The organism is Azonexus fungiphilus (genome assembly GCF_003634965.1).
Taxonomy (GTDB): Bacteria; Pseudomonadota; Gammaproteobacteria; order Burkholderiales; family Rhodocyclaceae; genus Azonexus; species Azonexus fungiphilus.
In genome coordinates this window covers 114,020-167,628 of record NZ_RBXP01000011.1, presented here as the reverse complement: position 1 = coordinate 167,628, position 53,609 = coordinate 114,020, and the positions used below count along the sequence as shown (strand labels likewise).

Below are 53,609 nucleotides of genomic sequence, written 5' to 3'. Positions count from 1 at the left end.
GTGCGCGGCCACGGCCACTGGCCGAGGCGGACCAGGCTCTCTTCGTCGATATCGACGATGCGGACCGGCTGTTCGGTCACCGGACGCGGCGCCCAGCGCTGGTATTGGTCGAACAGCGCATTGCGCAGCACCAGCAGCGGCGTCTCGGCGGCCAGCAGCAGGGCGCCGGCGAGCAGGCCCGCAAGCAGCGGCAGGAAGCGGAATAGGCGGGATGATCGGGGCATCTGGCGTTTTTGTCGAGGGTGCCGGTTTTATCAAATCGGCAAATTATTCTGGCATTTCCTATGATACGCTGCGAACCGAAGTGGACACATCGTGTCCCAGGGGTGAAGCGGAGGAATCAGGGATGAAGCACCAGCATCTGTTGGCTGTCCTGGCACTCGCCAGCGGCCTGGCCGTTGCCGCCGAACCGCCGGTCGGTTTCGTCAAGACCGTCAGCGGCGACGCTTCCTTGACTTTTGCCGGCCAGTCGGTCAAGGCCGAGGTCGGCACACCGGTGCAGGCCGGGGCGGTACTCCGGACCGGTGCCCGGTCGTCGCTGGGCGTGACCTTCCGCGACGAGACGGTGATGTCCTTCGGTCCGGATACCGAGCTGACGGTCAGCGAATATCTCTACGCACCCGGCCAGGGACAGTTGAAGATGCACGGCAAGCTTGCCCGCGGCAGCCTCAACTATGTTTCGGGCGTGATTGCCAAGCTGCGCCCGGACGCGGTCGCCATCGAGACCCCCAGCGGCACCCTGGGCATTCGCGGCACCCATCTGCTGATCAAGGTCGAGGAGTAGGCCATGGCGATGCTCGGCAAAAAACTGCTTTTCGGGCTGTTGACCGTCAACTTGCTCGCCGGCTGCGCCGGCAAGTCCTATGTCGTGTTGCTCGAGAACCCCGACGGCGGCACCGGCAAGGTCGTCGTCAAGGGCCGCCAGGGCGAACAGGTGATCGACCAGGCCGGACACGGCGCGGCGCTCGATGGCTCGGGCAAGGCGGCGGCCGTGCCGGCGGCGACGATCGAAAAGGATTTTGCCTCGGCAATCGCGGCCAGGCCGCTGCTGCCCGAACGCTTCCAGCTCTACTTCGAGAGCGGCGGCACCCGCCTGACCCCGGCCTCGCTGGCGCTGCTGCCGACGATTATCGAGGCGGCGGCACGGCGACCGGCGGTCGACGTTTCGGTGATCGGCCACAGCGACACCGTCGGCCCGGCCGAGGCCAACCGGACGCTGGCCCTGCAGCGCGCGCAGAGCATCGCCGACCTGATCCGCGCACGCGGCCTCAAGGTGCACGCGCTCAGCATCGAGTCGCACGGCGAGAGCAACCTGCTGGTGCCGACCCGCGACGAAGTCGCCGAACCGCGCAATCGCCGGGTCGAGATTTCCCTGCGCTGAGTCAGTCATTCCCTTTTCCTGAGGACATCCCATGCCCGGAAGATTCCAGCTGCGCTTCCAGTACTGGGTGCTGGCCGCGCTCTTCGTGATCATCCTGGCGCTGACCGCCGGTTTCCTGTTCACGGTGTTCGGTCGCTTCCAGTCGATGATCGAGGAAAACGCCCGCGAACGCTTCTCGCTGGTTGCCGAACAGTCGATCGCGGCAACGACGACGTTGATCGACGAAGCCGTGCGCATCGTCGGCAGCCGGACCGGCGATGCCCGCAGCCTGGCGCCGGCCGAGATGCTGCCGGAACTGGTTGGCTCCCTGGCCGTGAGCAGCGACATCTACGGCCAGTACTTCGGCTTGCCGGGCAATGGTTTCGTCCAGGCCATCGCGGTCCGCAGCGATCCCCGGTTGCTCGCCGCGCTGCAGGCGCCGGCGGCAACCTGGTTCGCGCTGCGCCGGATTGCGCCGGGCGGCGTGCAGGCGCACTGGCAGTTTCTCGACCGCAACCGGCGCTTGCTGGCCGAACGCCTGGCCGACAACGACTACCGCGCCACCGAGCGCCCCTGGTTCACCGCGGCGATGGCGACACCGGGCCCGGTGGCGACGGCTCCCTATCGTTTCGCCTCGACCGGCGAACTCGGCCTGACCCTCGCCCAGGCCCTGCCTGACGGCAGCGCCGTGTTCGGCCTCGACATCAAGCTTTCCCGGCTGCGCGATTTCCTTGCCGCGCAGCCACTGTCGGAAAACGCTGCCATCCTGCTGCTCGACGGCGACCGCCGGATCATCGCCGGCAGCCTGCGCGGCAGCCTTTACCAGGGCGGCGAGATCGCGGCGCTGAGCCGCCTCGACCAACTCGCCGAGCCGACGCTGCAGGCCCTCGCCGGGCGCGGCGACCTGAGCGGCGCCAAGCTGGTCGAGCTGCCGCAGGCCGGGGAGCTGCGGAATTTCGTCGTCGTCGGCAAGTTGACCGAGGCATTTGCCGGCGCCCGCTTCACCGTTGTCGCGCTGGCGCCGGCCAGCGATTTCTCGGCCCCGATCGAACGCGCCCGCAGCGACGTCATGGCCGTTTCGCTGGCCCTGATGGTCATCCTGGTGCCGCTCGCCCTGCTCGGGTCGCGCCGGGTGGTGCAGGCGCTGGCGGTGCTGGCACGCAATTCGGAGCGCCTGAAGCGGCTCGATTTCACGACCGAGCCGCAACGCCCGCAGTCCGTGCTCTACGAAATCAACGCCCTCGGCGACGCCCAGCTGGTCATGCAGCAGTCGATCCGGGAACGCACCGAAGCACTCGATCTGGCCCAGCAGAAGCTGCGCAGCCTGGTCGGAAGCGGCCTGATGATGTCGCGCGAGAAGGATCGCAACGCCTTGCTCCGGCACATCCTGAACAGTGCCCAGGAAATCTCCCACTGCGCCGCGGCGACGCTGTTCCTGAAGACCGAGCACGACACCCTGCGCTTCGCCCTGCGCACCGCCAGCGACGATCTGCAGGACTTCGAGGTGCCCCTGCACGACCCGGTCAGCGGCGCGCCGATGAGCGGCTATGTGTCGAGCTACGTGGCCCTGAACAACACCACGGTGATCATCGACGACGTCTATCGCGAAACCCGCTTCGATCTCTCGGGGACGATGCGCTTCAGCGAACAGACCGGCCTGCGCACCGTCTCGATGCTGACCATTCCGCTGTCGCCGCGCACCGGCGAGGTGATCGGGGTGCTCCAGCTGATGAACGCACTCGATCCGCGCAGCGGCGAAATCGTCCCCTTCGCGCCGGAAATCGTCAGCTTCGTCGAGGCGCTCGCCGCCCAGTCGGCGGTGACGCTGGAGAACGTCAACCTGCTCGAAGCGCAGAAGGAACTGATGGATTCGCTGATCCGCCTGATCGCCGGGGCCATCGATGCGAAAAGCGCGTACACCGGTGGCCATTGCGAGCGCGTGCCGCAGCTGGCGATGATGCTGGCCGAGGCTGCCTGCGCGGTGGACAGCGGGCCGCTCGCCGATTTCCGCTTCGCCAGCGAGGAGGAATGGCGCGAATTCCGCATTGGTGCCTGGCTGCACGATTGCGGCAAGGTGACGACGCCCGAGTACGTGGTCGACAAGGCGACCAAGCTGGAGACCATCTACAACCGCATCCACGAGGTCCGCACCCGCTTCGAAGTCCTCCTGCGCGACGCCGAGATCGAACGCCTGCAAGCCATCCATGAGCGCGGCCTCGCCCCGGCCGAGGCCGATGCCGCGCTGGCCGCGCGCCGGGCGCAATTGCTCGACGACTTCGCCTTCGTCGCCGAAGCCAACATTGGCGGCGAATTCATGGCGCCGGAAAAGATCGAGCGGATCCGCCGGATCGCCGGCGAAACCTGGTGGCGCAATTTCGACGACCGGCTCGGCCTGTCGCAGGACGAGCAGCGTCGCCGCAGCGGGGAGGCGGAAAATCCGCTGCCGGTGCGCGAAAACCTGCTCGCCGACAAGTCCTGGCACGTGGTCCCGCGCGAAGCCGACAACCCGGCACTGCAGCACGGCTGGTCGATGACCGTGCCGGAAAACCTGTACAACTTCGGCGAGGTGTACAACCTCGGCATCGGCCGCGGCACGCTGACCGAGGAAGAACGTTTCAAGATCAACGAGCACATCATCCAGACCATCCTGATGCTCGAGCAGCTGCCGTTGCCGAAATCCCTGCGCCGGGTTCCCGAGTACGCCGGCACCCATCACGAGACGATGACCGGGAGCGGCTATCCACGCCGGCTGAGCGCCGAGCAGCTTTCGATCCCGTCGCGGATCATGGCGGTGGCCGATATCTTCGAGGCGCTGACGGCTTCCGACCGTCCCTACAAGCCGATGAAGACGCTGTCCGAATCGATCCGCATCCTCTCGTTCTTCAAGAAGGACCGGCACATCGATCCGGTGATCTTCGACCTGTTCCTGAGTTCCGGCGTCTACCGTGCCTACGCCGAGCGCTTCCTCAAGCCTGAGCAGATCGACGAGGTCGATATCGCCGCCTACCTCGGCTGAAAAGCCTCAGTCCGGACGCAGCACCAGCCGGGCGAGCAGGCCGCCGCCGGGATTGTCGAGCAGTTCGAGGCGACCGCGGTGGAGGCGGGCGATGCGCTCGACGATGGCCAGGCCGAGGCCGGTGCCGGTGACGTCGGTACGGGCCACTTCGAGCCGGGTGAACGGGCGCTTGAGGCGCTCGGTCTCGCTGCCCGGAATGCCCGGGCCGCGGTCGGCGATTTCGATGCGGATTTCGCCGTCGACCGTGGACGCCTTCAGGCTGACCGCGCCGCCACCGTATTTCCAGGCGTTGTCGAGCAGGTTGACGACCGCCCGACCGACCGCCTTGGGCCGGATGTTGACGGTCGACACGCCGGCGAGGTCGATTTCCAGCGCCCGCCCGAGTGCTGCCTGGCGCTCGCCGATCGCCGCCAGCAGCGCCGCCAGGTCGGTGACGGCGGGCGCCTCGCCGGATTCGGTGCGGGCGTAGTCCATGAACTGCGAGATCACCGCTTCCATCTGCTCGATGTCGGCGACGATGCCCTGGCGGGCGCCGTCGTCGGCGACGCTGAGTTCGGCCTCTAGGCGCAGGCGGGTGAGCGGCGTGCGCAAGTCGTGCGAGATGCCGGCGAGGACTTCCGAGCGATCCTTCTCGTGGCGCGCCAGGTCGGCGGCCATGGCATTGAAGGCGCTGGCCAGCGCGCGCATTTCCTCGGCGCCTTCCTCGGGCAGTGGCGTCGGCGTGCGGCCGCTGCCGACGGCCCGGGCCGAATGCGCCATCGCCTTGAGCGGCCGGCTGATGCGCGAGGCGATCAGCCAGGCGACCAGCAGCGCCAGGGCCACCACCAGCACCACCCAGCTCAGCCAGCGCGTCGCGAAACTGCGGCTGGCGCGCTCGCGCGGCAGCGCCAGCCAGAACTCGTCGTCGTCAGCCGCGTCGAGCCGGAAACTGACCCAGAAACCGGGTTCGCCGTTGACCTCGGCGGCAACCCGCGTGCCCGGGCCGAGCCGGGCGACGATGGTATCGCGCAGCAGGTGATGGAAGCGCGATTCGGGCATCGGCACGATTTCGTCCTGGGCCTCGGCCGGCAGCAGGCGGATGCCTTCGGTGGACGACAGTTCGGCGAACAGCCCCGGGCGCTTTCCCGGCGCCGCGGCGAACAGCGAGGCGCGGATCAGGTTGACTGCCGAGGTCGCGGTATTGGCGGCTTCACGGGCACGCGGCTCGGCGTCGATATGGCTGAACAGGAACAGCCAGCCGGCGGTGCTGCTCAGCACGAGCAGTGCCAGCAGCAAAAAGATGCGCGCCAGCAGCGAGTGCGGCATCAATTTTCCCGGGCGGTGCCGTCGGGCATGAAGACGTAGCCGAAGCCCCAGACCGTCTGCAGGTAGCGCGGCTGCGACGGATCGTTCTCGATCAGCTTGCGCAGGCGCGATACCTGGACGTCGATGGCCCGGTCGAACGGTCCCTGCTCGCGGCCGCGCGCCAGCGTCATCAGCTTGTCGCGCGACAGCGGCTGGCGCGGATGCTGGAGCAGCACCTTGAGTACGGCGAACTCGCCGGTGGTCAGCGGCAGGATCTCGTCGCCGCGCTTGAGCGTGCGGGCGGTGAAATCGACTTCGATGTTGCCGAAACGCATCGCTTCCGGCACTTCCTCCGGTGCCCCCGGCGGCATGCTGCCCTGGCGGCGGAGCACGGCGTTGATCCGGGCGAGCAGCTCGCGCGGGTTGAACGGCTTGGGCAGGTAGTCGTCGGCGCCCATCTCGAGGCCGACGATGCGGTCGACCTCGTCGCCCTTGGCAGTGAGCATGATGATCGGCGTCCGGTCGCCCTGGCCGCGCAGGCGGCGACAGGCCGAGAGGCCGTCCTCGCCGGGCATCATCAGGTCGAGGACGATCAGGTGGAAATGTTCGCGGCTGCGCGCCTTGTCCATTTGTGGCGCGTCGGCGACCGCCTTGACGAGGAATCCCTGTTCGCCGAGGTAACGGGTGAGCAGGTCGCGCAGACGGGCGTCGTCATCGACGACGAGGATGTGCTGGTGGTTTTCGTTCATGCGGCAAGGATAGCGCGGGGCAGGGCGGGCGATGCGGCAAATGGTAACAAAGGATATCGCCGGCGGCGGTGGGAAACATTCGATTACAACTCGCCTTGTTCGCAGTCGTGGCGACAACGGACAATGCAGGCGTACCGAAACGGATAAAATACGCCGCACCATGAAATCGCGACTCGTCCTGCCACTGCTCGTCCTGCTGCTTCTGCCGGCAGGCGGTGCCGTGGCCGAAGGCTGGCGGCGCGAGCTGCCGCCCGACGAGCGCCGCGAAATCCGTCAACAGATGCGCGAGCAGTGGCAGCAGCGCGAGCGTCTGGCGCCGCCGCAGCGCGCCTACGATGACGGTCGACCGCCGCGCGGCCGCGATTTTCCGCCCGACGAACGCCGCCGCCTGCGCGACGAGATGCGCGAGCAGCATGAACGCGACGACCGTCGCGGCAAAAGACACCGCCACGACGACTGATCCGGCGGGCCGGGTTAGAATGTCGCCCCATGTACATCCTGGCCCTCGAAACCTCGACCGAAAGCGGCTCCTGCGCCTTGTGGCGCGATGGCGAGCTGAGCCAGCGCGACTGCCCGGCCGGTCGCTCGCATTCCGAAACCCTGTTGCCGCTCGTCCGCGAACTGCTCGCCGAGGCCGGCATCGCTGTCGGCCGGCTTGACGGCATCGCTTTCGGCGTCGGCCCGGGCGCCTTCACCGGCCTGCGCGTTGCCTGCGGCGCGGCGCAAGGCCTGGCGGTCGCCGCCGACCTGCCGCTGCTGCCGGTGACCAGTCTCGAGACGATGGCCGCGGCGAGCGGTGCCGAGCGGGTGCTGGCGCTGCTTGATGCCCGCATGGGCGAGGTCTACGCCGCCCGCTACCAGCTGTCTGACGGTCAACCCTGCCGCCAGGGGGAAATCCGTGTCCTGGCACCGGCCGCCATCGAGTTGCCCGACAGCGGCTGGCTGGCCTGCGGCAACGCACTCGCCGCCTACCCGGAACTGGCCGCGCGGATTGCCGCCGCCGGCCTCGCCAGCCGTCCGGAGATCCTGCCGACGGCTGCCTGGGCGGCCCGCGTGGCGGCGCCCCGGCTGGCCGCTGGCGGCGGCATCGATCCGGCACTGGCGGCGCCGCTGTACGTTCGCGACAAGGTCGCCAAGACCGTCGCCGAGCGCCTCCGCGAAGGTGGCCGGGCGTGAGCGTTGCGGCAATGCCGGTACTGCCGGCCGAATTCTTCCCGATGAGTGCCCGCGACCTCGACGGCGTCGCGGCGCTCGAGGCCGGCATCCAGGATTTCCCGTGGAGCCGGGGCAACTTCGCCGATTCGCTGCACGCCGGCTACAGCAGCTGGGTGCTGCGCATCGGCGGCGAACTGGTCGGCTTCGCGGTGGTCATGCAGGTCCTCGACGAGGCGCATCTGCTCAACATCGGCGTCGCCGGCCATCTGCAGGGCCGCGGCTACGGTGCGCGCCTGCTCCGTCAGGCGATGGACAGCGCCCGCCAGGCCGGCGCCCAGCGCCTCTTCCTCGAAGTCCGCCCGGGCAACGCGCGGGCAGTCGATTTGTACCGCCACTTCGGTTTTCGCCAGATCGGGCTGCGCAAGGGCTACTACCCGGCGCTGGTCGGCCGTGAGGACGCGCTGGTTTTCGAAAGGGACCTCGAATGAGCCTGAGCCGCGAACAGATGCTCGCCGAAATGGGCATCAGCCCGCTCTGGGAACTCCGCCAGCCGGCGCATGCCGCGGCTGGTGAAAGCGAAGCAGCGCCAGCGCCGGATGTGGCGCCGGTGGCGGCGGCAACTGCACCAGCCCCCGTCGCTGCTGCCGGCGCCGGCGTCGCCCTTGGCTGGGACGAGCTCGAGGCTGCGGTCCGTGCCTGTCGCAACTGCGAGCTCTGTCAGCAGCGCAAGCAGGCGGTTCCCGGCGTCGGCGATCGCCAGCCGGACTGGCTGTTCATCGGCGAGGGGCCGGGGGCCGAAGAAGACGCCCGCGGCGAACCCTTCGTCGGTCAGGCCGGCAAGCTGCTCGACGCGATGCTGGCAGCGATCGACCTCAACCGCGGCGAGCGGGTCTATATCGCCAACGCCGTGAAATGCCGCCCGCCCGGCAACCGTACCCCGGAGGCCGGCGAGATGGCCGCCTGCCGTCCGTGGCTGGTGCGCCAGATCGAGTTGCTGCAGCCGAAGGTGATCGTCCTGCTCGGCAAGGCGGCGGTGCATTCGCTGCTCGGCGAGGACAAGGCGCTAGCGGCAATGCGTGGCCGGCGTTTCGAATATGCCGGGATCCCGGTCGCGGTGACCTACCATCCGGCCTACCTGTTGCGCAACCTGCCGGACAAGGCCAAGGGCTGGGAAGATCTGCTCTTCGCCCGACGCCTGCTCGGCGGCAAATGAAGGCTGCCGGGGCGGACCTAGGGTAATACCCGGTTCCCGCGGCGGGGCTTTGTTTTTAAGCTATGACGAACAACACAAAGAAGAAAAAGGTGTTCGTCCATGTCGAATCCAATCGACAAGCCTCATGATGAGCCGGTCTGCAATCTCGATTACCTGCTCGTCAATCTGGGGCGCAACCGCGCTGCCGCGGAACGCCTGATCCGGCTGTTCATCGACAACCACCCGCAACTCACCGCCCGCCTCGAAAGCGCAGCTGCTGCCGGCGACGTGCCGGCGCTGCAGGATGCCGTGCACGACATCCGCAGCAGCTGCGTGCTGTTTTCCGCGCACCAGGCAGTGGCGCTCGCCCGCGAGCTCGAGTATGCGCTCTATAACCAGCGGCGCGGCGACGGCGCGACCGACTGGGTGGTCCGCAGTGCGGCACTGGTCCGGGCACTGGCGCAGGTTTGCGCCGAACTGCGCCGGCACCTGGCTAGCACGGAAAACTAGACGCTCAGGAAACCAGGCCGTGCTGGACCGCGTAGCGGGTCAGGCCGGTCACGTCGTGCACGCCGATCCGCTGCATCAGCCGGGCGCGGTGGAATTCGACGGTTTTCGGACTGATGCCGAGGGTGCGCCCGATTTCCTTGGTCGTCCGGCCGTTGGCCACCAGGCGCAGGATTTCCGTCTGGCGCGGGGTCAGCAGTTCGTCGGCACTGACGGTCGACCGCGTGAAATCGCTGATTTTCGGCGACAGGAAAGACTCGTCGGCGAGCACTGCCGACAGTGCCTGCTGCAACTCGTCGAGCACGAAATCCTTGAGCAGGTAGCCATTGACGCCGGCCTCCAGGGCCTGCTCGACAACTTCCTGGCGATCGATGCTGGAGAGGATCAGGATGCGCACGGTCGGATCGCGCTGGCGCAGCATTCTCGCGATTTCGATGCCGGACGGGCCGGGCATGGCGATGTCGAGCAGCACGACATCGGGCAGGTGGCGTTCGACTTCGGCGAGGGCCGTGTGTCCGTCGGCGCATTCGGCGGCGACGGCATAGCCGGGAAGCGTCTCGAGCAGGGCGCGGATGCCTGCGCGCACGAGCAGCTGATCGTCGGCCAGAACGATGCGAATCTTGTTCATGATGGTTACAGCATATGCCAAAGTTTGCGCCGGAGTAAGCCCGTGGCGAAAAGAAAAAGCCGCGCTTCAGCGCGGCTGGCCGAGCGCCGGCAAGGTCAGCCCGAAGCGCAGCGCGAACAGGCGTAGCGCGAGGACCACGCCCATCGCTGTCCAGGCCGCGTCCACCGGGCGCACGCCGAGCTCCTGCAGGCCGATCAGGGTCAGCGCGCCGACCCAGGCAGCCGTCGCGTACAGCTCGCCCTTGAGGAAGATGCTCGGCACGTCGTTGCACAGGATGTCGCGCAGGACGCCGCCGACGACGCCGGTGATCACGCCCATCAGGCTGGCGGCCAGCCACGGGGTGTGCCACTGCAGCGCGACCTGGGTGCCGATGATGGTGAATAGCGCCAGGCCGACCGCATCGGGGATCAGGAACAGGCGCGGTGGCAAGCTGCGCCGGCGGACCACGAAAAAGGCCACCAGGCCGGTGCCGAGTGCGGCGATCAGGTAGGTCTGGTCGGCCACCCAGAAGACGTTGCGGTCGAGCAGCAGGTCGCGCACCGTCCCCCCGCCCAGGGCGGTGGCGACGGCGACCAGCAAGGCCCCGATCAGGTCCATCTGCTTGCGTCCCGAATCGAGGACACCGGTCAGCGCGTTGACCGCGACGGCCGCCATGCCGACCCAGTAGAGCAGGGCGTCCATGCTCATCTCAGCGGAGCTTTTCCTTCATCGCCCGCTGCGCCTCGCGCTTGCCTTCCTTTTCCATCTGGTCGGCGCGCTTGTCGTGCTGCTTCTTGCCCTTGGCCAGGCCGATCTCGAGCTTGATGCGGCCGCGCACAAAGTGCAGGTCGAGCGGAATCAGCGCATAGCCGGCGCGCTCGACCTTGCCGATCAGCTTGGCGATCTCGCGGGCATGCAGCAGCAGTTTGCGGGTGCGCACCGGATCGTGATGGTTGTGGCTGGAGGCCGTCGCCAGTGGCGTGATGTGCATGCCGATGAGGAACAGCTCGCCGTGGCGGATGATCACATAGGATTCCTTGATGTTCATCCGGGCCGCACGAATCGCCTTGACTTCCCAGCCCTCGAGGACGATGCCGGCTTCGAACCGCTCCTCGACCGCGTAGTCGTGAAAGGCTTTTTTATTGACCGTGATGCTCATGCCGCCGCGCGTTCCTTTAAAATCCGCGATTCTACAGGATTACAGGAACGCTGCCGCAGCATGGCTCTGGTCGAAAAAACCGTCTTGATCGAACACTCCGCCGCCCAGATGTTCGAACTCGTGGATCGCTGCGAGGACTATCCGGCTTTCCTGCCCTGGTGCAACCGTACCGAACTGAAGTTCCGCGACGATGCGAAGACCGTGGCGACGCTGCACATCAACTATCACGCGGTCAAATCCAGCTTCACCACCGAGAACGCCAAGGAATTCCCGTCGCTGATGAACATCCGTCTGGTGGACGGGCCGTTCCGCCGCCTCGAGGGGACCTGGCAATTCAGGCCGTTGGCGGAGAACGCCTGCAAGATCGAATTCCGTCTGCACTACGAATTTTCCAGCAAGCTGTTCGAGAAGGTCATCGGCCCGGTTTTCAGTCATATTGCCAATACTTTCGTCGACGCCTTCGTGCGTCGCGCCGCCCAGGTTTATGGAGCCAGCCATGGCTGAACAAGCGATCAACGTCGAAATCTGTTATCCGCTGCCCGACAAGCAGGAGGTGGTTCGTCTGCAGTTGCCGGCCGGCAGCCTGTTGCAACAGGCCGTCGAAGCCTCGGGGCTGCTTGCGAAATACCCGGAGATCGATCTGAAGAAGAACAAGTTCGGCATCTGGAACAAGCTGTCCAAGCTCGATGCCGTACTGCGTGATTTCGACCGTGTCGAAATCTACCGGCCACTGATTGCCGACCCGAAGGAGGTGCGCAAGCAGCGCGCGGCCGAAGGCAAGGTCATGAAGAAGGGGGCCGGCGACGCCGGCGAGAGCGGCGAAGGCTGATCGCGGCCCGGCTTATTTGCAGGCTTCCTGCATGATGCGCCGGGTGCGCTCGAGTTCCTGGCGGCGCTGGCCGTCGTCCATCACCTGCATGTCGCCGCCCTTGCCCGCCTGGCGCAAGGGCAGGTCGGACTGGAGCATCCGGTAGTTCGAGCGGGCGCGCTCGCAGGTGTCGCGCTTCTCACGGGCGGCAGCGGCTTCCTTTTCCGCCTTTTCCGATTTCTCGCGGGATTCCTGTTGGCGCTTGCGGAATTCCATTTCCTTTTCCGCCATCGTCGGTGGGGTTGCCGGGCTGGCGGCCGCCTTGTCGGTGGCGGCTTCGGCCGGCGTGCCGGTGACCACGGCCGGCTGGCGCAGGCCGAGCGAACGGCTGTCCCTGGCGCTGGCCGGTGGCGGTGTGTCGGAAATCACTGTCTTGCCGCTGGCATCCTTCCACTGGTAAGTCTGAGCCTGGGCCGGGAGCAATGTTGCGGTCGACACCATTACGCAGGCAAAAATCAGCGATTTGTTCATGGTTGTGCCATCGGGCTTTGCGGAGGATTTCTGTATAATACGATTTTGTGACCTTGGATCAAAGGCCATGCGACTTCTGCAAAAAGCCCTCACTTTCGACGACGTCCTGCTCGTCCCCGCCCATTCTCAAGTTCTGCCGCGCGATGTCAGCCTGTCCACCCGCCTGACGCGCGACATCACGATCAACCTGCCGCTGCTTTCCGCCGCCATGGATACCGTGACGGAAGGTCGCCTGGCCATCGCCATGGCCCAGGAAGGCGGCATCGGCATCATCCACAAGAATCTCACATCCCGCGCCCAGGCCGCCGAAGTGGCCAAGGTCAAGCGTTTCGAGTCGGGCATCCTGCGCGACCCGATCACCGTGACGCCGAACATGACGGTGCGCGATGTCCTTGAAATCACCCGCCAGCACAAGATTTCCGGCCTGCCGGTGATCGACAAGTCGGGCAAGGTGGTCGGCATCGTCACCAACCGCGACCTGCGCTTCGAAACCAATCTCGACCAGCCGGTGAAGTCGATCATGACGCCGCGCAAGCGCCTGGTCACCGTCGGCGAGGATGCCGGCGTCGAGGAAGCCAAGGAACTGATCCGCACGCACCGCCTCGAGCGCGTGCTGGTGGTCAATGATGCCTTCGAGCTGCGCGGCCTGATCACCGTCAAGGACATCCTCAAGTCCACCGAGCATCCGCTCGCCAACAAGGACGCCAGCGGTCGCCTGCGCGCCGGTGCGGCGGTCGGCGTCGGTGCCGGCACGGAAGAGCGCGTCGAGCTGCTGGCTGAAGCTGGCGTCGATGTCGTCGTCGTCGATACCGCGCACGGTCACTCACAGGGCGTGCTCGATCGCGTCAAGTGGGTCAAGAAGAACTTCCCGCAGATTCAGGTCATCGGCGGCAACATCGCCACCGCCGACGCCGCGCGCGCGCTGGTCGATGCTGGCGCCGACGGCGTCAAGGTTGGTATCGGCCCCGGTTCGATCTGCACCACGCGTATCGTCGCCGGTGTCGGCGTGCCGCAGATCACCGCCATCCAGAATGTTTCCGAAGCGCTCAAGGGCACCGGCGTGCCGATGATCGCCGACGGCGGCATCCGCTACTCCGGCGACATCGCCAAGGCGATCGCCGCCGGCGCCGACACGGTCATGCTCGGCGGCCTGTTCGCCGGCACCGAGGAAGCCCCGGGCGAGGTCGAACTGTTCCAGGGCCGCTCGTACAAGTCCTACCGCGGCATGGGTTCGCTCGGCGCGATGCAGGCCGGCTCCTCGGATCGTTACTTCCAGGAGAACACCGGCAACGTCGACAAGTTCGTCCCGGAAGGCATCGAAGGCCGCGTCCCGTACAAGGGCTCGGTGCTCGCCGTGATCCACCAGTTGATGGGCGGCCTGCGCTCGTCGATGGGCTACCTGGGCACGCCGACCATTGCCGAGATGCACGAGAAGGCCTGCTTCGTCGAGATCACCTCGGCCGGTATCCGCGAGTCGCACGTGCACGACGTGCAGATCACCAAGGAAGCGCCGAACTATCACCTCGACTGATCGTTCCAGTGTCCAGAAGGGCGGCTAATTCAGCCGCCTTTTTCATTCAAGGTTGTGAACATGTCCCACCAGAAAATCCTCATCCTCGATTTCGGTTCCCAGGTCACCCAGCTGATCGCCCGTCGCGTGCGTGAAGCCAAGGTCTTCTGCGAGATCCATCCCTACGACGTCTCGGACGACTTCATCCGCAACTACGGCGCCAAGGGCATCATCCTGTCGGGCGGGCCGAACTCGGTCACCGAGGGCGATACGCCGCGCGCACCGAAGATCGTTTTCGAACTGGGCATTCCGGTGCTCGGCATCTGCTACGGCATGCAGACCATGGCCCAGCAACTGGGCGGCCAGGTGATGACTGCCGAAGCGGCCGGCAAGGCGCGCGAATTCGGCTACTCGGAAGTGCGGGCGCACGGCCATACGGCACTGCTGAAGGATATCGCCGACTTCACCACGGCCGAAGGCCACGGCATGCTGAAAGTCTGGATGAGCCACGGCGACTCGGTGATGGAACTGCCGCCCGGCTTCAAGACCATGGCGTCGACGCCGTCCTGCCCGATCGCGGCGATGGCCGACGAGAGCCGCGGTTTCTACGCCGTCCAGTTCCACCCGGAAGTCACCCACACGCTGCAGGGGCGGGCCATCCTCGAACGCTTCGTGCATGGCATCTGCGGCTGCGGCACCGACTGGGTGATGGGCGACTACATCGCCGAAGCTGTGGCGGCGATCCGCGCCCAGGTCGGCAGCGACGACGTCATCCTCGGTCTCTCCGGTGGCGTCGATTCTTCGGTTGCCGCCGCGCTGATCCACCGCGCCATCGGCGACCAGCTGACCTGCGTCTTCGTCGATCACGGCCTGCTGCGCTTGAACGAAGGCGACATGGTCATGGACATGTTCGCGCGCAATCTCGGCGTCAAGGTCATCCGCGTCGATGCCGTCGACGACTTCATGGGCAAGCTGGCCGGCGTTTCCGACCCGGAACAGAAGCGCAAGATCATTGGCAAGGAATTCGTCGAAGTCTTCCAGGCCGAGTCGAAGAAGCTGGTGTCGGCCAAGTGGCTGGCCCAGGGCACGATCTACCCGGATGTGATCGAATCGGCCGGCAAGGGCAAGAAGGGCGCGCACACCATCAAGAGCCACCACAACGTCGGCGGCCTGCCGGAAGACATGCACCTCAAGCTGCTCGAGCCGCTGCGCGAGCTGTTCAAGGACGAAGTCCGCGAACTCGGCGTCGCCCTCGGCCTGCCGCGCGAGATGGTCTATCGCCACCCGTTCCCGGGCCCCGGCCTGGGCGTGCGCATCCTCGGTGAAGTCACGCAGAAGGCGGCACATCTGCTGCAACGCGCCGACGCCATCTTCATCGACGAACTGCGCGCAACCGTCGCCACCGAACGCGATGTTGCGGCCGGTGCCTGCACCGAGGCCGACATCGGCAAGACCTGGTACGACCTGACCAGCCAGGCCTTCGCCGTCTTCCTGCCGGTCAAGAGCGTCGGCGTCATGGGCGACGGCCGCACCTACGAGAACGTCGTCGCGCTGCGCGCCGTCGTCACCAGCGACTTCATGACCGCGCACTGGGCGCACCTGCCGTACGAACTGCTGGGTAAGGTTTCCAACCGCATCATCAACGAAGTGCGCGGGCTGAACCGGGTGGTGTACGACGTTTCCGGCAAGCCGCCGGCGACGATCGAGTGGGAATGATCCCAAGTCTTCCGGCGACTATCGGTCACCGTCGGAAAACCCGAGAAACCCCCGGCAGATGCTGGGGGTTTTCTTTTATGCACTGTTGACCGCATTCGCATTCAGCCGGAAAACCGAAGCGATGTTTGGGCCGCCATTTGAAGAAGATTGGAGGCTACGTTGGTCTGTTGCATAATCGTTTTTGAGCAAGATGTATTTATTGCAATCGATTTAATGCAGTTTTATCCTGATAAATACCGAACCATTATTTGCGTAATCGTTTTTGAGCAAACAAAAACAGCATTCCCTGGAGACGCCGCATGAGCGGATTACCGAGAGATTTGATTGGCGCTGCCTGGCTGGCGCAGACCTACGGCGTAATGCCGCTGGGCAAGCCGCCCGTGATCAGTCAGATCGGAGGACGGCGTGCGACCCAGGTCGACAACGGTTTTCGTACAGAAGTCTATACCGAGGCTATGCGGCCAGCGATGGAGCCAGCGGCACACCTGCAGTTTCACCTTCGTCACGAGGTGCCTCATCTGGAATTCCTCGCTCGCCTCTTCGAGCGAAGCGGTCCGGATTTCGTTCAGGCTTGGGTCATGGCGGAACCGACCGGCCAGTATGCCCGCCGCGCTGCCTTCCTGTACGAATGGCTGACGGGTGAGACGCTGGCGGTACCGGAACGGCTGGGGGGAAATTACGTCGATGCCATTGACGATGCCAAGCTGGTGGCGGCCTCACCCGAGCGGGTCGTCAAGGTGCAGCGCTGGCGGGTGAATGACAATCTGCCGGGGACTCGGAGTTTTTGCCCCATGGTGGCCAAGACCGACGCGGTGAATCTGGCTGCCAGTCTCGACGTGCCGCGCCTGTTTGGTGAACTGACCGCCGAGTTTGGCGAAGACCTGCTGCTGAGGGCGGCAGTCTGGATGACGCTGCGGGAGAGCAAGGCCAGCTTTGCCATCGAAGGAGAAGCCGATCAGGCCGGGCGCGTGCAGCGTTTCGCGGATGTGATGGCGCGGCGTACCGGTCAGGGAGATTTGCCGTTCAGCGATGCCGCATTGGCTGAATTGCAGCAGGATATCCTGGGCAGGCGGACAACGATCTCCCATTTCGGGATGCGCCAGTCCCCCGTATTCGTCGGTGAGACGATACGCTTTCAGGAGGTCGTCCACTACGTGGCGCCTCCAGCTGACGAGATCGCTGCGATGCTGGATGGGCTGCGGACATTTCTTGAAAGAACGCAAGGACAGTCGCCCACGCTGCGTAGCGCCGTGGCGGCTTTCGGCTTCGTCTACATCCACCCGTTGGCCGACGGCAATGGTCGTGTGCATCGCTTTCTGGTCAACGACATCTTGCGCCGCGATGGCGTGATTCCGGCGCCGGTGATTCTGCCCGTATCTGCGGTCATTACGGACGACGCCGGGGAGCGGCGCGGCTATGACCAGGTGCTGGATGAAGTATCCAAGCCTCTGATTCATGCCGTGCGGGAGCAGATCGTGTTCGAGCCGGTGCGGACCACCTACCCGGATGGTGTGGTGTCGAATTTCGCCTTCCACGGTGCCGAACAGGCCAGGCCGCTGTGGCGTTATCCCGATCTGGGACCTCATGTGGTCTTCCTCTCCAACGTCATCGGGCGAACCCTGACTGAACAGATGCGCGAAGAGTCGCGTTACCTGCGCAGCCATGCCAGGGCACGCGCCGCACTCAAGGAAGTGGTCGAGATGACGGACCAGCAGGCGGACAGGGTGCTGCGCTCGATTGAGCAGAACCGAGGCGAACTCAGCAATGTACTTGCCAGGGAAATGCCAGTGTTGAAGCAGCCTGGCGTGTGGGCTGAGATCGTCGAGGCCGTCAGTCGGGCGTTTCAGGATTAGCCGCACCGCCTGCTGAGTGATTCAAGCCCCCTAGGGCAACATCCGCTTCAGCACATCGTCCCGGCGCACCCGGTGGTGGAAGATCGTGGCCGCGACGTGCAGCCCGACAAGCACCCAGGCGACCCATTTGCCGAGAAAGTGGTGCACCAGGTCAATAGGCTTCTCGAAAGCTTCCCAGCTCAGGCCGTAGGTTTGACTGATCCAGGCGAAGATCCGGGTTTCGTCGAAACCGGTGACGCGGAACAGTCCGAAATCAGTAGGGGCGCCGGTGCCGAGGTAGCCGGTCAATGGCAGGGCAATCAGCAGGCCGTACAGCCCCCAGTGCGCGGCATGCGCCAGCCCGTGTTCGAGCGGCGATACCGACGGGGATTCAGGTTGCACATCGATCACGCGCCACAGCAGACGGGGCAGGACCAGAAAGCCAACGAGCAGGCCGAACGCCCAATGGACATTGAGCACCGGCCACGACTCCGGCAGGCTGTCGTCCATGAACCAGATCACGTAATAAACGACGCAATAGGCGGCGATGAACGCGGCAGCGCTGGTCCAGTGAAAGAATTTGGCGAGGACGCCAAAACGGGCTGGGGTATTACGCCATTGCATGGGCAACTCCGGGTTGAATAATCGGGATCAAGCTTGGTGCAGCAAGCCGGCGAGCAGCCGGTCGAGGCCGTCGAGCGCCTGCGCCAAACGCGCTTGCGGGTCGCCGTCGGGCTCGGCGATCCAGAAAGAGGCTTCAGTGACGATGCCGTAGATCATTCGGGCGACCGCGCCGGCGTGTACCGGCTGCACGGTGCCGGCGGCAATCAATTCTTCCAGTGCGGCCTGCAGGGCCGCAATGCCGACCGACTGCGCGGCTTGCGGCACGTCACCGAAAATGGCCCGTGCGTCCTGCAGGATGATGCGGCGAATCTCCGGCTCCAGCGCCAGTTCCAGGTAAGTCCGGCAACGGCAGCGAAAGCCCAGCCAGGGCGTCGGCTCGGCAGCCGAGGCGGTTTGCAGGCGGTCGCCGACTTCGGCTTCGATCTGTTCGATGACGGCGATCAGCAAGCCTTCCTTGCTGCCGAAATGGTGGTAGAGCGCGCCGCGCGTCAAGCCGGCGGCAGCGGTGAAATCGTCCATCGAAGTTTGCCCGTAGCCCTGCGAGGCGAAGGCCTGACGCGCCGTCGCCAGCAATTTGGCGCGGGTTTCCTCGATCATCTGGGCGCGGCTGCGGCGGGTCATCGTGTAATTCTCGTTAACATACGAAACGTATGTTAATTGACATACGCCGCGCATGTCAATTGCAGCACCAGGCACCGACCACTGCTAACGCAAACGGCGCCCCGCAAGGCGCCGTTTTCATTTTCCGATCAGTGGTTTACTTACTGCGCGATCGCCTCGATTGCGATGTCGATGCGCACGTCGTCGCCGACGTAGGGTGCGAACTTGCCGGCGTTGAATTCGGAGCGCTTGATCACCGTCCAGGCGTTGGCGCCGATGGCGTTCTTCTTCAGCATCGGGTGCGGTGCAGCCTTGAAGTCGGTGACGGTCAGCGTGACCGGCTTGGTGACGCCCTTGATGGTCAGCTGACCTTCGATCCTGGCCGGCTTGTCGCCGTCGAAAACGACTTTGGTCGACTTGAAGGTGGCAGTCGGGAACTTGGCGGTGTCGAGGAAATCCTCGCCCTGGATGTGCTCGTTGAAGGTGGCGTAGCCGGTATCGACGGATTTGGCGTCGATCACGATGTCGACCGTGCCAGTCTTTGCTGCAGCGTCATAGACGACCTTGCCGCTGGTGCTGTTGAAGCGCGAGAGCTGGGTCGAGTAGCCGAGGTGGCTGTACGAGAAGCGCGGGAAGGTGTGGGTGCCGTCGACCGTGTAGGTTTCCGGCGCGGCGAGGGCCGGGCTGGCGGCGGCGAGGGCGAGGACGAGGCTGGCGAGTTGCTTTTTCATGGGTTTTCTCCTTGGGGTTGGGGTTTACTTGCCGCTGGCGGCGATACGGAACTTGAGGCGGACGTCGTTGGCGACGATGTCGAACTTGGCCCAGCTGCCTTCGCCGATCGAAAAATCGGCGCGGCGCAGCGTGAAGGCGCCTTCGAAGATGCCGCTGGCGCCTTGCGCGGTGAAGGTGGCCGGAACGACGACATCCTGGGTGCGCCCCTTGATCGTCAGCTTGCCGGCGACTTCGTAGCGATTGCCGCCAAGCGCCTTGACGCCGCTGGAAACAAAGCGGGCGACCGGGAAGGCGGCGGTGTTGAACCACGGCTTGCCGGCGACTTCGGCGTCGCCTTCCGGGGCGCCGGTGTCGACGCTGGCCAGCTCGACGTCGAAGCTGACGCGGGCGGCGGTCGGCTTGGCCGGGTCGAAGGAGAGCTGGCCAGAAAACTTGCGGAACTGGCCGTCGACCGCGACGCCCATCTGCTGGTAGGTGAAGGCGACGCTGCTCTTGGCCGGCAGCACCTGGTTGTATTCGACGGCACCGGCGCTCAGCGGCGACAGCGCGGCGAGCAGGGCGAGGGTGGATAGGGCGTCTTTCATGTCAGTTCTCCGTGGTGGGGCGGGCGGGCAGCATCCGGGTCAGGATGTCGTCGCGGTCGATGAAGTGGTGTTTGAGGGCGGCGGCGACGTGGCCGACGAGGATCAGGACGAAGAGCACGGCCAGCGTCGCATGCACGTTCTGCAGCAGGTCGCCGAGCGCCTTGTCCTTGGCCAGCAGGTCGGGAATCGGCAGCAGGCCGAACCAGACAGTCTGAAAGCCTTTGGCAGAACTCATCAGCCAGCCGGACAGCGGCATCGCCAGCATCAGCCCGTAGAGCGCCAGGTGGCCGCCGTGCGCCGCCAGTTGCAATGGCTTCGGCATGCCGGCCGGCAGCGGCGGCGGGCGATGCCCGGCGCGCCAGGCAAGGCGGACGAGGACGAGCAGGAAGGCGGTGACGCCGGCCCACTTGTGCCAGGAATAGAGCTTCAGCTTCTCCGGCGACAGCGGCAGGTCCTGCATGTAGAAGCCGAGGGCGAGCAGGCCGATGATCAGGATAGCCATGACCCAGTGCAGGGATTTGGCGGTGGCGGTGTAGTGTTGTTTCACGGTCAACCTCTCGATTTGGGCAAAAACTGGTAGGCATCCATGGCCAGCACGTAGTCGTCGATGCCGGCATGGAAACGTTCGTAGTCGGCGTCATCGCCGGCGGCGGCGAGGGCGACGAAGAGCGGCAGCAGGTGCTCCTCGGTCGGCTGCGCCTGAACCGCGCCAGGGGCGCGCCGGCGGTAGTCGAGCAGGGCATCGCGATCGCCGGCGGCCAGCTGCGCGTCGAGCCAGTCGGCAAACTCGCGGACGTAGGCGGGCGTGCCGCCGCCGGCGTAGGCGCGCTGGAAGTCGCGCAGGTTGTGGGTGATGTTGCCGGAGGCGACGACCAGGAAGCCGCGCCCGACCAGCGGCGCCAGCGCCCGGCCGAGTTGCCATGCCTGCTGCGGCCCGCCGCGGCTCTGCAGCGACAGCGGAATGACCGGAATCTGCGCGTCCGGGAACATCAGGCGCAGCGGCACCCAGGCGCCGTGGTCGAGGCCACGGCTGCGGTCGATGTCGACCGTCAGGCCGGCGGCCGTCAGCGCGGCGGCGACTTCGGCGGCGGCCTCGGGGCAGCCGCTGGCCGGGTAGTTGAGCGCGTAGAGTTCGGGCGGGAAGCCCCAGAAATCGTGGATGGTTTCCAGGCGCTCGGCGCTGCCGACGGTGGCGACGGCGGTATCCCAGTGCGGGCTGACGACGACGATCGCCCGCGGCAACGGCAGCGTCGCCGCCCGCCGGGCCAGCGCGGCGCCGGCGGCGCCCGGCTGGAGCGCGAAAGTCGGCGCACCGTGCGGAACGAATAAAGTGGGAAGCGGTAAGGTCATGGCATGACTCCTGTGCGATGGACGTACTTTATTCGCCATCGCCTGAGCGAAATAGCCGACAATGTGGAAATAATTATTGCTGGAGTTGCAACAATGGACCGTCTCGACGCGATGCGCCTGTTCGTCCGGGTCGCCGAACTCGGCAGTTTTTCCGCCGTCGCCCAGCAGCTCGACCTCGCCCGCTCGGTGGTGACGCGCCAGATCGCCGGGCTGGAGAGTCGCCTTGGCGTCAAGCTGATGGCGCGCAGCACGCGCCGCCTGTCGCTGACCGCCGCCGGTGCGGCCTACCTGGAGAAATGCCGGGTCATCCTCAACCTGGTCGAAGCCGCCGAGAACGAACTCACCGATGAGAATCAGGCGCCGCGCGGCCACTTGCGCGTCAGCGTGCCGCTCAGCTTCGGCCTCAAGCGGGTGGCGCCGTTACTGCTCGATTTCGCCCGCCGCTACCCGGAAGTGACGCTGGACATGGACTACAGCGACCGCCAGGTGAAACTGATCGAGGAGGGTATCGACCTGTCGTTGCGCATCACCCGCCAGCTTGCCGGCGGCGACGTCGCCCGGCGCATCGGCAGCATCCGCCTGTACGCGGTGGCCTCGCCGGACTACCTGGCCCGCCACGGCCGGCCACGCCATCCGGCGGAGTTGATCCATCATGAATGTCTGGGCTATGCAGTCAGCGGCAGCATGCAGCAATGGCAGTTCACGGTCGACGGTCAATTACAGGCATTTCCCGTACGCAGCCGCATCCAGGCCAACAACGGCGACGTCCTGGTCGAAGCGGCGGCGCAGGGCATGGGGATCACGTTGCAGCCGGATTTCATCGTCGAAGAAGCGCTCGCGGCCGGCCGCGTCGAAGCCGTGCTCGCCGAGTTTCCGCGGCCCGAACTCGGCATCCACGCGCTGCTGCCCGGCAACCGCCACATCCCGCACCGGGTCCGCGTGCTGATCGACTTCCTGGCGAACGGCCTCAGCTCGCCGGCGTCCTGACCCCGTTGCGCACGAAGCTGACGATCAGCGTGATCACCGTCAGCGGCAGCACGTAGCCGAGCATCGCCGACGAGAAGGCCGGCAGGCTGCTGTGCTGTGTCGCCGCCAGCACCAGGTAAGCGGTGTAGGCAACGTAATAGGCGAGGAAGACGCCACCTTCCCAGCGCGCAATCTCGCGGCCGGTGACGACGATCGGCAGGCAGGCGAAGGCGACCGCAAGCATGACCCAGATGTCGAAGTGACGCGCCGCTTCCGAGACGACGATGCCGCCGTCGGCAATCAGGCTGGAGAAGCCGAGCACCGCGAAGATGTTGAAGATGTTGCTGCCGACGACGTTGCCGACGGCAATGTCGCGCTCGCCGCGCCAGGCGGCGACCAGCGAGGTGGCGATCTCCGGCATCGAAGTGCCGACCGCGACCACGGTCAGGCCGATCACCAGGTCACTGACGCCGAAGGCGCGGGCCACGGCGACCGCCGCATCGACCAGCCAGTCGGCACCGAGGACGAGCAGGCCGAGTCCGCCGGCAACCAGCAGCAACTGGACGCTCCAGTGCGCATCCCAGCGGCTGGTGGTGTCGGGCATCTCGTCGGCGAACTCGGCTTCGACCGCCTTGCTGGCCCGGCGCGACTGGACGACCAGGAAAATCGTGTAGGCGATGACCAGCGCGAACAGCAGCGCGCCTTCGCCGCGGCTCAGGTTGCCGTCGAGCGCCAGGACCAGGAAGAGCAGGCAGGCGCCGATCATGATCGGGATTTCCTGGCGGATCAGTTGTTCATTCACCGCCAGCGGCACGATCAGCGCCGACAGGCCGAGGATCAGCAGGACGTTGGCGATGTTGCTGCCGACCACGTTGCCGATCGCCAGGTCACCGGCACCGCTCAGCGCGGCACCGGCGGAAACCGCCATTTCGGGCGCGCTGGTGCCGAAGGCGACGATGGTCAGGCCGACGACCAGCGGCGAGATGCCGAAGGTCAGCGCCAGGCGGGCGGCGCCGCGAACCATCAGTTCGGCGCCCAGGGTCAGCGCGGCAAGGCCGAGCAGGAACATCAGCAGGTGTTGGGTCATGGCGATCGAAAAACGGATGAAAACGGTGCGGTATACTACGTCCCCGCCCGTTCCGCACCGCGCTGACAATGACTTCGGAAAAACCTATCGACCTCCCGGCGCCCGGCCTCGGCGACGAATACTTCATGCGCGAGGCGATCTCGCTGGCGCGCGCCGCCGAGTGCCTGGGCGAGGTACCGGTCGGTGCCGTCGTCGTCCTCGACGGGCGCATCGTCGGCCGTGGCTTCAATTCGCCGATCGGCGAGCACGATCCGACCGCCCACGCCGAAATCGCCGCCCTGCGCGACGCGGCCCGCAATCTCGGCAACTACCGGCTGCCCGGCTGCGAACTCTACGTCACCCTCGAACCCTGCGCGATGTGCGCCGGCGCGATCATGCACGCCCGCATCAGCCGGGTGATCTACGGCGCCCGCGATCCGAAGACCGGAGTACACGGCAGCGTCGTCGATCTCTTCGGCGTCGAGCGCCTGAACCATCATGCCAGCGTCGCCGGCGGCATTCTCGCCGATGAATGCAGCGCCATGCTCTCGGCCTTCTTTGCCGGCCGGCGCCGGAAAGCGCAATGAAGCTGCTGGTTTCGGTCGCCCGCCAGACGTTGCAGCTGGTCGCCGACGATGGCGCGGTTTTGCGCGAATATCCGGTGTCGACCGCGAAAGCCGGCGTCGGCGAAAGCTTCGGCAGCTTCCAGACGCCGCGCGGCGCGCACCTGATCCGCGCCAAGATCGGCGCCGGCCAGCCGCTCAACAGCGTATTCGTCCGCCGCCGCCCGACCGGCGAGATCTGGACGCCGGAACTCGCCGAACAATTTCCCGGACGCGACTGGATCCTCACCCGCATCCTCTGGCTGTCCGGCTGCCAGCCCGGCCACAACCGCCTCGGCTGCGTGGACACCATGCGCCGCTACGTCTACATCCACGGCTCGCCGGACAGCGCCGAGATGGGCGTGCCCGGCTCGCACGGCTGCGTGCGCATGCGCAACGCCGACATCGTCGAGTTGTTCGAGCGGGTCCCTTGCTATACCGCGGTCGACATCCGCGAAGACTGAATTTCGCTGCCATCGGGCGCGAAACTGCGCTCTTCCAGCGTGCATCGCCCGGCCCGGTCGCGCAGCAGCAGTGTCGAGGCGCGCGTGCCGTAATCCGGCGAACAGACGAAAACCGCCGAGAGCAGGCGTTCCCAGTGCAGCGGCACGCCGGTAGCGGGCAGCCGTTCGTCGGCCTCGATCGTCCGGTCGGCCAGCAGCGCGAAGAAGGGCGCGCTGTCGGGCAGGGCCGGCAGCGCCTCGGCAAAACGCTGGCGGGCCTTGGTCAGCTTCGGCCAGGGCGTTTCCAGGCGGTGGTTGGACAGCCCGTAGACGCCGGGTGCCAGCGGCCGCGGTGCGCCGTCGCGATTGGAGCAGTAGTAGAGGGTGTCGCGGTCGGCAAGCAGCAGGTTGAAGCCGGCGTAGTCATCGGCCGCGATTGCCGCCGAAAAATCGGCCGGCGACTGCGTCGACCGTAAAAAGCCGGCGGGCAATGCGCCGCGCGAGCGTTTCCCGGTCGGCTTGCCGGCTTCGCGGACATTGGTCACTGCCGCGAAGCGGCCGTCGCCGGCGACGGCCAGCCAGGTGCCGCCGGCCTCCAGGTCGCGGCCGCCGAGGATGTGCGGGGCGTCAACCCAAGGCGCCGCCGCTGCCGTCGGCCGGGCATGGAATTCGTCGCGGTTGGCGGCGACGACCAGCGGATAGTCCGGATGGACCTGCCAACCGACGACGATCAGGCACATTTTTCCCGGTCAGGCCGGGTTGACCGCGGACGCCAGCACGACCGCGCCGTCGCGGGCGCCGAGGCGGAGATTGCCGGCGTAGTTCGACTGGACCACCGCCAGCGCAACGAAGCCGCCGGCCGGCGAGGGCGCCGCCGTCATTACCTTGCCCGCCGCCTGCTCGAGGTTGTCCGGCGAATACAGCTCGTCGCCGGCAGCCAGCGGCACCTCGCCGCTGAGGCGGTAAAGGTGGCGCTTGACCTTGCCCAGGTACTGCGTCCGGGCGACGATCTCCTGGCCCGGGTAGCAGCCCTTGTGGAAGCTGACGCCGCCGATCTTCTCGAAATCGGCCATCTGCGGCACGAATTCCTCCTTGGTCGCCAGCGTCACCAGCGGGAAGGCGTGGTGCACGTCAAGCCAGCGCCAGACCGGGACGCCGGCCGGGCGGGCCTTGACCCCGAGCTTCTGCCACAGGCCGGGCGCCGCATCGAGGCCGGCCATGACGACATAGCGCTCGGCGTCGAGCTGGAGGACGCTGGCGGTGTCGCCATCGGCGACCGCCAGCGGTGCTGCCGGCAGCGGCAGCCCGGCATCGGCCAGCGCTTCGGCGGCCTGCGGCCCGGCGACGCCGAGCAGGACACGTTCGGTTTCCGCGCTCAGCTTGACCTTGGCCCGCAGGACGAACATCTGCAGGCGCTTCTGCGTTGCCTCGGCGAGATCGGCGGCCACCAGCAGGCGATAGACGTCACCGCTGCGGGCGACGACGAAACTGGCCTGCATCCGGCCCTTGGCCGTGCACCAGCCGGCATGCTGGGCCTGCGCCGGCGCCAGGTGATTGACGTCGCTGGTCAGCTGGCTGTGCAGGAAGCTCTTGCAGTCCTCGCCGCTGGCGGCGATCAGCGCCAGATGGGTGAGCGGCACGAGCACGGTCTGGCGACCGGCGGCCTGCAGTTCGCCGGCGGCATCGCCGAAATCGAGGACATCCGCTGCGTCGGCGGCGAAGTTCGCCTCGGCCGATTCGAGAAAGCTGCGCCAATGGGGATTCATGAGGGCTCCTTGAGGTTTGGGCTATTATATCGCCCGTTTTCTTAACGGCTTCCCGGCTCCCGACTTCCGAGCCGTTTTCCGACGGGCAAGACCCGCCCGCTGCCCGCGAGTTCCCATGCGTTTCATTTTTCGCTTCATCGTCCTGTTGACCGTCAGCGTCGCGCTCGCCGCCGGCGCCTTCCACTGGTGGTCGCAGCAGCCGATCGCCGGTGCCGTCGACGCGCTCGAATTCCGGGTCGAAGCCGGCAGCAGCCTGCGTGCCGCGGTGCGTCAGATGAATGCCGCCGGCCTCGCCGTCGAACCCGACCTGTTCGCGCTGCTCGCCCGTTGGCGTGGCCAGGGCGGGGCGATCAAGGCCGGCACCTATGCCGTCGTCGCCGGCGAGACGCCGCGCAGCCTGCTCGACAAGCTGGCCAGCGGCAAGGTCAGCCAGGCCAGCATCACCCTCGTCGAAGGCTGGACGCTGCGCCAGTTCAGGGCCCGTCTCGACGCCCACCCGGCGCTGCGCCACGACAGCCGCGGCTTGAGCGACAGCGAGATCGCGGCCCGTCTCGGGCTGCCGCTGAAATCGCTGGAAGGCCGGCTGTTGCCCGACACCTACCTGTTCGACAAGCTTTCCGGCGACCTCGAACTGATCGCCCGCGCCGCTGGTGCGATGCAGGCCAGGCTCGACGAGGCCTGGGCGCAACGCCCGCCCGGCCTGCCGTACCGGACCGCCGACGAGGCGCTGGTGATGGCCTCGATCATTGAAAAGGAAACCGGGCGCGAGGAAGATCGGGCGCATGTCGCCGCCGTCTTCGTCAATCGCCTGCGCATCGGCATGCGCCTGCAAACCGATCCGACGGTGATCTACGGGCTGGGCGAGAATTTCGACGGCAACCTGCGCAAGATCCACCTGCAGACCGACACCCCGTACAATACCTACACCCGCGCCGGCCTGCCGCCGACGCCGATCGCCATGCCCGGCCTCGCTTCGCTGCGCGCGGCCTTTGCGCCGGCCGCCAGCGAGGCGCTTTATTTCGTTGCGCGCGGCGACGGCAGCAGCCATTTCTCGCGCACGCTCGACGAGCACAACCGGGCGGTCAACCGATATCAGAGAGGCGGAAAATGAGGGGCAAGTTCATCACCTTTGAAGGCATCGACGGCGCCGGCAAGAGCAGTCATGTCGAGTGGCTGGCCGAGACCTTGCGCCAGCGCGGCCTGAGCGTGCTGGTCACGCGCGAGCCGGGCGGTACCGCGCTCGGCGAGAAGCTGCGCGAGTTGCTGCTCAGCGAGGCGATGCACCTCGAAACCGAAACCCTGCTGATGTTCGCCGCCCGCCGCGAACACCTGGCGCAACGCATCGAACCGGCGCTGGCCCGCGGCGAATGGGTCATCTGCGACCGCTTCAGCGATGCCACCTGGGCTTACCAGGGCGGCGGCCGCGGCCTCGACAAGGCCAAATTCCTGGCCCTCGAGCGCTGGGTGCATGAGCACCTGCAGCCCGACCTGACGCTATTGTTCGACCTGCCGCTCGAAGTCGCCCGCGAACGCATCGTGCTGGCCAACCGGGTGCTCGACAAGTTCGAGCAGGAGCGTGCCGATTTCCACGAGCGGGTCCGCCAGGCCTACCTCGAACGCGCCCACGCCAATCCGTCGCGGATGCGCGTCATCGGCGCCGACGACAGCCTGGAAAATATTCGCAAACAACTTGAAGTTATTGCTTCAAGCATTTGTTCATGAACGTTTTAGATCTCCACGCCGAAACCTGGACCAGCCTCCAGGCAAGACGCGCCCGGCTGCCGCACGCGCTGTTGCTGATCGGCCAGAAAGGCCTCGGAAAATTTGCGCTGGCCCGCGAGTTCGCCGCCTCGCTGCTTTGCGAGCAGCCCACCGCCGACGGCCGCGCCTGTGGTGCCTGCCTCGCCTGCAACTGGTTTGGCCAGGGCAACCACCCGGACTTTCGCCTGCTCCAGCCCGATGCGCTGGCCGACGAGGGCGAGCTCGAGGAGGGCAAGAAGAAGCCGAGCCAGCAGATCACCATCGACCAGGTGCGCGAACTCGACGAGTTTCTCGGCGTCGGCAGTCACCGGGGCGGCCTGAGCATCGTGCTCGTCAATCCGGCCGAGGCAATGAATCGGAACGCCGCGAACTCGATCTTGAAAACACTTGAAGAACCGCCGTCAAATGTATTGTTTTTATTGGTTTCAAGCGAACCGTCCCGCTTGTTGCCGACCATCCGCAGTCGCTGCCAGGCGATCCCCGTCGGCGTTCCTTCGGCAGCAGCGGCTAGCCGCGTACTGGCGGCGGCTGGCGTTGCCGATGGCGACCATTGGCTGGCCCTGAGCGGCGGTTCGCCGCGTTTCGCGCTGGAAATGGCGACGACCGGGCAGGGCGCCTGGCTGGAAACCCTGAGCGCACGCCTGGCCGGCGGCCGCAACACCGACCCGCTGGCGGCCGCCGGCGATCTCGAGAAACTGGTCAAGGAAAGCAAGGGCCGCCTGCAGTTGAAGCAGGTGATCGAAGCCTTCCAGAAATGGCTGATCGACCTGACGCTGGTCGCCAACGGCCTGCCGGTCAGATATTTTCTGGCCCAACAGTCCAAAATAACCATGCTGGCTGATATGATTCCAGCCGTCCGGCTGATTCACTTCTACCGGAATCTGAACCAGCGCCGCCAGGAAGCCGAACAGCCACTCAACGGCAGACTTTTCCTGGAAGGCGTCTTTCTGGACTATCGAGCCCTGTTTAGTCGTTGATCGAGGATGAGCGAAGCCAAACCCGCACCGCAGCGCCCCAGCGTACTGTCGCTGAACATCAACTCGAAATCCGCCCTGTACGCGGCCTTCATGCCGCACTTGCGCCACGGCGGCATCTTCATCCCGACGACCCGCGGCTACGCACTCGGCGACGAAGTATTCATGCTGCTCTCGCTGATGGACGACCCGACCAAGCTGCCGATCGCCGGCTCGGTCATCTGGGTGACCCCGGCTGGCGCGCAGAACGGCCGCGCCCAGGGCATCGGCGTGCATTTCAACGATGACGAGAGCGGCCAGGAAGCCCGCCGGAAGATCGAAGGCCTGCTCGGCGGCGTGCTCCAGTCCGCGCGCCCCACGCACACCCTCTGATCGTCGGCATGCTCGTCGATTCGCACTGCCATCTCGATTTTTCCGGCCTCGCCGAGCGTCTGCCCGATGTGCTGGCGGCCATGCGCGAGCGCGAGGTTGGCGCAGCACTGTGCATCGGCGTCAATCTCGAGGATTTTCCCAAGGTCCTCGAGATCGCGATGCAGGCCGACAATCTTTACGCGACCGTCGGCGTTCACCCCGAATACAGCGACGTCGAGGAGCCTGACGAAGCGCGCCTGCTGGCGCTGGCCGCGCACCCGAAAGTGCTCGGCGTCGGCGAGACCGGCCTCGATTACTACTGGCACAAGGATAAGCCGGAGTGGCAGCGGCAACGCTTCCGCACCCACATCCGCGCTGCCCGCCGCTGCGGCAAGCCGCTCGTCGTGCACACCCGCGATTCGGCCGCCGATACGCTGCAGTTGATGCGCGAGGAGGGCGCCGATACTGTCGGCGGCGTCATGCACTGCTTCACCGAGAACTGGGAAATCGCCAGCCAGGCCCTCGATCTCGGCTTCCATCTTTCGTTTTCGGGCATCGTCACCTTCAAGAACGCCAGCATCGTCAAGGAAGTGGCGCAGAAATGCCCGCTCGACCGGCTGCTCGTCGAGACCGATTCCCCTTACCTGGCGCCGGCGCCATATCGCGGCAAGCCGAACGAGCCAGCCTACGTCCATTTCGTCGCCGAGGAGATCGCCCGCCTGCGCGATCTGCCGCTGCAAGCCGTGGCCGAGGCGACAACCGAGAATTTCACGCGCCTGTTCAGACCGGGAAAATCATGAAAAAAACGCTGTTGACCGTGAGCGTCGCCCTGGCGCTGTCGTTTTCCGTCCAAGCCAGTACCTACGACGACCTGATCCAGGGCGCCAAGCTTGGCGACGTCGCCGAAATCCGTACGCTGCTCGGCCGCGGCGCTTCGGCCGACACCACCGACATCGAAGGCAACACGCTGCTGATGCTGGCGGCACGCGACGGGCACGGCGATCTCGTGCAACTGCTCATCAACCATCGCGCCAAGCTCAATGCCCGCAATGCCGCCGGCGACACGGCGCTGGCCCTGGCCGCCTTGCGCGGTCATTTGCGCGTCGTCCAGTTGCTCACCGATGCCGGTGCCTCGCAAAGTGTTCCCGGCTGGCCGCCGCTGGTCTATGGCGCATTTGGCGGCCATCGCCAGATCGTCACCTGGTTGCTGGGCAAGGGCGCCAACATCGACGCTGCCAGCGACAACGGCATGACCGCACTGATGGCAGCGGCTCGTGGCGGCCATATCGATATCGTCAAGGACCTGCTCAAGGCCGGCGCTGACACCACGAAAAAAACCGATGCCGGACAAACTGCCCGCGACATCGCGCTGGGCAACAACAATACCGACATCGCCAGCTTGCTCGGCAGCCGATAAGGGCGCCCGATCAGTCATTGGCGCCGGCTTTAGCGAGCCAAACTGACTGATATCGGGCTAGTCGAATTTCCGGGAACGTCTCCTCGAAAACTGAGTGTTCCTTAATTGCGCATAATTTGTATTATGTTAAATTTAGCGAAAAATTTATGCATTTGGAATTGATCCAGAAACATCGAATGAAGTAATTCTGATAACGATCCGGAAGTAAAAGTGATAATCAAGGTTTGGGTGACCAATCCAATCTCACACACCTACGCTAATCCTTTCCTGTTTCGCCTTGGTGCCTTCTGAGTTATAGGGTTTGCTGCAGAACTTTCCTGAAGCTGCTTTGCCGCCGTCTGCGCAAGCTCCACTTCGCGTTGCGCTAAAGCCAGTTGCGTCTCTAGCCTGGCTTGAGCTTGCCGGAGCGTAGATAGTTCTCCGATTTGCTGATCAATCACCGCTTTGAGTTCAACCTGTTTTCCCTCCGCTATACCCAGTTGCTGTTTTGCCTCGGCCAATTCAGTCTTGCATGCAGCCAGTTCAATTCTCTGCCGCTCTTCACTTTGAAGATTTTTTTCACGGAGTTGCTGAAGCTCCCTTTGGACTTTCAGCGTTATTTGGCGTTCGTGATCGATTTCCAGCAAAGATCGCTTTTCTATCGCAGCCAGACGCTCTTCGGTACGCCGGAGTTCTTGGCGAGATTTGTCGAGTTCGCTGGAATAGTCTTTTCTGGCTTCGGCCAGTCCCGCCTCAAGGGAGTTTTGCAGGCGACTGGCTGACTCAAGTTGTTGTTCCAAGGACTGTGTCCGGGCGCTTTCTCTTGCAAGATTGCGCTCAAGGGTCAATATCCTCTCATCGGCCGCTCGTAAGCCTTCTTGTGCCTGATTCGCTTCTGATTGTGCGGCTATGCGTGCTTGGTCTGCAGCAGCAACAGCCTGCAGCGATTCGATGACTTGAGTTTGAGCTTCTCGACGAAAAACAGCCAAGCCTTCTTGGGCGCTTCCCTGCGCTTGTAACCATAATGACGCTACAAGTTCTCCCGCAGCATCTTTCAGAGCATCGGGTAGATCGGGATGCTCGATTCTGACGCGGCTTTTCTCGCGCAAATCCGACCAGAATTTTGATAGAGCTTCTGCCGGCGCCGACATGCTGCCTTTTCGGACATATTGGTAGAGCTTGTTCGCTGTAGGAGTTATGCCGTATCGGAAAAACAGGATGGTACAGACTTCTCGATATAGATCCTGCGTATCGAGATCATTGGCCCTGATCGACTCAATATCCGCGAGGATTCTGGCTTCTGTGCTCATGTTTTTGCTCCTGCGATGGTGATCTAGGTGGCGCCCATGGATTGAAGCATAAATATTACAACGTATAACGTAGTGAATTGACTTAGTGGCGAATAATATTTGACATTACTCAAATTCCGATATCCTCCCCTCCTCCATTCCTGCAACCTGCTGACATCTCGAAAATCGATCACCTTCCCTGCGCAGAATGCGCAGCGAGGACGGTCACTCGCCACGTTCGACCTGAATCGCCGTGTCGTGATAGGCGGCGCCGCCGGCCGGCCAGCCCGGCGTCGCAGCGACCAGGGCATTGATGCCGATACCCTCGATGAAGGCAGAATTCGGCCACTGGCTCTCGACAACCACGGTGTCCGGCTGCTGGCCGTCGACCAGGCGGACGTGCAGCAGGACGCTGGCCTGCGCGTTGCTCAGCCGCACCCGGTCGCCGTCGGCCAGGCCCAGGCGCTCGCCGGCGGCGCGCGCGAGCAGCGCCGTCGGCCGCCCTTCGCCGCGCTGCGACCCGGGCGTCTCGGTGAAGGTGGTGTTGAGGAAATGCCGGGCCGGCGCGGCAACCAGGCGGAAGGGCAAGGCCGGCGTCGGCGCGTCGATCAGTTCGGCGTGGTCGGGCAGCGCCGGCATTGCCGCATGGCCCTCGCCGATCGCCGACCAATCCGGGGCAAAGCGGAAACGCCCGTCGGCGTGGCCGAAGCCGTTGAGGAAATGGGCCTCGTCAAAGTCCGGCGCGCAATCGAGCCAGCCGGCCACGGCCAGCGCCTCGGCGCTGCCCCGACCCGACGATTGCAGCAGCGTATCGACCAATTGCCAGGCGCTGGCGGCGAAAGCCGGATGGGCAATGCCGAGGCGGCCGGCCAGGGCGGCGATGAAGTCGTGGTTCGAACGGCATGCGCCGAGCGGCGCCAGCCAGGCCCGCGAAAGTTGCAGGTGGGTGTGGCCGGAAGCCTGGTAAAGGTCGTCGTGTTCGAGGAAGGTGGTCGCCGGCAGGACCAGGTCGGCGTACTTCGCCGTCTCGGTCATGAACTGCTCGTGCACGCAGGTGAACAGGTCGTCGCGCAGCAGGCCGCGGCGGACCGCCAGGCTGTCCGGCGCGACCACCGCCGGGTTGGTGTTCTGGATCAGCAGGGCGCCGACCGGCGGACCGCCGAGCAAGGCCTGCGCGTCGCCGGCGAGGATGGCGCCGATCTGCGCCATGTCAAGCCGGCGCGCCGTCGGCTGGCAGGCGTCGAGGCCGTTCAGGAAAGCGGTATTCAGGCCATAGAGGCCGCCGTTGCTGTACAGCGCGCCACCGCCCGGCCATTGCCAGGCACCGCTGACCGCCGGCAGGCAACTGACCGCGTGCATCGCCGCGGCACCGTTGCGCTGGCGGGTGAAACCGTAGCCGACGCGCAGGTAGCTGCGCTTGCAACGGCCGTAGAGACGGGCGAAGTCGACGATCTGCGCCGCCGGCAGGCCGGTGATCGCCGCCGTCCAGGCTGGCGTGCGGGTCATCAGGTGGGCTTCGACGGCGGGCGAGAAATCGCTGTGAGCGGCCAGGTAGTCGCGGTCGGCCAGGCCCTCGGCGAGCAGCACCTGCATCACCGCACAGGCCAGCGCGCCGTCGGTGCCCGGGCGCAGCGCCAGATGCAGGTCGGCCTTGGCGGCGGTGGCGGTACGGTAAGGATCGACGACGACCAGCGGCACCTCGCGGTCGCGCCGCGCCTTCTGCACCCAATGCATGAAATTGACCTGGGTATGCACCGGGTTGCCGCCCCAGACAACGATCAGCTCGGAATCCACCATTTCGCGAGCATCGACGCCGCGCTTGGCGCCGACGCCGGCCATCCAGCCGGCATCGCTCAGGGCGACGCAGAAGGTTTCGCGCTGCCGCGACCAGCCGGCCAGGTGGCCGAGCCGGCGCAGCGCGGCGCGCTGGACCAGGCCCATGGTCCCGGCGTAATGGTAGGGCCAGACGCTTTCCGGGCCGTCGCGGTCGACGGCGCTACGCAGTCGTTCGGCCAGCCGGTCGAGCGCCTCGTTCCAGGAAATCGGCGCGAACCTGCCCTCGCCCTTGGCGCCGACACGCAGCAAGGGTTCGCGCAGGCGTTCCGGGTGATGCTGGCGCTCGGCATAGCGCGCGACCTTGGCGCAGATGACGCCGTCGGTATAGGGCTGGTCGCCGCCGCGCACCCGCCCGATCCGCCCGTCCTTGACCTCGACCTTGAGGGCGCAGACGCTGGGGCAATCGTGGGGGCAAACGGCGGGACGGAACATCGGGCAACTCGCTGGAAAATGGCCATTGTCGCGCATTGGCGCATTTTGCTGGCGACGAACCACGCATGAGCTTAGAACAATTTCTTGGTTTGCCGGCACTACCCGGCCGTCTAAGGTGAGGTCCCACCCCGCTACCCCCAGGAGACCATCATGCCCTTGAGCGACATCGTCCGTGCCCTGAATGCCCCGGCCACCGGCAAACGCCCCGATTTTCTCTACCGTTCCGGCCTCGACCACCCCTTCGTCGCTGCCGAAGGCCGTGTCTTCATCCACTACGCCAATATCCGCCTCGAGTCGAAATTCCTGCCCGTGGTCGACACGCGAAGCGGGCGGACACACGGTCACGCATCGACGATCCAGGCCTTCGGCCTGTCGAACAGCGTGCCGATGTCCCCGGACGCCGTCTTCGTACTGCCGACCGATGCCGAGGAGTTCGTTTACCTCGATCGCCTGGTGCGCACGCTGCACGCACTCAACTACCTGACCCAGCCGGTCCGCGGCAACCTCCTGCTGCGCGTGCATTCACGCCACATCATCAGCGTACCGGCCAACCACGGGCTGGCTTTCGAGGAAATCCTCCGCCCCTGCGGCCTGCTGCCAGAACAGATCACGCTCGAGATCAACACCGATGCGGTCGCCGACAAGGAGCATTTCATCCGCGCCGTCGCCAGCTACCGGTCACGTGGTTACGGCATCGCGATCAGCCACTTCGGCCGCACCGAGCTCGACTTTCCTTTCCTCAGCCAACTGCGGCCGGACATCGTCAAGCTCGACAACCTGCTGCTCGCCTCCGGCCGGCCGCTCGACCGGATCATCGACAACATTCACGAACTCGGCGGGCGCATCCTGATCGAAGGAATCGACAGCGCCAACCTGCGCCGCAACGCCAGTTCGCTAGCCATCGATCTGGTCCAGGCGCACGCCCCCATCCTCCGCCCGAGCGGCATCCGCATCCGGCGCAACGCCGACGGCGGCGAACAACTCGACGCCGCCGCATGAAAAAGGCCCACCGCGAGCGGTGGGCCTTACTGTCAGCCGGCTTCAGTCGCCAGACTGGGCCGGCTTCAGCGCTGCCTTGATCGCTTCCTCGCCAAGATCCGGGCAAACCTTCTCGATGAAGGCGTGGGCATAGCTGCGCAGGTAGGTGCCACGACGCACCGCCAGGTGCGTGGTATTGGCCGGGAACAAGTGGGGCACCTCGATCAGCGCCAGGTTGCGGTCCTGCGCCGCGTCGTAGGCGACCGAGGCGACCACGCCGACACCCAGGCCGAGGCCGACGTAGGTCTTGATCACGTCGGCATCGATGGCCGAAAGAACGATGTCAGGCACGACACCAGCCTCGGCGAAGGCACTGTCGACATGCGCCCGGCCGGTGAAGCCTTCGTGGTAGGTGATGATCGGATATTCTGCCAGGGCTTCCAGCGTCACCTGTTCGAGGGCCTGCAGCGGGTGGCCATGCGGCACGATGATTGCGTGATGCCAGGAGTAATACGGAAAGGAGGCCAGTTCGGGAACCTTGTTGACCGCCTCGGTGGCGATCCCGATATCGGCCCGGCCACTGACCAGCAGTTCGGCGATTTCCTGCGGGCTGCCCTGGAGCAAGGTCAGGTGCACCTTGGGATAGTCCGCCTTGAACCACTGGATGATCCTGGGCAGCGCGTAACGTGCCTGGGTATGGGTGGTGGCGACGACGAAATGACCGGTTTCGCGACTCGCGAACTGGTCCGCGATCCGGCGCAGATTATGGGTATCGAGCAGGATGCGCTCGACCACCTGGACAAGTTCCTTGCCCGGCTCGGTCAGGCCGAGCAGGCGCTTGCCGCGGCGGACGAAAATCTCGATACCGAGTTCGTCCTCGAGATCCTTGATGTGCTTGCTGACGCCCGGTTGCGAGGTGTACAGCGCATTGGCCACTTCGGTCAGGTTGAAATCCTGACGTACCGTCTCGCGGATGATTCTAAGCTGCTGGAAATTCATGTTCGCTCCCGAAAGTTGATTGCGCAGCGCCGGGCTATCCGGTCGCACCGCTACTGAGCGAACTCTAAGAAGATTTTGTTATGCCGGGAAATAATAAAAAGATAAAAACAAATCACAATGCAGAATAAGCGATCATTCCGGACACTGGTCGCGCGTGCGCTGGACCCGGTAACCATGATGCCGCAACAGCCGCACCGCGCCGTTGATCGAACGCTGGATTTCGGCCGGCACTTCGGGCGGCGGGTCGGCCGGCACGCTTGGCGGCGCCAGCACCAGGCCATGCGCAGCCAGCCATTCGATGATCGCCTGCAAACCCTTGTGGCCGATTCCTTCGGCACGCTGCAAACGACGGTAACCGAGCGCAAACACCTCCTGCGGCGTGAACGTCGACCGGCCGAACAGCTTGCACAGCGCATTGCGCTGCAGCGTCGGCAACCGTAGCGCCGGCACCGCCGTGGCGGCGGCCGGCAAAGCGCCACCGCCCGCCGACGGATCACCGCTTCTCTTCTGTTTCATTACTGCGCTCCCGCATCGACGAAAACGCGGCCAGCATAGCCACCGCCCGCAACCATGGAAACGAAGGATTGCTGATAAGGATATGCGCCGAAAGCCAGGAAACGCAGGCAGGTTCTTAGCTTATGAGAATAAATTCTTTGCGCGCCCGCGCCGCGCGGGCGAAAGTGCGCGCTGCCTGGCTGGTGGTACCGCTCCGCCGGCCCCGATTCGCTCAGGAGAACCCATGAAAGCCTTCGCAACGCCCCTGCTCGGCTGCTGCCTGCTGGCCGCAGCGCAACTCGCCGGCGCCACCGAGACGCCGCGTCCGACGCCCTACTTCGCTGCCAACTGCTTCAACTGCCACGGCACCGAAGGCAAGGTCAATTCGGCGATCCCGGCAATCGCCGGGCGCGACCGCGAATACCTTGCCGAAGCCCTGAAGGCCTACAAGGCCGGCACCAAGCCCGCCACCATCATGCATCAACTGGCCAAGGGCTACACCGACGAAGAACTGGCCATCCTGGCCGATTATTTTTCCCGCCAGAAGTAAGGAGCCAAGCCAATGATCCGTTTCAATGAAGACCGTCGTCGGCTGCTTCAGGCGTTGGGCGCCACTGCCGCACTCGGCAGCACCTCGCTGCTTTCAGGCTGCGCCACCACCGGCCAGGGCAAGACCATCGGCCGCGTTGTCGTCATCGGCGGCGGCTTTGGCGGCGCCACCGCCGCCAAGTACCTGCGCAAGTGGAGCAAGGGCACGATTGACGTGGTGTTGATCGAACGGCAGAGCCATTTCATCTCCTGCCCGACCTCGAACGAGGTGCTGGCCGGTCACCGCAAGTACGAAACCCTGGTGCACAGCTATGACGCCCTGCGCAAGAACTGGGGCGTCAAGGTCATCCAGGCCGAAGTCACCGGTGTCGATCCGGTCAGGCACACGGTCAGCACCGACAAGGGTGAAGTCATTCCTTACGACCGTCTGGTCGTCTCCCCAGGCATCGATTTCAATTTCGGCGCGGTCGCGGGCTACGACGCCAAGGCCCGGGAAAGCATCCTGCACGCCTGGAAAGCCGGCCCGCAGACCCTGGCGCTGCGCCAGCAACTCGAAGACCTGCGCGACGGCGGCACCTTTGTCCTGTCGATCCCGAAGGCGCCTTACCGCTGCCCGCCCGGCCCGTACGAACGGACCAGCCAGATCGCCCACTACTTCAAGACGCACAAGCCCAAATCGAAGATCCTGGTGCTCGACGCCAACGACAAGATCATCTCGAAAACCAAGCTGTTCGCCGACAACTGGGCCGAGGACTACAAGGGAATCATCGAGTACCGGCCGAACTGGAACGCCACCGAAGTCGATGCGGCAAGCAGGACGCTGACCAGCGAAATCGGCGACAAGGTGCGCGGCGACATCATCAACCTGATCCCGCCGCAAACCGCCGGCCAGATCGCACACCAGGCCGGCGTGGTCAATGCCAACAACCGCTGGGCCGACGTCAACTGGATCACGCTCGAATCGACCGCGGTCAAGGACATCCACGTTCTCGGCGACGCCACGCTGTCGGCACCGACCATGCCGAAGTCCGGCCACATGGCCAACCAGCACGGCAAGGCGGCGGCCGCCGCGATCTTCGAAACCTTCTCCGGGCGCACGCCGCAACCGATCACCATGGCCAATACCTGCTACTCGCTGGTAGACCATCGCCGCGCCATCCACGTCGACTCGGTACATCGCTGGGATGCCGAGAAGAAGACCGTGGTCCCGGTGCCGGGCTCGGGCGGGGTATCGACCGCGCCTTCGATCGAGGAAGGCCTGTACGCTCGTGCCTGGGCGCAGAACATCTGGGCCGACAGCCTCGGCTGAAACCTGTCCGGATAAAACCCGAGCCGCAGCACCGGCATTGCCGGCCTGCGGCTTTTCAGCGCCAGAGGGCGTGGAAATGATGTAGCGGTCCCTGGCCGCGACCGACCGCCAGCTGGTCGGCGGCGGCCAGGGCCGCAGTCAGGTAGGCCTTGGCCTGACGCACCGCCGCCGGAACCTCGTTGCCCGGCAGCAAGGCGGCTACCGCAGCGGCCAGCGTGCACCCGCTGCCATGCAGGCTGCGCGTCGCGATTCGCCCGGCGTCGAGACGCTCGCTGTGGCCAGCCCCCTGCAGCAGGTCGATGCTCTGCGGCCCAGGCAAATGCCCACCCTTGAGCAGCACCCAGTCAGCACCGAGTTCCTGCAGCGCAGCCAGCGTCGCCTGCATCTCATCGATCGTTTGCGCAGCCGTTCGCCCAAGCAGCAGAGCAGCTTCGGGCAGGTTCGGGGTAATCACCGTAGCCAGCGGCACCAGCCGCTCGCGGATCGCCGCCACCGCATCGGGCAGCAGCAGGCGGTCGCCGCTCTTCGCGACCATCACCGGATCGAGAACGATCGGGCACCGTGCATGACGTTGCAGTCGCCCGGCGATCACCTCGGCGAGCGCGGCATTGGCAACCATCCCGATCTTGACCGCGTCGACGCGGACATCCTCGAATACCGCGTCGATCTGTTCGCCGACGAACGCCGGATCGAGCACGACGAAGCCGCGCACGCCGCAGGTGTTCTGGGCGACCACGGCAGTGGTCACCGCCATCCCGTAGGCGCCGAGCGCAGAAAAGGTCTTGAGGTCGGCATGGATGCCGGCACCGCCGGTCGGGTCGGTGCCGGCGATGCTGAGTACGTTGGCGATCATCCTGATCTCCCTGACTGAGTTGCGAAGCGCGGTCAGGGTAGATCAAGACGGCCTTGCTGCAAAGCTCAGCCGGTCGCGCCGTCCTTCTCGAAGACCTTCAGCCGTGACGGCACCAGGCGGACGTCCTGGCCATCGGTGAGGCCGAGATCGAGCACCCGCTGACGCGTGATCTCGACCTCGAAATGCTGGCCGGTCGAGCCATTGATGCCATCGAGTTCGACCCGGGCGGTGACGCCGAAGGCGAGGATGCGGTTGATGCGGGCGGCAATGCCGGCGGTCGATGCCGGATCGGTGTCGATGTCCAGTTCGTGCGGCCGGGCGAAGGCGACGACTTCGGCGCCGTGGGCCAGGTCGCTGGTCTGGTGCGCCAGGGTGTCGTCGCCGACGCGCACCGACTCGCCGTCGACACGGCCGTGGAAGAGATTGACCGAACCGAGGAAGCCATAGACGAAGGGGGTCGCCGGGTGACGATAAACCTCTTCCGGGGTGCCGATCTGCTCGACCTTGCCATGGTCCATCAGGACGACGCGGTCGGCGACTTCGAGCGCCTCTTCCTGGTCGTGGGTGACGAAAATCGAGGTGATGTGCAGTTCGTCATGCAGCTTGCGCAACCAGCGGCGCAGCTCCTTGCGCACCTTGGCATCGAGCGCGCCGAACGGCTCGTCGAGCAGCAGCACCCGCGGTTCGACCGCCAGCGCCCGGGCCAGCGCGATGCGCTGGCGCTGGCCACCGGACAGTTGCGACGGGAAACGGTCGGCCAGCCAGTCGAGCTGGACGAGCTTGAGCAGTTCATGCACCTTGTCGCGGATTTTGGCCTCGGACGGCCGTTGACCGCGCGGTTTCATGCGCATGCCGAAGGCGACGTTGTCGAACACCGTCATGTGCTTGAACAGCGCGTAGTGCTGGAAGACGAAGCCGACCTGGCGCTCGCGCACGTGGGTGCTCGAGGCATCCTCGCCGTCGAGCAGGACCTGTCCGGCATCGGCCTGCTCGAGACCGGCGATGATGCGCAGCAGCGTCGTCTTGCCGCAACCGGAGGGGCCGAGCAAGGCGACCAGCTCACCGCTGGGGAAATCGAGGGAGATGTCGTCGAGGGCGGTGAAATCACCGAACTGCTTGTGGATGTTCTTGACCTGGATGCTCATGATGCGGATTCCTGGGTTTCCCGGTAGGAGCGGGCCGCCTGATGCTCGACCCAGTTCTTGATGACCAGCGTGACCAGTGCCAGCAAGGCCAGCAGCGAGGCCACGGCGAAGGCCGCCGAGAACATGTATTCGTTGTAGAGGATTTCGACGTGCAGCGGCAGCGTGTTGGTCTGCCCGCGGATGTGGCCGGAGACGACGCTGACCGCGCCGAACTCGCCCATCGCCCGGGCGTTGGTCAGGATCACGCCGTACATCAGGCCCCACTTGATGTTGGGCAGCGTGACGTGCCAGAACACCTGCCAGCCGCGGGCGCCGAGCACCACCGCGGCTTCTTCCTCCTCCCTGCCCTGCGCCTGCATCAGCGGGATCAGTTCGCGGGCGATGAAGGGAAAGGTGACGAAGACGGTGGCCAGCACGATCCCCGGCACGGCGAAGACGATCTTGATGTCGTGCTCGGACAGCCAGGGGCCGAACCAGCCCTGGGCGCCGAAGATGAGCACGAAGACGAGACCGGCGATGACCGGCGAGACGGAAAACGGCAGGTCGATCAGGGTGATCAGGATCTGCTTGCCGCGGAACTCGAACTTGGCGATCGCCCAGGCCGCGGCAACGCCGAAGACCAGGTTGAGCGGCACCGAGATCGCCGCCGCCAGCAAGGTCAACTTGATCGCCGACAGTGCGTCCGGATCGACCAGGGCGCTGACGTAGGTTTCCCAGCCCTTGCGCAGGGCTTCGACGAAGACCGCGATCAGGGGCATCAGCAGGAAGATGGCGAAGAAGCCGAGCGCCAGCGCCAGGATCGTCCATTTGACCAGCGGCGTCTCGCGGGTCGCCGCCTTGCTCTCGAAGCGCGACGCGTGGTCGCTGCCGAGATGCATCGAAGTTGCACCAGCCATCAGCGGTCCCTCCCGGTACGTTTGGCGGTCCACGCCTGCAGGCCATTGATGATCAGCAGCAGCGCGAAGGAAAACAGCAGCATCACCGAGGCGATCGCCGTCGCGCCGCGGTAGTCGTACTGCTCGAGCTTGGTGATGATCATCAGCGGCGTGATTTCGGAAACGTAAGGCAGGTTGCCGGCAATGAAGATCACCGAACCGTATTCGCCGACGGCGCGGGCGAAGGCCAGCGCGAAGCCGGTCAGCAGCGCCGGCAGCAGGATCGGCAGGATCACGTGACGGAAGGTCTGCCAGCGCTGGGCGCCGAGGCTGGCGGCAGCTTCCTCGAGTTCGGTATCGAGATCCTCGAGGATCGGCTGTACGGTCCGCACGACGAAAGGCAGCCCGATGAAGACCAGCGCCACCAGCACCCCGAGCGGCGTGAACGCGACCTTGATGCCGAGCGGTTCGAGGTACTGGCCGAGCCAGCCGTTCTTCGCGTACAACGCGGTCAGCGCGATGCCGGCGACCGCGGTCGGCAACGCGAACGGCAGGTCAACCAGCGCATCGACGATCTTCTTGCCGGGAAAGCTGTAGCGCACCAGCGCCCACGCCAGCATCAGGCCGAACACCGCATTGATCGCCGCCGCCAGCAGCGAGGCGCCGAACGACAGCTTGTAGGTGGCAACCACCTGCGGCGCCGTCACCACGGCGACGAACTCGTCCCAGCCGAGTTCGGCGGTCTTCAGGAAGACCGCCGACAGCGGGATCAGGATCAGCAAGGACAGGTAACCGAGCGTGTAGCCGAGGGTCAGGTTGAACCCCGGCAGCACGCGGAAGGATTTGACGGTCGACATCACTTTTTCGCAAGAATCTGGTCGTACAGCGCGCCGTCGGCGAAATGCGCCTTCTGCACGGCAGCCCAGCCGCCCAGCTTCTGCTCGACGGTGAAGGTACGGATCGCCGGATACTTGGCGGCGTGCTTCTTGAGCACCGCCGGGTCGCGCGGACGGAAGTCGTGCCTGGCGATGATTTCCTGGGCCACCGGCGTGTACAGGAAGTCAAGATAAGCCTTGGCCACCTTCTGGCTGCCACGCTTGGCAGCGACCTTCTGGACCACGGCGACCGGGGCGGCGGCATCGATCGACAGCGACGGATAGACGATGTCGAACTTGCTCGAACCGAGTTCCTGGGCGATCAGGATGGCTTCGTTCTCGAAAGTCACCAGTACGTCGCCGACGTCGCGCTGGGTGAAGGTGGTGGTCGCCCCGCGGCCGCCGCCGTCGAGCACCGGCACGTTGGCGAACAGCTTGCTGACGAAGTCCTTGGCCCCAGCTTCGGAGCCGGTCTTCTCAAGGGCATAGCCCCAGGCGGCAAGATAGGTGTAGCGGCCGTTGCCGGAGGTCTTCGGGTTCGGCACGATGACCTGCAGTCCGGCGCGGGTCAGGTCGTTCCAGTCCTTGATGTTCTTCGGGTTGCCCTTGCGTACCAGGAAGACCGAGGTCGTCGTGTACGGCGTCGCATCGTGCGGGAACTGCTTGCGCCAGTCGGCAGCGACGAGGCCGCCACGCTCGACCAGGATGTCGATGTCCGGCGACTGGTTCATCGTGATGACGTCGGCTTCCAGGCCGCCGATCACCGCCCCGGCCTGCTTCGAGGAACCGCCATGCGACTGGTTGACGGTGATGTCTGCCCCACCCTGCTTCTTCCAGGCGGCGCTGAAGGCCGGGTTGATTTCCTTGTACAGTTCGCGCGAGACGTCGTAGGAAACGTTGAGGATGGTGCTCTGGGCGAAGGCCGAGCCGGCGGCGAAAAGGCTGAGGACGACGACCGAACGGCGCAGGCTTTGTTTCAGTTTGGGGGTCATGGAAAGCTCCGGATTCTGGTTGTGTAGGGGCAAGTCTACGTCGACAAAATATTTCCAAAAAGAATGAATATTTATTTTTAAATAACCAAAAAATATAAAACCGGTTACGCATCGGCAACGCAACCGGCCAGGATCGGCATCGTAGCTGCCGGCTTATTTCTTCCCGTAGATCTGGTCGAAGCTGCCGCCGTCGGCAAAATGCTTCTTCTGCGCGGCCTGCCAGCCACCAAGGTCGTCGATCTTGATCAGGTTGACCTTGGGAAAACGCGCGACGTCCTTGGCATCCGCCAGCTCCGGCTTGATCGGACGGTAATAGTGGCGCGCGGCAACCTTCTGGCCGAGCGGCGAATAGAGGTACTCGAGGTAAGCCCGGGCGACCCTCTCGGTACCCCGCTTCTTCGCATTGCCGTCGACCACGGTCACCGGCGGCTCGGCCAGGATGGAGATCGACGGAACGACGATCTCGAACTTGTCCGGGCCGAGCTCGTTGATCGACAGGAAGGCCTCGTTTTCCCAGGCCAGCAGGACATCGCCGATGCCGCGCTGGACGAAGGTGTTGGTCGCACCGCGGGCACCGGAATCGAGCACCGGAACATTCTTGATCAGCTTGCTGACGAATTCGTGCGCCTTGGCATCGCTGTTGCCGTATTTCTTCAGCGCGTAGCCCCAGGCGGCCAGGTAGTTCCAGCGCGCACCGCCAGAGGTCTTCGGGTTCGGCGTGATGACGCCGACGCCAGGCTTGACCAGGTCGTCCCAGTCCTTGATGTTCTTCGGATTGCCTTTCTTGACCAGGAAGACGATCGTCGAGGTATAGGGCGAACTGTTGTGCGGCAACCGCTTCTGCCAGTCCTTGGGCAGCTTGCCGGTACGCTCGCCGATCTCGTCGATGTCGTAGGCCAGCGCCAGCGTCACCACATCGGCCTCGAGGCCGTCGATGACCGCACGCGCCTGCTTGCCGGCGCCGCCGTGCGATTGCTTGACGACCACATCCTCACCGGTCTTTTCCTTCCAGTATTTCGAGAACAGCGGGTTGAAGTCCTGATACAACTCGCGGGTCGGATCATAGGAAACATTGAGCAGCGTGGTCTGGGCCAGGGCATTGCCGGCAAGGCCGGCGGACAGGGCAACGGCCAGCAGGGCGCGGCGGATGACGGGGTGGTTCATGGTGCCTTCCTCGGTTGAAATGGGGTGAGACGCACTGTATCGGCCGGTCCTTGGCGGAAAAACGATTAAAAACTGCTTTGCTTATATGCGCTGCGTGAAATAGCTTTTCCGCCCCGGCGTCGCGCCGGCCATTCATAAGCACATAACAAACAGGTCGTTGCCGGGCCCGCTCCCGGGTCGCCAGAATTGCCGAAAACAACGCAAGGACGACACTAGATGAGCCAATTCCCCGATCTCGCGGCCGACCACAAGACATCCGCAGCGCAGGACATTGCGGAAATCCTGATCGTCCCCGGTCTGCGCAACAGCGGCCCGGGTCACTGGCAAAGCTGGTTCGAGAAACAACTGCCCGCCACCCGGCGTGTCGAGCAGGCCGACTGGGAGACAACCTGCCTCTCGGACTGGGCCGCCCGGGTTCGCCAGGCCATCGATGCGGCCGCCGCGCCGGTCTGGATCGTCGCCCACAGCTTCGGCTGCCTGGCCAGCGTCACCGCCGCCTTCAACCGGCCCCAGGACATTCGTGGCGCGCTGCTGGTGGCGCCTGCCGACCCGCATCGTTTCGGCGAGCCGACGGCCTTGCTCGAAGAACGCCTGGCCTTCCCCAGCCTGGTCGTCGCCAGCACCACCGACCCCTGGGTCAGGAACGAGGTTGCCCGTCGCTGGGCCGACGCCTGGGGCAGCGATTTCCTCAGCATCGGCGATGCCGGGCACATCAACGTCGACTCCGGGCACGGACCATGGCCGGATGGACTGGCGTTATTCGAAAAACTGCGCCGGACAGGCCGGCGCTGACCGGGTCACTGCAGGTCGTCGTCGCCGAGCGCTGGCAGGTTCATGATCTCGATGCCCTCGTCGCGCAGGGCTTCGCATTCGTCGGGTGTCGCCTGGCCGCGGATCGAGCGCTCCGGCGCTTCGTTGTAGTGGATCTTGCGCGCTTCGTCGGCGAAGGCGCTGCCGACATCCTCGCTGTTTTCCATGATCGCCCGGAGCAGCTGCCGGTAGGCGGCGGCAACCTGCTCGCCGGCCGGCATCAGCGCAGTCGCGGCGCTGGTCGTGGCAGCCCGCTGGCGGGTGGCGGCCGGTACCGGCTGGGCGCCGCCGATGGCGACGGCCGAAGGAACACGGCGGACTTCGGCGCTGTCGCACTGCGGGCAGCGAACGATGCGCCTTGCGAGCTGCGCCTCGAAATCGTCGGCGCTGCGGAACCAGCCTTCAAAGCGGTGGTCGTTGTCGCAACTCAGGTCGTAGATGATCATCACAGGCCTTGGTGCCCGGGACGGGACTCGAACCCGTACACCTTTCGGCGAGAGATTTTAAGTCTCCTGTGTCTACCGATTTCACCACCCGGGCGGGTTTTCGATTATATCGGGGAGCCCGATACGAAAAAGGGAAAGCGCGTTGCGCTTTCCCTTTTTTCTGACTGGAGCGGCAGAAGAGTCTCGAACTCTCGACCTATACCTTGGCAAGGTATCGCTCTACCAACTGAGCTACTGCCGCAAAAACCACTGGAGGCGCGGGCCGGAGTCGAACCGACCTACACGGATTTGCAATCCGGTGCATAACCGCTTTGCTACCGCGCCCCGCCTTCAAACTTTACTGCATGGAAAAAGCCATCGGCTTTCCCCGGAAAATCTGGAGCGGCAGAAGAGTCTCGAACTCTCGACCTATACCTTGGCAAGGTATCGCTCTACCAACTGAGCTACTGCCGCGTCAAACAGAGCGCGCATTATAGACGCCCCAAGGATCTTGTCAACACTCTCCGTTATTTTTCCGCACTGCGCCGGGCAATTTCCGGCCAGGCCATGCGCAGGTAGTAGCCCATCGACCACAGCGTCAGCAGCGCCGCCACCCAGATCAGGCACTCCCCGGCAAGCATCGTGTCATGGCCGGCCAGCGGGGCCTGGTAGAGGAGCAGCGGGATCGCCGCCATCTGCGCCGTGGTCTTGATCTTGCCCAGCATCGAGACGGCAACGCTCTTCGCCGCGCCGATCTTGGCCATCCATTCGCGCAGCGCCGAAATGGTGATCTCGCGCCCGATGATGATCGTGGCAACGATGGCATCGGCCCGCCCGAGCTGGACCAGCACGATCAGCGCCGCGGCGACCATCAGCTTGTCGGCGACCGGATCGAGGAAGGCGCCGAAGGCCGAGGTCTGGTTGAGCTTGCGTGCCAGATAGCCGTCGGCCCAATCGGTCAGCGCGGCGGCAATGAAGATCAGCGTCGCCAGCAGGTTGCGCTCCTGTGCTGTCGCCCAGTCGGCCGGCAGGTAATAGATGGCGATCAGCAGCGGGATGGCAACGATACGCAGCCAGGTGAGCAGGATGGGAAGATTGAGGGGCATAGGCCGTCAGTGTAAGGCGGAATGAATCTTTTCGGCGAGTTCGCGACCGATGCCGGGAATCTCGGCGAGCTGGTCGATGCTCGCCTCGCGCACGCCGGCGAGACCGCCGAAACGGGCGATCAGCGCCTTGCGCCGGGCCGGGCCGACGCCGGGCAGGCTCTCCAGCGTGGACGTCTTGCGGCTCTTGGCGCGTTGCCCGCGATGGCCGGTGATGGCGAAGCGGTGCGCCTCGTCGCGCACTTCCTGGATCAGGTGCAGCGCCGGGTGGTCATTTTTCAGGTTGAGCGGCGGTCGACCGTCAGCTTCCGGGAAGATCAGGCTTTCCAGGCCGGGCTTGCGTTCCTCGCCCTTGGCGACGCCGATCATGTTGAGATGGGTCAGGCCAAGCTCGGCGAGCGCCGCCCAGGCCGAGGCGACCTGGCCCTTGCCGCCGTCGATCAGGATCAGGTCGGGCGCCCTGCCCTCGCCGCTGGCGACGCCGTCGTAGCGCCGCGTCACCGCCTGGCGCATGGCCGCGTAGTCATCGCCGGGCGTGATGTCGCGGATGTTGAAGCGGCGGTAGTCGCGCTTGCTCATCTTGTTGCCGTCGTAGACCACGCACGAGGCAACGGCGCTTTCGCCCATGGTGTGGCTGATGTCGAAGCATTCGATGCGGGCGATCGGCTCGGCGAGTTGCAGCACCTCCTGCAGCGCGGCCAGGCGCTGTTCCTGCTGCGCACTCGCCTGGTTGCGCGCCAGGATGGCCAGACGGGCATTCTGCAGCGCCATCTCGACCCAGGCCTTCTGCGTCAGCGTGCGCGCTTCGGCGATGGGCACCGGGCGGCCGGCGAGTTCAGCCAGGCTGGCGGCGGTTTCCTCGACCTCTTCGCTTTCCGGCAGCGGCGAGACTAGCAGCCGACCGGGCGCCGGGTGCAATTCGTAATGCTGGCGCAGGAAGGCGGTCAGCGCGTCGGCGGCGGTCGAGTCGCCGGCATTGCTCGGGAACAGCGGCCGGTCGCCGAGGTGGCGGCCGCCGCGCACCATCGCCAGGTTGACGCAGAGTTGTCCGGCTTCGCGCACGGCGACGACGATATCGACGTCCTCGCCCTTGCTGCTCGAGACGAACTGCTTTTCCTGGACCTGGTGCAGCGACTGGATCTGGTCGCGGTAGATCGCCGCCAGCTCGAAGGCGAGCTTCTCGGCGGCCTTCTCCATCGCCGTGTTGAGGCGCTTGATCACTTCCTGCTGCTTGCCGGCGAGGAACATCGCCGCATATTGAACGTCGGCGGCGTAGTCGTCGGGGGCGATGTAGCCGACGCAAGGCCCGCTGCAGCGCTTGATCTGGTACAGCAGGCAGGGCCGCGAGCGGTTGGCGAAGACGCTGTCCTCGCAGGTGCGCAGGCGGAACATCTTCTGCAGCAGGTGGATGCTGTCGCGCACCGCCCACGACGACGGATAAGGCCCGTAGTAGTCGGCCTTGCGGTCGGGGTTGCCGCGGTAGAAGCCGAGGCGCGGGAACTTGTCGCGCGTCAGCACGATGTAGGGATAGGACTTGTCGTCGCGAAACAGGATGTTGTAACGCGGCGCCAGCGACTTGATCAGGTTGTTTTCAAGGAGCAGCGCTTCGGCTTCGGTGCGCGTCGCCGTCGTCTCGACGTGGTCGATCTGGCTGACCATATGGGCGATGCGCGGGCTCGACAGGTTGTCGCGGAAGTACGACGACACCCGTTTCTTCAGGTTCTTGGCCTTGCCGACGTAAAGCACGGCGCCGTCGGCGCCGATCATGCGGTAAACACCGGGGAGTTCGGTCAGCGATGCGAGAAAGGATTTTGAATCAAAAGCCACGGTCGACCGTCGGAATGGGCAAAAAACGGGGAAGAAGGCACGGGCCGCGATGTTAACATGCCGCCCATGCAGCCACATTGGGACATTTTCTGCCGCGTCGTCGACAACTACGGCGACATCGGCGTCTGCTGGCGACTCGCCCGGCAACTGGCGGCCGAGCACAGCAAGCGCGTGCGCCTGTGGGTGGACGACCTGGCCAGCCTGCAGCCGCTCTGCCCGATCTGCGACCCGGCGTTGCCAGCGCAGGCGCTGGCCGGCGTCGAGGTCCGCCACTGGACAGACACTGTGACGGTCGACTGGTTTGCCGAGGCAAAAACCGCCGATGTCGTCGTCGAAGCCTTCGCCTGCGAGTTGCCGCCCGGCTACATTGCGGGCATGGCGCAGCGACCGACACCGCCGGTCTGGCTCAATCTCGAGTACCTGAGCGCCGAGTCCTGGGTCGACTCCTGCCACGGCATGGCCTCGCCGCACCCCTCGCTGCCGCTGACCAAGCATTTCGTTTTTCCCGGGTTTTCGTCGTCGACCGCAGGGCTGTTGCGCGAAGCCGGACTGCCGTCGGCGCCACTCGCCGCGCTGCCGGCGACGCCGGAAATCAGCCTGTTCTGCTACGCGACGGCGCCGGTCGCCAGCTTGCTCGAGGCTTTTGCCGCCTCGCCCCGACCGCTGCGCTGCCTGGTGCCGCCCGGCCAGCCGCTGGCTGCGGTGCGCGCCCGCCTGGGCGGCGACGGGCCGTGGCAGCTCAGCCTGGCGCGCATCGAGCCGATTCCCTTCCTCGCCCAGGACGACTACGACGCGCTGCTGCGCCGTTGCGCGATCAACTTCGTGCGCGGCGAGGATTCCTTCGTCCGCGCCCAGTGGGCCGGCCGGCCTTTCGTCTGGCAGATCTACCGGCAGGACGACGACGCCCATCGGGTCAAGCTCGACGCCTTCCTCGACCGCTATTGCGCCGGCCTCGCCGAACCAGCCGCTGCGGCGCTGCTCACCATGTTCCAGGCCTGGAACACCGGCGCCGACTGCGCCGCCGCCTGGGCCGACTTTCTCGGTCATCACGATGAAATCGCACAACACGCGGCGGCGTGGAACGCCGCGTTGCGCACACAGCCGGATCTGGCGACGAATCTCGTCAAATTCTGCGCCGCACGGGTATAATCTCGCGTTTTATTTTTCCGCTTTGGGACATCCCACATGAAGACCGCTCAGGAACTCCGCTCTGGCAACGTGATCATGGTCGGCAGCGACCCGCTCGTCGTCCAGAAGACCGAATACAACAAGTCCGGCCGCAACGCCGCCGTCGTCAAGATGAAGCTGAAGAACCTGCTCACCGGCAACCCGTCGGAAGCGGTCTACAAGGCTGACGACAAGTTCGAGGTCGTCGTCCTCGACAAGAAGGAAGTCACCTACTCCTACTTCGCCGACCCGATGTACGTTTTCATGGACGCCGATTACAACCAGTTCGAAGTCGAAGCCGAGAACATGGTCGACGCGCTCAAGTACCTCGACGACGGCATGCCCTGCGAAGTCGTCTTCTACGACGGCAAGGCGATCTCGGTCGAACTGCCGACCATGCTCGTGCGCGAAGTCGAGTATACCGAGCCGGCCGTCAAGGGCGACACCTCGGGCAAGGTCATGAAGCCGGCCCGCATCAAGCCGACCGGTTTCGAACTGCCGGTCCCGGCCTTCGTCGAAATCGGCGACAAGATCGAAATCGATACGCGTACCGACGAGTACCGCAGCCGTACCAAGTAATTCCGGAAACTGCCGGATCGCGCAAGGGCAGCTTCGGCTGCCCTTGGCTTTTCCGGGCTGTCGCCAAAGCGACACGCTTTTCTGCCAGAATTCCCGTTCAACCAACCCGAACCGCGGACCCACCATGAGCTACAAAGTCTTTGTCGACGGCCAGGAAGGCACCACCGGCCTGCAGATCAACGAATACCTCGCGCAGCGCACCGACATCGAGATCCTCAAGATCGACGCCGACAAGCGCAAGGATCTCGCCGAGCGCAAGCGCCTGATCAACGCCTCCGACATCACCTTCCTCTGCCTGCCCGACGCGGCGGCCAAGGAATCGGCCAGCCTGGTGGACAACCCGAACACCTGCGTCATCGACGCCTCGACCGCGCACCGCGTCGATCCCGACTGGGTCTTCGGCCTGCCCGAACTGTGCCCGGAACAGCGGGCGAAGATCCGCGCCAGCAAGCGCATCGCCAACCCCGGCTGCCACGCCACCGCCTTCATCCTGGCGCTGCGCCCGCTGGTCGCTGCCGGGCTGCTGCCGGCTGCCACCCAGATCGCCGCCAATTCCATCACCGGTTACTCGGGTGGCGGCAAGTCGATGATCGCCGACTACGAGGCCGCTGCCGCCAGCCCGACGCAATTGAAGGCGCCGCGCGCCTACGCGCTCGCCCTGGCGCACAAGCACCTGCCGGAAATGCAGGCCTACACCGGCCTGAGCGTAGCGCCGATCTTCCAGCCCATCGTCGGCCCGTTCTATAAAGGCCTGGCCGTCACCGCCTACCTGCACCCGGCGCAATTCACTCGCGCCGCAACGCCGGCCGACGTCCAGAAGATCATCGCCGACTACTACGCCGGCGAGCGCTTCATCAATGTCCTGCCGGTCGATCTCGACGCCACCACCGACGGCGGTTTCTTCAATGTTGAAGCCAACAACGGCAGCAACCGCGTCGACATCGCGGTCTTCGGCAACGCCGAGCGCATGCTGGTGATCGCCCGTCTCGACAACCTGGGCAAGGGCGCTTCCGGCGCCGCCGTGCAGGCGATGAACGTGCATCTCGGCGTCGAGGAAAGCGCTGGCCTGCTTTGATCGTCCTCAGCAAAGTCACCCTGCGCCGCGGCACGAAAGTGCTGCTCGACAAGACCACGGTCACCATCAATCCGGGCGAGAAGGTCGGCCTGGTCGGGCGTAACGGCGCCGGCAAGTCGACCTTGTTCGCGCTCCTCAGCGGCAAGCTGCACGAAGACGGCGGCGATTTCTCGATGCCCAGCCAGTGGCGCATGGGCCAGGTCGCCCAGGAGATGCCGGAAACCGACCAGTCGGCGACCGATTTCGTCATCGACGGCGACACGCCGCTGCTCGCCGCCCGCAACGAAGTCGCCGCCGCCGAGGCGAGCGACGACGGCATGCGCATGGCCGAAGCCTACATGGCGCTGCACGACGCCGGCGAACACGACGCCGAGGCGCGCGCCCAGGCGCTGATCCTCGGCCTCGGCTTCAAGGTCTCCGAGCTTTACCAGCCGGTCAACAGCTTCTCCGGCGGCTGGCGCATGCGCCTGCAACTGGCGCGCGCGCTGATGTGCCCGTCGGACATCCTGCTCCTCGACGAACCGACCAACCACCTCGACCTCGACGCCATGGTCTGGCTCGAAGCCTGGCTCAAGCGCTACCAGGGCACGCTGGTGATGATCAGCCACGACCGCGAGTTCCTCGACGCGATCACCCAGGTCACGTTGCACATCGACAACGCCAAGCTCGTCCGCTACGGCGGCAACTACAGCAAGTTCGAGGACATGCGCGCCGAGCAGATGGCGCTGCAGCAAGCGACGATGGCCCGCCAGGCGGACAAGATCGCCCACCTGCAGTCCTTCATCAACCGCTTCAAGGCCAAGGCCAGCAAGGCCAAACAGGCGCAGAGCCGGGTCAAGGCGCTGGAACGCATGGAAAAGATCGCGCCGGTGCTCGCTGACGCCGACTTCAGCTTCGAATTCCAGGAACCGCAGAACCTGCCCAACCCGATGCTGTCGATGGTCGATGTCGCCATCGGCTACCCGCCGCCCGCCGATGCGCCGGCCGGTACGCCGCCAACGACCATCGTGCGCAACATCAACCGTTCGGTGATGGCCGGTCAGCGCATCGGCATCCTCGGCGCCAACGGCCAGGGCAAATCGACGCTGGTCAAGACCATCGCCCGCGACCTCGGTGCCATCAGCGGCCAGGTCACCGAAGGCAAGGGCCTGAACATCGGCTACTTCGCGCAGCAGGAACTCGACGTGCTGCGGCCGCAGGACACGCCGCTCGAACACATGATCCGGCTGGCCAAGGAAGCCATCGCCGCCGGCCGCAGCAACGTGCCGGGCCGCGAGCAGGAGTTGCGCAACTTCCTCGGCAACTTCAACTTCGGCGGCGAGATGGTCAAGCAGGCGGTCGGCACCATGAGCGGCGGCGAAAAGGCGCGCCTGGTGCTGTGCATGCTGGTCTGGCAGCGCCCCAACCTGCTGCTCCTCGACGAACCGACCAACCACCTCGACCTCAACACGCGCGAAGCGCTGTGCGTTGCGCTCAACGAGTTCGAAGGCACGGTGATGCTGGTCAGCCACGACCGCGCCATGCTGCGCTCGGTCTGCGACGAGTTCTGGCTGGTCTCGCGCGGGGGCGTCGGCCCCTTCGACGGCGACCTCGACGACTACCAGCGCTACCTGCTCGACGAAGCCAAGCGCGCTCGCGAGGAAGCCGCGGCACTGCTCAAGGCGGCCTGAAGCCGGCGATGGCGACGACAGCGTTCACCGCCCTCGCCTGCCCGCTCGACGGCGCGCCGCTGGCGCCGGTCGATGGCGGCTGGACCTGCCCGGCCGGCCACCGCTACGACCAGGCTGCGCAAGGCTACGTCAACCTGCTGCCGGTACAGCACAAGCGTTCACGCGATCCCGGCGACAGCAAGGAAATGGTCGCCGCCCGCCGCCGCTTCCTGGAAGCCGGCCACTACCGGCCGATCGCCGAACTGGCGGCGCGCGCCGCCCTGACCGAGCTGCCGCCTGATGCCGCCTGCCTCGACGCCGGCTGCGGCGAAGGCTACTACCTGCGCCAGCTCGCCGCGGCAGCCGGCGCCACCGGAAAATCCCCGGCGCTGCTCGGCCTCGACATCTCGAAATGGGCCGTCCAGGCAGCGGCCAAAGCGCAGCGCGGGACGGCGACCTGGGTCGTCGGCAGCAACGCCCGCCTGCCGGTGCTGCCGGCAACGCTCGACCGCGTGCTCTGCCTGTTCGGCTTTCCGGTCTAT

60 protein-coding genes and 4 tRNA genes (2 of these 64 running past the window's edge) are annotated in these 53,609 nt (G+C 65.4%); 31 read left to right on the top strand and 33 right to left on the bottom strand.

Features of this window, described 5'->3' with window-relative positions; translation table 11 throughout:
• Positions 1-224, bottom strand: the start of a protein-coding gene (locus tag DFR40_RS03625) for a CHASE2 domain-containing protein (RefSeq protein WP_121457114.1). 1,924 nt of this gene lie to the left of the window's left edge; 224 of the gene's 2,148 nt are visible here — the first part of the coding sequence; its start codon is at positions 222-224; the stop codon falls past the left edge of the window.
• A gap of 122 nt (positions 225-346) precedes the next feature.
• Between DFR40_RS03625 and DFR40_RS03620 the strand changes: the two genes are divergently transcribed.
• The 3 genes from DFR40_RS03620 to DFR40_RS03610 are packed head-to-tail and all read left to right on the top strand — an operon-like array spanning position 347 to position 4,376.
• A complete protein-coding gene (locus DFR40_RS03620) occupies positions 347-784 on the top strand; it encodes a FecR family protein (RefSeq protein WP_121457113.1) in 438 nt (145 codons plus the stop codon).
• Positions 785-787: 3 nt separating this feature from the next.
• Positions 788-1,381, top strand: coding sequence for an OmpA family protein (locus DFR40_RS03615; protein WP_170160149.1), 594 nt, complete (start codon positions 788-790; stop codon positions 1,379-1,381).
• Between the two features lie 31 nt (positions 1,382-1,412).
• Positions 1,413-4,376, top strand: a complete 2,964-nt coding sequence (locus DFR40_RS03610) for an HD domain-containing phosphohydrolase (RefSeq protein ID WP_211329716.1) — start codon at positions 1,413-1,415, stop codon at positions 4,374-4,376.
• A gap of 6 nt (positions 4,377-4,382) precedes the next feature.
• On the opposite strand, the gene DFR40_RS03605 is transcribed toward DFR40_RS03610, so the two are convergent.
• The gene (locus DFR40_RS03605; protein ID WP_121457112.1) at positions 4,383-5,681 is read right to left on the bottom strand and encodes an ATP-binding protein; all 1,299 of its coding nucleotides are present in this window, start codon (positions 5,679-5,681) and stop codon (positions 4,383-4,385) included.
• Entirely contained in the window at positions 5,681-6,409 is a 729-nt protein-coding gene (gene ompR / locus DFR40_RS03600) for an osmolarity response regulator transcription factor OmpR (RefSeq protein ID WP_121457111.1), read from the bottom strand. The genes DFR40_RS03605 and ompR overlap by 1 nt, the downstream gene beginning before the upstream one ends.
• Positions 6,410-6,569: 160 nt before the next feature.
• Here ompR and DFR40_RS03595 point away from each other — a divergent pair, with 160 nt between their 5' ends.
• From DFR40_RS03595 to DFR40_RS03575, 5 genes are all read left to right on the top strand, one after another.
• Positions 6,570-6,869 (top strand): hypothetical protein, encoded by a 300-nt coding sequence (locus DFR40_RS03595; protein ID WP_121457110.1) that lies wholly within the window; start codon positions 6,570-6,572, stop codon positions 6,867-6,869.
• A gap of 29 nt (positions 6,870-6,898) precedes the next feature.
• Positions 6,899-7,585, top strand: a complete 687-nt coding sequence (gene tsaB / locus DFR40_RS03590; RefSeq protein WP_121457109.1) for a tRNA (adenosine(37)-N6)-threonylcarbamoyltransferase complex dimerization subunit type 1 TsaB — start codon at positions 6,899-6,901, stop codon at positions 7,583-7,585.
• Positions 7,582-8,052, top strand: a complete 471-nt coding sequence (rimI, locus tag DFR40_RS03585) for a ribosomal protein S18-alanine N-acetyltransferase (RefSeq protein WP_342767604.1) — start codon at positions 7,582-7,584, stop codon at positions 8,050-8,052. Before tsaB ends, rimI begins: the two co-directional genes overlap by 4 nt.
• Positions 8,049-8,777, top strand: coding sequence for a uracil-DNA glycosylase (locus DFR40_RS03580; RefSeq protein ID WP_121457108.1), 729 nt, complete (start codon positions 8,049-8,051; stop codon positions 8,775-8,777). Before rimI ends, DFR40_RS03580 begins: the two co-directional genes overlap by 4 nt.
• 99 nt (positions 8,778-8,876) lie before the next feature.
• Positions 8,877-9,266 (top strand): Hpt domain-containing protein, encoded by a 390-nt coding sequence (locus DFR40_RS03575; protein WP_121457107.1) that lies wholly within the window; start codon positions 8,877-8,879, stop codon positions 9,264-9,266.
• A 4-nt stretch (positions 9,267-9,270) separates the two neighbouring features.
• Here DFR40_RS03575 and DFR40_RS03570 read toward each other — a convergent pair whose 3' ends face one another.
• From DFR40_RS03570 to smpB, 3 genes are all read right to left on the bottom strand, one after another.
• On the bottom strand, positions 9,271-9,891 hold the full coding sequence (locus DFR40_RS03570; protein WP_121457106.1) for a response regulator: 621 nt from the start codon (positions 9,889-9,891) through the stop codon (positions 9,271-9,273).
• 66 nt (positions 9,892-9,957) lie between these two features.
• The gene (locus DFR40_RS03565) at positions 9,958-10,578 is read right to left on the bottom strand and encodes a trimeric intracellular cation channel family protein (protein ID WP_245985592.1); all 621 of its coding nucleotides are present in this window, start codon (positions 10,576-10,578) and stop codon (positions 9,958-9,960) included.
• Between the two features lies 1 nt (position 10,579).
• On the bottom strand, positions 10,580-11,029 hold the full coding sequence (gene smpB / locus DFR40_RS03560; protein WP_121457105.1) for an SsrA-binding protein SmpB: 450 nt from the start codon (positions 11,027-11,029) through the stop codon (positions 10,580-10,582).
• 60 nt (positions 11,030-11,089) lie between these two features.
• Between smpB and DFR40_RS03555 the strand changes: the two genes are divergently transcribed.
• Both DFR40_RS03555 and DFR40_RS03550 read left to right on the top strand, forming a co-directional pair.
• A complete protein-coding gene (locus DFR40_RS03555; RefSeq protein ID WP_121457104.1) occupies positions 11,090-11,533 on the top strand; it encodes a type II toxin-antitoxin system RatA family toxin in 444 nt (147 codons plus the stop codon).
• Positions 11,526-11,858: an RnfH family protein gene (locus DFR40_RS03550; protein WP_121457459.1), complete on the top strand. Its 333-nt coding sequence runs from the start codon at positions 11,526-11,528 to the stop codon at positions 11,856-11,858. Before DFR40_RS03555 ends, DFR40_RS03550 begins: the two co-directional genes overlap by 8 nt.
• Positions 11,859-11,870: 12 nt before the next feature.
• Here the strand turns inward: DFR40_RS03550 and DFR40_RS03545 are convergent, their stop codons facing one another.
• Positions 11,871-12,368 (bottom strand): DUF4124 domain-containing protein, encoded by a 498-nt coding sequence (locus DFR40_RS03545; protein WP_170160148.1) that lies wholly within the window; start codon positions 12,366-12,368, stop codon positions 11,871-11,873.
• A 67-nt stretch (positions 12,369-12,435) separates the two neighbouring features.
• Here DFR40_RS03545 and guaB point away from each other — a divergent pair, with 67 nt between their 5' ends.
• The 3 genes from guaB (at position 12,436) to DFR40_RS03530 (ending at position 17,447) form a co-directional block, all read left to right on the top strand.
• Positions 12,436-13,899 carry an IMP dehydrogenase gene (guaB, locus tag DFR40_RS03540; RefSeq protein WP_121457102.1) on the top strand — a complete coding sequence of 488 codons (1,464 nt, stop codon included), beginning with the start codon at positions 12,436-12,438 and terminating at the stop codon, positions 13,897-13,899.
• A 60-nt stretch (positions 13,900-13,959) separates the two neighbouring features.
• Positions 13,960-15,594, top strand: a complete 1,635-nt coding sequence (guaA, locus tag DFR40_RS03535; RefSeq protein WP_121457101.1) for a glutamine-hydrolyzing GMP synthase — start codon at positions 13,960-13,962, stop codon at positions 15,592-15,594.
• A gap of 299 nt (positions 15,595-15,893) precedes the next feature.
• Positions 15,894-17,447, top strand: a complete 1,554-nt coding sequence (locus tag DFR40_RS03530; RefSeq protein ID WP_121457100.1) for a Fic family protein — start codon at positions 15,894-15,896, stop codon at positions 17,445-17,447.
• A 30-nt stretch (positions 17,448-17,477) separates the two neighbouring features.
• On the opposite strand, the gene DFR40_RS03525 is transcribed toward DFR40_RS03530, so the two are convergent.
• From DFR40_RS03525 to DFR40_RS03500, 6 genes are all read right to left on the bottom strand, one after another.
• Positions 17,478-18,050, bottom strand: a complete 573-nt coding sequence (locus DFR40_RS03525; protein WP_121457099.1) for a cytochrome b — start codon at positions 18,048-18,050, stop codon at positions 17,478-17,480.
• Between the two features lie 27 nt (positions 18,051-18,077).
• Complete coding sequence (locus tag DFR40_RS03520; protein WP_121457098.1) at positions 18,078-18,671, bottom strand: TetR/AcrR family transcriptional regulator; 594 nt, start codon at positions 18,669-18,671, stop codon at positions 18,078-18,080.
• Positions 18,672-18,811: 140 nt separating this feature from the next.
• On the bottom strand, positions 18,812-19,381 hold the full coding sequence (locus DFR40_RS03515) for a YceI family protein (RefSeq protein WP_121457097.1): 570 nt from the start codon (positions 19,379-19,381) through the stop codon (positions 18,812-18,814).
• A gap of 24 nt (positions 19,382-19,405) precedes the next feature.
• Positions 19,406-19,966, bottom strand: coding sequence for a YceI family protein (locus tag DFR40_RS03510; RefSeq protein WP_121457096.1), 561 nt, complete (start codon positions 19,964-19,966; stop codon positions 19,406-19,408).
• A gap of 1 nt (position 19,967) precedes the next feature.
• Entirely contained in the window at positions 19,968-20,513 is a 546-nt protein-coding gene (locus DFR40_RS03505; RefSeq protein ID WP_121457095.1) for a cytochrome b, read from the bottom strand.
• A gap of 2 nt (positions 20,514-20,515) precedes the next feature.
• Positions 20,516-21,316, bottom strand: coding sequence for a DODA-type extradiol aromatic ring-opening family dioxygenase (locus DFR40_RS03500; RefSeq protein ID WP_121457094.1), 801 nt, complete (start codon positions 21,314-21,316; stop codon positions 20,516-20,518).
• A 93-nt stretch (positions 21,317-21,409) separates the two neighbouring features.
• Between DFR40_RS03500 and DFR40_RS03495 the strand changes: the two genes are divergently transcribed.
• On the top strand, positions 21,410-22,303 hold the full coding sequence (locus DFR40_RS03495) for a LysR family transcriptional regulator (protein WP_121457093.1): 894 nt from the start codon (positions 21,410-21,412) through the stop codon (positions 22,301-22,303).
• Here the strand turns inward: DFR40_RS03495 and DFR40_RS03490 are convergent.
• On the bottom strand, positions 22,284-23,369 hold the full coding sequence (locus DFR40_RS03490; RefSeq protein ID WP_121457092.1) for a calcium/sodium antiporter: 1,086 nt from the start codon (positions 23,367-23,369) through the stop codon (positions 22,284-22,286). The genes DFR40_RS03495 and DFR40_RS03490 overlap by 20 nt on opposite strands.
• A gap of 68 nt (positions 23,370-23,437) precedes the next feature.
• Between DFR40_RS03490 and tadA the strand changes: the two genes are divergently transcribed.
• Together tadA and DFR40_RS03480 are read left to right on the top strand one after the other, a co-directional pair.
• The gene (tadA, locus tag DFR40_RS03485; RefSeq protein ID WP_121457091.1) at positions 23,438-23,935 is read left to right on the top strand and encodes a tRNA adenosine(34) deaminase TadA; all 498 of its coding nucleotides are present in this window, start codon (positions 23,438-23,440) and stop codon (positions 23,933-23,935) included.
• Positions 23,932-24,414 carry a L,D-transpeptidase gene (locus tag DFR40_RS03480; RefSeq protein WP_121457090.1) on the top strand — a complete coding sequence of 161 codons (483 nt, stop codon included), beginning with the start codon at positions 23,932-23,934 and terminating at the stop codon, positions 24,412-24,414. The genes tadA and DFR40_RS03480 overlap by 4 nt, the downstream gene beginning before the upstream one ends.
• On the opposite strand, the gene DFR40_RS03475 is transcribed toward DFR40_RS03480, so the two are convergent.
• Both DFR40_RS03475 and ygfZ read right to left on the bottom strand, forming a co-directional pair.
• Positions 24,384-25,133: an NRDE family protein gene (locus tag DFR40_RS03475; RefSeq protein ID WP_121457089.1), complete on the bottom strand. Its 750-nt coding sequence runs from the start codon at positions 25,131-25,133 to the stop codon at positions 24,384-24,386. The genes DFR40_RS03480 and DFR40_RS03475 overlap by 31 nt on opposite strands.
• A gap of 9 nt (positions 25,134-25,142) precedes the next feature.
• Complete coding sequence (gene ygfZ, locus DFR40_RS03470; protein WP_121457088.1) at positions 25,143-26,159, bottom strand: CAF17-like 4Fe-4S cluster assembly/insertion protein YgfZ; 1,017 nt, start codon at positions 26,157-26,159, stop codon at positions 25,143-25,145.
• A gap of 115 nt (positions 26,160-26,274) precedes the next feature.
• Here ygfZ and mltG point away from each other — a divergent pair, with 115 nt between their 5' ends.
• Genes mltG through DFR40_RS03440 form a run of 6 tightly spaced genes read left to right on the top strand, consistent with a single transcriptional unit; the run spans position 26,275 to position 30,662 of the window.
• On the top strand, positions 26,275-27,270 hold the full coding sequence (mltG, locus tag DFR40_RS03465) for an endolytic transglycosylase MltG (RefSeq protein ID WP_121457087.1): 996 nt from the start codon (positions 26,275-26,277) through the stop codon (positions 27,268-27,270).
• Positions 27,267-27,881, top strand: a complete 615-nt coding sequence (gene tmk / locus DFR40_RS03460; RefSeq protein WP_121457086.1) for a dTMP kinase — start codon at positions 27,267-27,269, stop codon at positions 27,879-27,881. The genes mltG and tmk overlap by 4 nt, the downstream gene beginning before the upstream one ends.
• The gene (holB, locus tag DFR40_RS03455; protein ID WP_121457085.1) at positions 27,878-28,897 is read left to right on the top strand and encodes a DNA polymerase III subunit delta'; all 1,020 of its coding nucleotides are present in this window, start codon (positions 27,878-27,880) and stop codon (positions 28,895-28,897) included. Before tmk ends, holB begins: the two co-directional genes overlap by 4 nt.
• A gap of 6 nt (positions 28,898-28,903) precedes the next feature.
• The gene (locus DFR40_RS03450; RefSeq protein ID WP_121457084.1) at positions 28,904-29,266 is read left to right on the top strand and encodes a PilZ domain-containing protein; all 363 of its coding nucleotides are present in this window, start codon (positions 28,904-28,906) and stop codon (positions 29,264-29,266) included.
• 8 nt (positions 29,267-29,274) lie between these two features.
• Complete coding sequence (locus tag DFR40_RS03445) at positions 29,275-30,045, top strand: TatD family hydrolase (RefSeq protein ID WP_121457083.1); 771 nt, start codon at positions 29,275-29,277, stop codon at positions 30,043-30,045.
• Positions 30,042-30,662, top strand: coding sequence for an ankyrin repeat domain-containing protein (locus DFR40_RS03440; RefSeq protein ID WP_121457082.1), 621 nt, complete (start codon positions 30,042-30,044; stop codon positions 30,660-30,662). The genes DFR40_RS03445 and DFR40_RS03440 overlap by 4 nt, the downstream gene beginning before the upstream one ends.
• A gap of 251 nt (positions 30,663-30,913) precedes the next feature.
• On the opposite strand, the gene DFR40_RS03435 is transcribed toward DFR40_RS03440, so the two are convergent.
• Positions 30,914-31,951, bottom strand: coding sequence for a DNA-binding protein (locus tag DFR40_RS03435; RefSeq protein ID WP_121457081.1), 1,038 nt, complete (start codon positions 31,949-31,951; stop codon positions 30,914-30,916).
• Positions 31,952-32,155: 204 nt separating this feature from the next.
• Positions 32,156-34,198 (bottom strand): molybdopterin-dependent oxidoreductase, encoded by a 2,043-nt coding sequence (locus tag DFR40_RS03430; protein WP_121457080.1) that lies wholly within the window; start codon positions 34,196-34,198, stop codon positions 32,156-32,158.
• Positions 34,199-34,348: 150 nt separating this feature from the next.
• Here DFR40_RS03430 and DFR40_RS03425 point away from each other — a divergent pair, with 150 nt between their 5' ends.
• Entirely contained in the window at positions 34,349-35,197 is an 849-nt protein-coding gene (locus tag DFR40_RS03425; RefSeq protein WP_121457079.1) for an EAL domain-containing protein, read from the top strand.
• Positions 35,198-35,239: 42 nt separating this feature from the next.
• Here DFR40_RS03425 and DFR40_RS03420 read toward each other — a convergent pair whose 3' ends face one another.
• Complete coding sequence (locus DFR40_RS03420; RefSeq protein ID WP_121457078.1) at positions 35,240-36,175, bottom strand: CysB family HTH-type transcriptional regulator; 936 nt, start codon at positions 36,173-36,175, stop codon at positions 35,240-35,242.
• A 132-nt stretch (positions 36,176-36,307) separates the two neighbouring features.
• Positions 36,308-36,691: a hypothetical protein gene (locus DFR40_RS03415; protein WP_121457077.1), complete on the bottom strand. Its 384-nt coding sequence runs from the start codon at positions 36,689-36,691 to the stop codon at positions 36,308-36,310.
• Between the two features lie 223 nt (positions 36,692-36,914).
• Between DFR40_RS03415 and DFR40_RS03410 the strand changes: the two genes are divergently transcribed.
• The gene (locus DFR40_RS03410) at positions 36,915-37,220 is read left to right on the top strand and encodes a c-type cytochrome (protein WP_170160147.1); all 306 of its coding nucleotides are present in this window, start codon (positions 36,915-36,917) and stop codon (positions 37,218-37,220) included.
• A gap of 12 nt (positions 37,221-37,232) precedes the next feature.
• Positions 37,233-38,528 carry an NAD(P)/FAD-dependent oxidoreductase gene (locus DFR40_RS03405; RefSeq protein WP_121457075.1) on the top strand — a complete coding sequence of 432 codons (1,296 nt, stop codon included), beginning with the start codon at positions 37,233-37,235 and terminating at the stop codon, positions 38,526-38,528.
• A 55-nt stretch (positions 38,529-38,583) separates the two neighbouring features.
• Here the strand turns inward: DFR40_RS03405 and thiD are convergent, their stop codons facing one another.
• The 6 genes from thiD to DFR40_RS03375 all read right to left on the bottom strand — a co-directional run bounded on the left by thiD (position 38,584) and on the right by DFR40_RS03375 (position 44,432).
• The gene (thiD, locus tag DFR40_RS03400) at positions 38,584-39,381 is read right to left on the bottom strand and encodes a bifunctional hydroxymethylpyrimidine kinase/phosphomethylpyrimidine kinase (RefSeq protein ID WP_121457074.1); all 798 of its coding nucleotides are present in this window, start codon (positions 39,379-39,381) and stop codon (positions 38,584-38,586) included.
• Positions 39,382-39,446: 65 nt separating this feature from the next.
• Positions 39,447-40,526, bottom strand: a complete 1,080-nt coding sequence (locus DFR40_RS03395; protein ID WP_121457073.1) for a sulfate/molybdate ABC transporter ATP-binding protein — start codon at positions 40,524-40,526, stop codon at positions 39,447-39,449.
• Complete coding sequence (gene cysW / locus DFR40_RS03390; RefSeq protein WP_121457458.1) at positions 40,523-41,422, bottom strand: sulfate ABC transporter permease subunit CysW; 900 nt, start codon at positions 41,420-41,422, stop codon at positions 40,523-40,525. Before cysW ends, DFR40_RS03395 begins: the two co-directional genes overlap by 4 nt.
• Positions 41,422-42,258: a sulfate ABC transporter permease subunit CysT gene (cysT, locus tag DFR40_RS03385; RefSeq protein ID WP_121457072.1), complete on the bottom strand. Its 837-nt coding sequence runs from the start codon at positions 42,256-42,258 to the stop codon at positions 41,422-41,424. Before cysT ends, cysW begins: the two co-directional genes overlap by 1 nt.
• Complete coding sequence (locus tag DFR40_RS03380; RefSeq protein ID WP_121457071.1) at positions 42,258-43,268, bottom strand: sulfate ABC transporter substrate-binding protein; 1,011 nt, start codon at positions 43,266-43,268, stop codon at positions 42,258-42,260. Before DFR40_RS03380 ends, cysT begins: the two co-directional genes overlap by 1 nt.
• A 153-nt stretch (positions 43,269-43,421) precedes the next feature.
• The gene (locus tag DFR40_RS03375; RefSeq protein WP_121457070.1) at positions 43,422-44,432 is read right to left on the bottom strand and encodes a sulfate ABC transporter substrate-binding protein; all 1,011 of its coding nucleotides are present in this window, start codon (positions 44,430-44,432) and stop codon (positions 43,422-43,424) included.
• A 216-nt stretch (positions 44,433-44,648) separates the two neighbouring features.
• On the opposite strand from DFR40_RS03375, the gene DFR40_RS03370 reads away from it, so the two are divergent.
• Positions 44,649-45,224 carry an RBBP9/YdeN family alpha/beta hydrolase gene (locus DFR40_RS03370; RefSeq protein WP_245985591.1) on the top strand — a complete coding sequence of 192 codons (576 nt, stop codon included), beginning with the start codon at positions 44,649-44,651 and terminating at the stop codon, positions 45,222-45,224.
• Between the two features lie 5 nt (positions 45,225-45,229).
• Here DFR40_RS03370 and DFR40_RS03365 read toward each other — a convergent pair whose 3' ends face one another.
• From DFR40_RS03365 to uvrC, 7 genes are all read right to left on the bottom strand, one after another.
• Positions 45,230-45,688 carry a DUF1178 family protein gene (locus tag DFR40_RS03365; protein ID WP_121457069.1) on the bottom strand — a complete coding sequence of 153 codons (459 nt, stop codon included), beginning with the start codon at positions 45,686-45,688 and terminating at the stop codon, positions 45,230-45,232.
• A gap of 9 nt (positions 45,689-45,697) precedes the next feature.
• Positions 45,698-45,782 (bottom strand) — tRNA-Leu (locus tag DFR40_RS03360).
• Between the two features lie 71 nt (positions 45,783-45,853).
• Positions 45,854-45,929: transfer RNA gene (locus DFR40_RS03355), tRNA-Gly, on the bottom strand.
• A gap of 9 nt (positions 45,930-45,938) precedes the next feature.
• A tRNA-Cys gene (locus DFR40_RS03350) sits at positions 45,939-46,012 on the bottom strand.
• Positions 46,013-46,065: 53 nt separating this feature from the next.
• Positions 46,066-46,141 (bottom strand) — tRNA-Gly (locus DFR40_RS03345).
• A gap of 53 nt (positions 46,142-46,194) precedes the next feature.
• Entirely contained in the window at positions 46,195-46,773 is a 579-nt protein-coding gene (gene pgsA, locus DFR40_RS03340) for a CDP-diacylglycerol--glycerol-3-phosphate 3-phosphatidyltransferase (RefSeq protein ID WP_121457068.1), read from the bottom strand.
• Between the two features lie 6 nt (positions 46,774-46,779).
• Positions 46,780-48,597 carry an excinuclease ABC subunit UvrC gene (gene uvrC / locus DFR40_RS03335; RefSeq protein WP_281270050.1) on the bottom strand — a complete coding sequence of 606 codons (1,818 nt, stop codon included), beginning with the start codon at positions 48,595-48,597 and terminating at the stop codon, positions 46,780-46,782.
• Between the two features lie 66 nt (positions 48,598-48,663).
• Here uvrC and earP point away from each other — a divergent pair, with 66 nt between their 5' ends.
• The 5 genes from earP to DFR40_RS03310 all read left to right on the top strand — a co-directional run.
• Positions 48,664-49,746 carry an elongation factor P maturation arginine rhamnosyltransferase EarP gene (gene earP / locus DFR40_RS03330; RefSeq protein ID WP_245985589.1) on the top strand — a complete coding sequence of 361 codons (1,083 nt, stop codon included), beginning with the start codon at positions 48,664-48,666 and terminating at the stop codon, positions 49,744-49,746.
• Positions 49,747-49,782: 36 nt separating this feature from the next.
• Positions 49,783-50,343, top strand: a complete 561-nt coding sequence (gene efp, locus DFR40_RS03325) for an elongation factor P (RefSeq protein ID WP_121457066.1) — start codon at positions 49,783-49,785, stop codon at positions 50,341-50,343.
• Between the two features lie 124 nt (positions 50,344-50,467).
• A complete protein-coding gene (gene argC / locus DFR40_RS03320; RefSeq protein ID WP_121457065.1) occupies positions 50,468-51,418 on the top strand; it encodes an N-acetyl-gamma-glutamyl-phosphate reductase in 951 nt (316 codons plus the stop codon).
• A complete protein-coding gene (locus DFR40_RS03315) occupies positions 51,415-53,088 on the top strand; it encodes an ABC-F family ATP-binding cassette domain-containing protein (RefSeq protein WP_121457064.1) in 1,674 nt (557 codons plus the stop codon). Before argC ends, DFR40_RS03315 begins: the two co-directional genes overlap by 4 nt.
• 8 nt (positions 53,089-53,096) lie before the next feature.
• A protein-coding gene (locus DFR40_RS03310) for a putative RNA methyltransferase (RefSeq protein ID WP_121457063.1) crosses the window boundary here: on the top strand, positions 53,097-53,609 show its 5' portion. The gene runs 330 nt beyond the window's last position; the window shows 513 of its 843 coding nt (coding positions 1-513); the start codon lies at positions 53,097-53,099; the stop codon falls past the right edge of the window.

Bases quoted from the DNA above. Each gene is read 5' to 3' on its own strand.
- DFR40_RS03620 (WP_121457113.1), top strand. From the start codon at position 347: ATGAAGCACCAGCATCTGTTGGCTGTCCTGGCACTCGCCAGCGGCCTG.
- DFR40_RS03615 (WP_170160149.1), top strand. From the start codon at position 788: ATGGCGATGCTCGGCAAAAAACTGCTTTTCGGGCTGTTGACCGTCAAC.
- DFR40_RS03610 (WP_211329716.1), top strand. From the start codon at position 1,413: ATGCCCGGAAGATTCCAGCTGCGCTTCCAGTACTGGGTGCTGGCCGCG.
- DFR40_RS03605 (WP_121457112.1), bottom strand. From the start codon at position 5,681: ATGCCGCACTCGCTGCTGGCGCGCATCTTTTTGCTGCTGGCACTGCTC.
- ompR (WP_121457111.1), bottom strand. From the start codon at position 6,409: ATGAACGAAAACCACCAGCACATCCTCGTCGTCGATGACGACGCCCGT.
- DFR40_RS03595 (WP_121457110.1), top strand. From the start codon at position 6,570: ATGAAATCGCGACTCGTCCTGCCACTGCTCGTCCTGCTGCTTCTGCCG.
- tsaB (WP_121457109.1), top strand. From the start codon at position 6,899: ATGTACATCCTGGCCCTCGAAACCTCGACCGAAAGCGGCTCCTGCGCC.
- DFR40_RS03580 (WP_121457108.1), top strand. From the start codon at position 8,049: ATGAGCCTGAGCCGCGAACAGATGCTCGCCGAAATGGGCATCAGCCCG.
- DFR40_RS03575 (WP_121457107.1), top strand. From the start codon at position 8,877: ATGTCGAATCCAATCGACAAGCCTCATGATGAGCCGGTCTGCAATCTC.
- DFR40_RS03570 (WP_121457106.1), bottom strand. From the start codon at position 9,891: ATGAACAAGATTCGCATCGTTCTGGCCGACGATCAGCTGCTCGTGCGC.
- DFR40_RS03565 (WP_245985592.1), bottom strand. From the start codon at position 10,578: ATGAGCATGGACGCCCTGCTCTACTGGGTCGGCATGGCGGCCGTCGCG.
- smpB (WP_121457105.1), bottom strand. From the start codon at position 11,029: ATGAGCATCACGGTCAATAAAAAAGCCTTTCACGACTACGCGGTCGAG.
- DFR40_RS03555 (WP_121457104.1), top strand. From the start codon at position 11,090: ATGGCTCTGGTCGAAAAAACCGTCTTGATCGAACACTCCGCCGCCCAG.
- DFR40_RS03550 (WP_121457459.1), top strand. From the start codon at position 11,526: ATGGCTGAACAAGCGATCAACGTCGAAATCTGTTATCCGCTGCCCGAC.
- DFR40_RS03545 (WP_170160148.1), bottom strand. From the start codon at position 12,368: ATGAACAAATCGCTGATTTTTGCCTGCGTAATGGTGTCGACCGCAACA.
- guaB (WP_121457102.1), top strand. From the start codon at position 12,436: ATGCGACTTCTGCAAAAAGCCCTCACTTTCGACGACGTCCTGCTCGTC.
- guaA (WP_121457101.1), top strand. From the start codon at position 13,960: ATGTCCCACCAGAAAATCCTCATCCTCGATTTCGGTTCCCAGGTCACC.
- DFR40_RS03530 (WP_121457100.1), top strand. From the start codon at position 15,894: ATGAGCGGATTACCGAGAGATTTGATTGGCGCTGCCTGGCTGGCGCAG.
- DFR40_RS03525 (WP_121457099.1), bottom strand. From the start codon at position 18,050: ATGCAATGGCGTAATACCCCAGCCCGTTTTGGCGTCCTCGCCAAATTC.
- DFR40_RS03520 (WP_121457098.1), bottom strand. From the start codon at position 18,671: ATGACCCGCCGCAGCCGCGCCCAGATGATCGAGGAAACCCGCGCCAAA.
- DFR40_RS03515 (WP_121457097.1), bottom strand. From the start codon at position 19,381: ATGAAAAAGCAACTCGCCAGCCTCGTCCTCGCCCTCGCCGCCGCCAGC.
- DFR40_RS03510 (WP_121457096.1), bottom strand. From the start codon at position 19,966: ATGAAAGACGCCCTATCCACCCTCGCCCTGCTCGCCGCGCTGTCGCCG.
- DFR40_RS03500 (WP_121457094.1), bottom strand. From the start codon at position 21,316: ATGACCTTACCGCTTCCCACTTTATTCGTTCCGCACGGTGCGCCGACT.
- DFR40_RS03495 (WP_121457093.1), top strand. From the start codon at position 21,410: ATGGACCGTCTCGACGCGATGCGCCTGTTCGTCCGGGTCGCCGAACTC.
- DFR40_RS03490 (WP_121457092.1), bottom strand. From the start codon at position 23,369: ATGACCCAACACCTGCTGATGTTCCTGCTCGGCCTTGCCGCGCTGACC.
- tadA (WP_121457091.1), top strand. From the start codon at position 23,438: ATGACTTCGGAAAAACCTATCGACCTCCCGGCGCCCGGCCTCGGCGAC.
- DFR40_RS03480 (WP_121457090.1), top strand. From the start codon at position 23,932: ATGAAGCTGCTGGTTTCGGTCGCCCGCCAGACGTTGCAGCTGGTCGCC.
- DFR40_RS03475 (WP_121457089.1), bottom strand. From the start codon at position 25,133: ATGTGCCTGATCGTCGTCGGTTGGCAGGTCCATCCGGACTATCCGCTG.
- ygfZ (WP_121457088.1), bottom strand. From the start codon at position 26,159: ATGAATCCCCATTGGCGCAGCTTTCTCGAATCGGCCGAGGCGAACTTC.
- mltG (WP_121457087.1), top strand. From the start codon at position 26,275: ATGCGTTTCATTTTTCGCTTCATCGTCCTGTTGACCGTCAGCGTCGCG.
- tmk (WP_121457086.1), top strand. From the start codon at position 27,267: ATGAGGGGCAAGTTCATCACCTTTGAAGGCATCGACGGCGCCGGCAAG.
- holB (WP_121457085.1), top strand. From the start codon at position 27,878: ATGAACGTTTTAGATCTCCACGCCGAAACCTGGACCAGCCTCCAGGCA.
- DFR40_RS03450 (WP_121457084.1), top strand. From the start codon at position 28,904: ATGAGCGAAGCCAAACCCGCACCGCAGCGCCCCAGCGTACTGTCGCTG.
- DFR40_RS03445 (WP_121457083.1), top strand. From the start codon at position 29,275: ATGCTCGTCGATTCGCACTGCCATCTCGATTTTTCCGGCCTCGCCGAG.
- DFR40_RS03440 (WP_121457082.1), top strand. From the start codon at position 30,042: ATGAAAAAAACGCTGTTGACCGTGAGCGTCGCCCTGGCGCTGTCGTTT.
- DFR40_RS03435 (WP_121457081.1), bottom strand. From the start codon at position 31,951: ATGAGCACAGAAGCCAGAATCCTCGCGGATATTGAGTCGATCAGGGCC.
- DFR40_RS03430 (WP_121457080.1), bottom strand. From the start codon at position 34,198: ATGTTCCGTCCCGCCGTTTGCCCCCACGATTGCCCCAGCGTCTGCGCC.
- DFR40_RS03425 (WP_121457079.1), top strand. From the start codon at position 34,349: ATGCCCTTGAGCGACATCGTCCGTGCCCTGAATGCCCCGGCCACCGGC.
- DFR40_RS03420 (WP_121457078.1), bottom strand. From the start codon at position 36,175: ATGAATTTCCAGCAGCTTAGAATCATCCGCGAGACGGTACGTCAGGAT.
- DFR40_RS03415 (WP_121457077.1), bottom strand. From the start codon at position 36,691: ATGAAACAGAAGAGAAGCGGTGATCCGTCGGCGGGCGGTGGCGCTTTG.
- DFR40_RS03410 (WP_170160147.1), top strand. From the start codon at position 36,915: ATGAAAGCCTTCGCAACGCCCCTGCTCGGCTGCTGCCTGCTGGCCGCA.
- DFR40_RS03405 (WP_121457075.1), top strand. From the start codon at position 37,233: ATGATCCGTTTCAATGAAGACCGTCGTCGGCTGCTTCAGGCGTTGGGC.
- thiD (WP_121457074.1), bottom strand. From the start codon at position 39,381: ATGATCGCCAACGTACTCAGCATCGCCGGCACCGACCCGACCGGCGGT.
- DFR40_RS03395 (WP_121457073.1), bottom strand. From the start codon at position 40,526: ATGAGCATCCAGGTCAAGAACATCCACAAGCAGTTCGGTGATTTCACC.
- cysW (WP_121457458.1), bottom strand. From the start codon at position 41,422: ATGGCTGGTGCAACTTCGATGCATCTCGGCAGCGACCACGCGTCGCGC.
- cysT (WP_121457072.1), bottom strand. From the start codon at position 42,258: ATGTCGACCGTCAAATCCTTCCGCGTGCTGCCGGGGTTCAACCTGACC.
- DFR40_RS03380 (WP_121457071.1), bottom strand. From the start codon at position 43,268: ATGACCCCCAAACTGAAACAAAGCCTGCGCCGTTCGGTCGTCGTCCTC.
- DFR40_RS03375 (WP_121457070.1), bottom strand. From the start codon at position 44,432: ATGAACCACCCCGTCATCCGCCGCGCCCTGCTGGCCGTTGCCCTGTCC.
- DFR40_RS03370 (WP_245985591.1), top strand. From the start codon at position 44,649: ATGAGCCAATTCCCCGATCTCGCGGCCGACCACAAGACATCCGCAGCG.
- DFR40_RS03365 (WP_121457069.1), bottom strand. From the start codon at position 45,688: ATGATCATCTACGACCTGAGTTGCGACAACGACCACCGCTTTGAAGGC.
- pgsA (WP_121457068.1), bottom strand. From the start codon at position 46,773: ATGCCCCTCAATCTTCCCATCCTGCTCACCTGGCTGCGTATCGTTGCC.
- earP (WP_245985589.1), top strand. From the start codon at position 48,664: ATGCAGCCACATTGGGACATTTTCTGCCGCGTCGTCGACAACTACGGC.
- efp (WP_121457066.1), top strand. From the start codon at position 49,783: ATGAAGACCGCTCAGGAACTCCGCTCTGGCAACGTGATCATGGTCGGC.
- argC (WP_121457065.1), top strand. From the start codon at position 50,468: ATGAGCTACAAAGTCTTTGTCGACGGCCAGGAAGGCACCACCGGCCTG.